This window comes from uncultured Aquabacterium sp., from assembly GCF_947366995.1.
Taxonomy (GTDB): domain Bacteria; phylum Pseudomonadota; class Gammaproteobacteria; order Burkholderiales; family Burkholderiaceae_C; genus Aquabacterium.
The window spans coordinates 1-40446 of sequence record NZ_CANBCC010000035.1 but is presented as its reverse complement, the minus strand read 5'-3'; the positions used below and the strand labels follow the sequence as shown (position 1 = coordinate 40446).

General features: G+C 68.2%; 34 protein-coding genes. 22 read left to right on the top strand and 12 right to left on the bottom strand.

Annotated elements, in window-relative coordinates:
* From Q0Z44_RS10715 to Q0Z44_RS10675, 9 genes are all read left to right on the top strand, one after another.
* Positions 1-750: gamma-glutamyl-gamma-aminobutyrate hydrolase family protein (locus Q0Z44_RS10715; protein ID WP_298012478.1), on the top strand; the 750-nt coding region annotated here is incomplete at its 5' end.
* Positions 751-897: 147 nt separating this feature from the next.
* Positions 898-2268: a glutamine synthetase family protein gene (locus Q0Z44_RS10710; RefSeq protein ID WP_298012476.1), complete on the top strand. Its 1371-nt coding sequence runs from the start codon at positions 898-900 to the stop codon at positions 2266-2268.
* 69 nt (positions 2269-2337) lie between these two features.
* The gene (locus Q0Z44_RS10705; protein WP_298012484.1) at positions 2338-3414 is read left to right on the top strand and encodes a polyamine ABC transporter substrate-binding protein; all 1077 of its coding nucleotides are present in this window, start codon (positions 2338-2340) and stop codon (positions 3412-3414) included.
* A gap of 1 nt (position 3415) precedes the next feature.
* Positions 3416-4534 (top strand): polyamine ABC transporter ATP-binding protein, encoded by a 1119-nt coding sequence (gene potA, locus Q0Z44_RS10700; RefSeq protein WP_294639324.1) that lies wholly within the window; start codon positions 3416-3418, stop codon positions 4532-4534.
* 10 nt (positions 4535-4544) lie between these two features.
* Positions 4545-5459 (top strand): ABC transporter permease subunit, encoded by a 915-nt coding sequence (locus tag Q0Z44_RS10695; RefSeq protein ID WP_298012473.1) that lies wholly within the window; start codon positions 4545-4547, stop codon positions 5457-5459.
* Positions 5456-6316 carry an ABC transporter permease subunit gene (locus Q0Z44_RS10690; protein ID WP_294639322.1) on the top strand — a complete coding sequence of 287 codons (861 nt, stop codon included), beginning with the start codon at positions 5456-5458 and terminating at the stop codon, positions 6314-6316. The genes Q0Z44_RS10695 and Q0Z44_RS10690 overlap by 4 nt, the downstream gene beginning before the upstream one ends.
* 19 nt (positions 6317-6335) lie before the next feature.
* Positions 6336-7712 (top strand): DUF3138 family protein, encoded by a 1377-nt coding sequence (locus tag Q0Z44_RS10685; RefSeq protein WP_298012471.1) that lies wholly within the window; start codon positions 6336-6338, stop codon positions 7710-7712.
* An 11-nt stretch (positions 7713-7723) separates the two neighbouring features.
* On the top strand, positions 7724-9214 hold the full coding sequence (locus Q0Z44_RS10680; protein WP_298012468.1) for an aldehyde dehydrogenase: 1491 nt from the start codon (positions 7724-7726) through the stop codon (positions 9212-9214).
* Between the two features lie 50 nt (positions 9215-9264).
* Positions 9265-10605: an FAD-dependent oxidoreductase gene (locus tag Q0Z44_RS10675; RefSeq protein WP_298012466.1), complete on the top strand. Its 1341-nt coding sequence runs from the start codon at positions 9265-9267 to the stop codon at positions 10603-10605.
* 24 nt (positions 10606-10629) lie between these two features.
* Here the strand turns inward: Q0Z44_RS10675 and speB are convergent, their stop codons facing one another.
* A complete protein-coding gene (speB, locus tag Q0Z44_RS10670; protein WP_298012465.1) occupies positions 10630-11562 on the bottom strand; it encodes an agmatinase in 933 nt (310 codons plus the stop codon).
* Positions 11563-11715: 153 nt separating this feature from the next.
* Between speB and Q0Z44_RS10665 the strand changes: the two genes are divergently transcribed.
* Positions 11716-12660, top strand: coding sequence for a LysR family transcriptional regulator (locus tag Q0Z44_RS10665; protein ID WP_298012463.1), 945 nt, complete (start codon positions 11716-11718; stop codon positions 12658-12660).
* 7 nt (positions 12661-12667) lie between these two features.
* Here the strand turns inward: Q0Z44_RS10665 and Q0Z44_RS10660 are convergent, their stop codons facing one another.
* Positions 12668-14170, bottom strand: coding sequence for a PLP-dependent aminotransferase family protein (locus Q0Z44_RS10660; protein ID WP_298012461.1), 1503 nt, complete (start codon positions 14168-14170; stop codon positions 12668-12670).
* Between the two features lie 202 nt (positions 14171-14372).
* Here Q0Z44_RS10660 and Q0Z44_RS10655 point away from each other — a divergent pair, with 202 nt between their 5' ends.
* The 5 genes from Q0Z44_RS10655 to Q0Z44_RS10635 all read left to right on the top strand — a co-directional run bounded on the left by Q0Z44_RS10655 (position 14373) and on the right by Q0Z44_RS10635 (position 20205).
* Positions 14373-15491, top strand: a complete 1119-nt coding sequence (locus tag Q0Z44_RS10655) for an ABC transporter ATP-binding protein (RefSeq protein ID WP_298012459.1) — start codon at positions 14373-14375, stop codon at positions 15489-15491.
* Positions 15492-15542: 51 nt separating this feature from the next.
* Positions 15543-16583 carry an ABC transporter substrate-binding protein gene (locus tag Q0Z44_RS10650; protein ID WP_298012457.1) on the top strand — a complete coding sequence of 347 codons (1041 nt, stop codon included), beginning with the start codon at positions 15543-15545 and terminating at the stop codon, positions 16581-16583.
* A gap of 60 nt (positions 16584-16643) precedes the next feature.
* A complete protein-coding gene (locus Q0Z44_RS10645) occupies positions 16644-17915 on the top strand; it encodes an ABC transporter permease (RefSeq protein ID WP_298012455.1) in 1272 nt (423 codons plus the stop codon).
* Between the two features lie 17 nt (positions 17916-17932).
* Positions 17933-18751 carry an ABC transporter permease gene (locus Q0Z44_RS10640; protein WP_109037914.1) on the top strand — a complete coding sequence of 273 codons (819 nt, stop codon included), beginning with the start codon at positions 17933-17935 and terminating at the stop codon, positions 18749-18751.
* Positions 18752-18909: 158 nt separating this feature from the next.
* Positions 18910-20205 (top strand): DcaP family trimeric outer membrane transporter, encoded by a 1296-nt coding sequence (locus tag Q0Z44_RS10635; RefSeq protein ID WP_298012452.1) that lies wholly within the window; start codon positions 18910-18912, stop codon positions 20203-20205.
* A 25-nt stretch (positions 20206-20230) separates the two neighbouring features.
* Here Q0Z44_RS10635 and Q0Z44_RS10630 read toward each other — a convergent pair whose 3' ends face one another.
* Positions 20231-21763, bottom strand: coding sequence for a PLP-dependent aminotransferase family protein (locus Q0Z44_RS10630; RefSeq protein ID WP_298012448.1), 1533 nt, complete (start codon positions 21761-21763; stop codon positions 20231-20233).
* A gap of 95 nt (positions 21764-21858) precedes the next feature.
* On the opposite strand from Q0Z44_RS10630, the gene gabT reads away from it, so the two are divergent.
* From gabT to Q0Z44_RS10615, 3 genes are read left to right on the top strand one after another with little or no spacing between them, the layout of a single operon-like run.
* Entirely contained in the window at positions 21859-23175 is a 1317-nt protein-coding gene (gene gabT / locus Q0Z44_RS10625) for a 4-aminobutyrate--2-oxoglutarate transaminase (protein WP_294639308.1), read from the top strand.
* Between the two features lie 34 nt (positions 23176-23209).
* Positions 23210-24664, top strand: a complete 1455-nt coding sequence (locus tag Q0Z44_RS10620; protein ID WP_298012446.1) for an NAD-dependent succinate-semialdehyde dehydrogenase — start codon at positions 23210-23212, stop codon at positions 24662-24664.
* A gap of 10 nt (positions 24665-24674) precedes the next feature.
* Positions 24675-25946: a Glu/Leu/Phe/Val dehydrogenase gene (locus tag Q0Z44_RS10615; protein ID WP_298012444.1), complete on the top strand. Its 1272-nt coding sequence runs from the start codon at positions 24675-24677 to the stop codon at positions 25944-25946.
* A 21-nt stretch (positions 25947-25967) separates the two neighbouring features.
* On the opposite strand, the gene Q0Z44_RS10610 is transcribed toward Q0Z44_RS10615, so the two are convergent.
* The 4 genes from Q0Z44_RS10610 to Q0Z44_RS10595 all read right to left on the bottom strand — a co-directional run bounded on the left by Q0Z44_RS10610 (position 25968) and on the right by Q0Z44_RS10595 (position 30327).
* The gene (locus tag Q0Z44_RS10610) at positions 25968-26810 is read right to left on the bottom strand and encodes a M14 family murein peptide amidase A (protein WP_298012442.1); all 843 of its coding nucleotides are present in this window, start codon (positions 26808-26810) and stop codon (positions 25968-25970) included.
* A 40-nt stretch (positions 26811-26850) separates the two neighbouring features.
* Positions 26851-27426: a Holliday junction branch migration protein RuvA gene (gene ruvA / locus Q0Z44_RS10605; RefSeq protein ID WP_298012438.1), complete on the bottom strand. Its 576-nt coding sequence runs from the start codon at positions 27424-27426 to the stop codon at positions 26851-26853.
* 99 nt (positions 27427-27525) lie between these two features.
* A complete protein-coding gene (locus tag Q0Z44_RS10600; protein WP_109037927.1) occupies positions 27526-28188 on the bottom strand; it encodes a response regulator transcription factor in 663 nt (220 codons plus the stop codon).
* Positions 28189-28221: 33 nt separating this feature from the next.
* Positions 28222-30327 (bottom strand): ATP-binding protein, encoded by a 2106-nt coding sequence (locus Q0Z44_RS10595; protein ID WP_298012482.1) that lies wholly within the window; start codon positions 30325-30327, stop codon positions 28222-28224.
* Between the two features lie 134 nt (positions 30328-30461).
* Between Q0Z44_RS10595 and Q0Z44_RS10590 the strand changes: the two genes are divergently transcribed.
* The 3 genes from Q0Z44_RS10590 to Q0Z44_RS10580 are packed head-to-tail and all read left to right on the top strand — an operon-like array spanning position 30462 to position 33492.
* On the top strand, positions 30462-31508 hold the full coding sequence (locus Q0Z44_RS10590) for a PhoH family protein (protein WP_298012432.1): 1047 nt from the start codon (positions 30462-30464) through the stop codon (positions 31506-31508).
* 58 nt (positions 31509-31566) lie between these two features.
* Positions 31567-32013, top strand: coding sequence for an rRNA maturation RNase YbeY (ybeY, locus tag Q0Z44_RS10585; RefSeq protein WP_298012430.1), 447 nt, complete (start codon positions 31567-31569; stop codon positions 32011-32013).
* Positions 32014-32028: 15 nt separating this feature from the next.
* Positions 32029-33492 (top strand): GGDEF domain-containing protein, encoded by a 1464-nt coding sequence (locus Q0Z44_RS10580; RefSeq protein ID WP_298012427.1) that lies wholly within the window; start codon positions 32029-32031, stop codon positions 33490-33492.
* Positions 33493-33518: 26 nt separating this feature from the next.
* Here Q0Z44_RS10580 and Q0Z44_RS10575 read toward each other — a convergent pair whose 3' ends face one another.
* Positions 33519-34625: a homocysteine S-methyltransferase family protein gene (locus Q0Z44_RS10575; RefSeq protein ID WP_298012425.1), complete on the bottom strand. Its 1107-nt coding sequence runs from the start codon at positions 34623-34625 to the stop codon at positions 33519-33521.
* 78 nt (positions 34626-34703) lie between these two features.
* On the opposite strand from Q0Z44_RS10575, the gene Q0Z44_RS10570 reads away from it, so the two are divergent.
* Positions 34704-35552, top strand: a complete 849-nt coding sequence (locus tag Q0Z44_RS10570) for an ion transporter (RefSeq protein ID WP_298012422.1) — start codon at positions 34704-34706, stop codon at positions 35550-35552.
* An 8-nt stretch (positions 35553-35560) separates the two neighbouring features.
* Here the strand turns inward: Q0Z44_RS10570 and Q0Z44_RS10565 are convergent, their stop codons facing one another.
* The 4 genes from Q0Z44_RS10565 to Q0Z44_RS10550 form a co-directional block, all read right to left on the bottom strand.
* On the bottom strand, positions 35561-37177 hold the full coding sequence (locus Q0Z44_RS10565; protein ID WP_298012419.1) for an EAL domain-containing protein: 1617 nt from the start codon (positions 37175-37177) through the stop codon (positions 35561-35563).
* Complete coding sequence (locus tag Q0Z44_RS10560) at positions 37177-39333, bottom strand: EAL domain-containing protein (protein ID WP_298012416.1); 2157 nt, start codon at positions 39331-39333, stop codon at positions 37177-37179. The genes Q0Z44_RS10565 and Q0Z44_RS10560 overlap by 1 nt, the downstream gene beginning before the upstream one ends.
* A 155-nt stretch (positions 39334-39488) precedes the next feature.
* Positions 39489-39767 carry a DUF3567 domain-containing protein gene (locus Q0Z44_RS10555; protein WP_298012413.1) on the bottom strand — a complete coding sequence of 93 codons (279 nt, stop codon included), beginning with the start codon at positions 39765-39767 and terminating at the stop codon, positions 39489-39491.
* A 188-nt stretch (positions 39768-39955) separates the two neighbouring features.
* Positions 39956-40420: a nuclear transport factor 2 family protein gene (locus Q0Z44_RS10550; protein ID WP_298012480.1), complete on the bottom strand. Its 465-nt coding sequence runs from the start codon at positions 40418-40420 to the stop codon at positions 39956-39958.
* Positions 40421-40446: the final 26 nt, after the last annotated feature.

The window sequence follows — 40446 nt, the reverse complement described above, 5'->3', positions numbered from 1 at the left end:
TTCCGATCTGTCCCGGCCTGCAACCGGCCCCTGGGCCACCACCCCTTCCACATGGTGGGCCAGAAGTACATCGACGCCGTGCGGCTCGCGGGTTGCCTGCCCGTCGTCGTGCCAGCCGCGCATCCCGACGAACTGGCCGACTGGCTGGACCTGGCCGATGGGGTGCTGCTGACCGGCTCGCCGTCGAACGTCCACCCGAGCCACTTCGACGAGGCCGTGCACGACCCGAGCCTCCCGCTCGACCCCCTGCGCGACCTGTGGACGCTGCCGCTCATCCGCATGGCCATCGAGCGGGGCCTGCCCTTGCTGGCCATCTGCCGCGGCTTTCAGGAAACCAATGTGGCCCTGGGCGGCACGCTGCACCAGGCTGTTCACGAACAAGCTGGCCTGGCCGACCACCGCGCGCCGGCGGAAGACCAGCCTGTCGAAACACAGTACGGACTGGCTCACCCCGTGAGCCTGGTTCCGGGCGGCGTGCTGGCCTCCTTGCTGCCGCAAGGCGAAGTGCAGGTCAACAGCCTGCACGGCCAGGGCATCGCGCGCCTCGCACCAGGGCTGCGCATAGAGGCCACCGCACCGGACGGCCTCATCGAGGCGTTCTCGGTGCCGAGCAGCCCGGGCTTCAGCCTGTGCGTGCAATGGCACCCCGAGTGGCAGGCTGCCACCAACCCCGTCTCCATGGCGATCCTCCAGGCCTTCGGTGCGGCCTGCCGGTCGTGGCGCGACCTGCACCGCCCACCGGGCCGCTGACGCCACCCGGCTCGCGCCTTCCGTTCTGGAGGGCGCTCCATTCCCCGACAACGAACTGACGCCCATGGGCCGCGGAAGCGCCCATGCCCGGCCACGCCTGTGTCCGCCCGAGTGCGGCCCGGACGAGGTCGTCCATCCGATCCCTGTATGAACGCGCAAACCGCCATTTCCTCCTTCCCTGAACTTGAACAATGGTTCATCGACCAGCGTGTGACCGAAGTCGAATGCCTGGTTCCCGACCTGACCGGCGTGGCCCGCGGCAAGATCCTGCCGCGCGACCGCTTCACCGAAGACCGGGGCATGCGCCTGCCGGAAATCGTCGTGGCCACCAGCGTCACCGGCGAGCAGCCTGAAGCCGGCCCGTACTACGAGGTCATCAGCGCCACCGACCACGACATGCACCTGCGGCCCGACCCCACCACGGCCCGCATCGTCCCTTGGGCGACCGACCCCACCGCCCAGGTCATCCACGACTGCTACGACCGCCACGGGCGGTTGGTCCCCTTTGCCCCCCGCTCGGTGCTCAAGCGCGTGTGCGAACTGTTCGATGCCAAGGGCTGGAATCCGGTTGTCGCACCTGAACTGGAGTTCTACCTGGTCGAGCGCAACCTCGATCCCGACCTGCCGCTGAAGCCGCCCAAAGGCCGCAGCGGCCGGGCAGAGACCTCGCGCCAGGCCTACTCCATCGACGCGGTCAACGAGTTCGACCCGCTGTTCGAGGACATCTACGCCTACTGCGAGGCGATGCAGCTCAACGTCGACACGCTCATCCACGAGATCGGCGCCGGTCAGATGGAGATCAACTTCTTCCACGACCACCCCCTGCAGCTGGCAGACGAGGTGTTCTTCTTCAAGCGCACCGTGCGCGAGGCCGCCCTGCGCCACGACATGTACGCGACCTTCATGGCCAAGCCGATCGCGGGCGAACCGGGCAGCGCCATGCACGTTCACCAGAGCATTGTCGACAAGCTCACCGGGCGCAACCTCTTCAGCAACCCCGATGGCACAGCGTCTGACGCCTTCCGCTGGTACATCGGCGGCCTGCAGCGCTACATCCCCTCGGCCATGGCGCTGCTTGCCCCCTATGTCAACAGCTACCGCCGCCTGGTGCGCGCCACAGCAGCGCCCATCAACATCCAGTGGGGCACGGACAACCGCACCGTGGGCTTCCGCTCCCCGGTGGCCACACCGGCTGCACGCCGCATCGAGAACCGCGTGATCGGCGCCGATGCCAACCCCTACGTGGCCCTGGCCGCGACGCTTGCCTGCGGCTACCTGGGCATCGTCAAGCAGATCGAGCCGAGCCCGGAATGCAAGGGCGACGCCTACCTTGGCGACTACGGCCTGCCACGCAGCCTGGGTGAAGCCATCGCCCTCCTGCGCGACGAGAGCGACCTGGCGGAGGTGCTGGGCCGCGAGTTCGTCACCGTCTACACCGAGGTCAAGGAAGCCGAACACGCCGAGTTCATGAAAGTGATCTCGCCGTGGGAGCGCGAACACCTGCTGCTGCACGTCTGATCCGTCTTGAGAAGGAACCACCCCATGTCCCGCCTCCGATCCCTGCGCTCGATCCCCTCCACGATCGCTATGACTGCGCTCGCCCTCTTCTGTGCCGGCAGTGCCCACGCCGACGAAGAGAAGGTGCTCAACATCTACAACTGGTCGAACTACATCGCACCGGACACGATTGCCAATTTCGAGAAGGAAACGGGCATCAAGGTCCGTTACGACGTCTTCGACAACAACGAAATCGTGCACGCCAAACTGGTCGCCGGCAAGACAGGCTACGACGTCGTCGTGCCCTCGTCGTACTGGGCCAAGCTGCAGGCCGATGGTGGGCTGCTGCAGAAGATCGACAAGAGCAAGATCCCGAACTGGAAGAACATCGACCCGGCCATCCTGGGCCAGCTTGGCAAGCTTGATGCCGGCAACCAGTACATGGTGAACTGGCTGTGGGGTTACACCACGGTCGGCATCAACGTGGACAAGGTGAAGGCTGCGCTCGGCAGCACGCCCATGCCCGACAACGCGTGGGACCTGATCTTCAAGCCCGAGTACATCAGCAAGCTCAAGGGCTGCGGCGTGTCCTTCGTGGACTCGGCCACCGAAGTCATTCCCGCCGCACTGCACTACCTGGGCAAGCCGGCCTACAGCAAGAGCGTGGCCGACTACCAGGCCCTCACCCCACTGCTGAAGTCGATCCGGCCGTATGTGACGCTGTTCAGTTCGAGCGGGTACATCAACGACCTCGCCAACGGGCAGATCTGCGTGGCCTTCGGCTACTCGGGCGACATCAACATCGCCAAGAACCGCGCCATCGAGAGCAAGACCGGCCAGAACGTGCAGACGCTGATCCCCCGAACCGGCGGCGTCATCTTCATGGATGCCATGGTGATCCCCGCAGATGCGCCGCACCCGGAGAACGCCCACAAGTGGATCAACTACATCCTGCGCCCCGAGGTGCATGCGGGCCTGAGCAACAAGGTGTTCTACGCCAACCCGAACCTGGCGTCGCGCAAGTTCATCAAGCCCGAGGTGGCGAACGACCCGGCGGTGTTCCCGCCGGAAGCGGACATGAAGCGCATGGCGCAGCCGGACGCGATCAACAACGACATCCGTCGCCAGATGACGCGCATCTACACCTCCTTCAAGACGGGGCTCTGAGATGAACGCTGCACGCAACCACGCGGCCGGTGGTGCACCGGCCTTCCTCCAGATCCAGAACGTCGTCAAGGACTTCGGCGGTGGCGCCGTGGCAGTCAACCATGTGAGTCTCGACATCGGGCGTGGCGAGATTTTCGCGCTGCTGGGCTCCAGCGGCTGTGGCAAGACCACGCTGCTGCGCATGCTGGCGGGTTTCGAGACGCCGACTTCAGGCCGCATCCTGCTCAATGGCCAGGACATCGTGGGCCTGCCGCCGTACCAGCGGCCCATCAACATGATGTTCCAGAGCTACGCGCTCTTCCCGCACCTGAGCGTGTGGGACAACATCGCCTTCGGCCTGCGGCGCGATGGCCTGCCCAAGGACCAGATCGCCGAGCGGGTGGACGCCATGCTGCGTCTGGTTCAACTGGCGAAATTCGCCCGGCGCAAGCCGCACCAGCTCTCGGGCGGGCAGCAGCAGCGCGTGGCGTTGGCCCGCAGCCTGGCCAAGAAGCCGCAGTTGCTGCTTCTGGACGAGCCGCTGGGCGCGCTCGACAAGAAGCTGCGCGAAGAGACCCAGATCGAACTGGTCAACATCCTGGGTGAAGTCGGCGTGACGTGCGTGATGGTGACGCATGACCAGGAAGAGGCCATGACCATGGCCAGCCGCATCGCCGTCATGAGCGAGGGCCGCATCCTGCAGGTCGGCGCGCCCCACGAGATCTACGAGACACCCGCCACCCGCTTTGTGGCGGACTTCATCGGCAACGTCAACCTGATGGACGGCACGCTGGTACAGGATGCACCGGATCATGTGGTGATCCAGTGCGACGACTGTCAACACCTGGTAGGCCACGGCATCACCGGCACCGAGGGCATGCCCGTGTCGGTGGCCGTGCGCCCCGAGAAGATCCGTCTGGTGCGCCAGCAACCCGAGAGCCTGTACAACCGGGTCAACGCCGTCGTGCGCGACCTGGCCTACTTCGGCAGCTACACGGTCTACCACCTCCAGCTTAAAAGCGGCGCGACGATGAAGGTATCGATGGCCAACACCGCGCGCCACAGCGACGAGGCGCTGGAGGCCGGCGATGCCGTCTGGGCGCAGTGGGACAGCACGGCGCAGGTCGTGCTCACGCAGTGAGGAGACGGCCATGAGCTTCACCCTCGAACCCGGTCGCCGTGTGGTCATCGGCATTCCCTATGCGTGGCTGCTGGTCTGCTTCCTGCTGCCCTTCCTGATCGTGATGAAGATCAGCGTGTCCGAGATGGACATCGTGGCCTTCAAGGACCTGCTCACCTGGTCCGATGGTGTGCTGAAGCTGCAGGTCAAGCTGAGCAACTACCTGTTCATCACGCAGGACGACCTGTACTTCAAGACCTACCTCAACAGCCTGAAGTACGCCGCCGTCACGACCGCACTGTGTTTGCTGATCGGCTACCCCTTTGCCTACTTCATGGCGCGTGCCAGCAAGTCCACCCAGCCTGGCCTGGTGATGCTCGTCATGCTGCCGTTCTGGACGAGCTTCCTGCTGCGGGTGTATGCGTGGAAGGGGCTGCTGAGCGAAGGCGGCTGGGTGGCCCAGGCCCTGCAGGCATCGGGCATCGAACCTCTGCTGGCGCAGGTCGGGCTCATCCCGGCACCCGGGCAGCTCATGAACACGCCGTTCTCGCTCGTGATCGGCATGGTCTACACCTACCTGCCCTTCATGGTGCTGCCGCTGTACGCCAACCTGTCGAAGATGGACCTGCGCCTGCTGGAAGCCGCGTCGGACCTGGGTGCCACGCCGTGGGTGGCGTTCTGGCGGGTGACGGTGCCGCTGTCGCGCCCCGGCATCCTGGCCGGCGCCATGCTCGTGTTCATCCCGTGCGTGGGCGAGTTCGTGATCCCCGAACTGCTGGGTGGCCCCTCCACGCTGATGATCGGCCGCGTGCTGTGGGACGAGTTCTTCGCCAACAACGACTGGCCCATGGCGTCGAGTGTGGCCGTCGTGATGATCCTGCTGATCATCGTGCCGCTGGCGCTCTTCAACAAGGCGCAGGCCGACAACCAGGAGCGCGCACGATGAGCCGCATTCCGAGCACCCCGTTCACGCCGACCTTCAACCGAGGGCTGGGCCGCGCCTGGCTGGCGGGCGGCTATCTCTTCCTCTACCTGCCGATCGTGGCGCTGATCCTGTATTCGTTCAGCGCATCCGACCTGCCAAACACCTGGAGCGGCTTCACGTTCAAATGGTATGCGGCGCTGGCACAGGATCAGGAGCTGCTCGACGGTCTGGGTCTGTCGCTCAAGATCGCGCTGGCCACCGCATGCGGGTCGGTCATCCTCGGCATGCTGGCCGCCTTCACGCTGGTCAAGTACCCACGTTTCAAAGGCCGCACGCTGTTTTCCGGCATGGTCAATGCGCCCCTGGTGATGCCCGAGGTCATCGTCGGACTGTCGCTGCTGCTGATGCTGGTGTCCATGCAGCGCTGGCTCGGTTTCCCGGAGCGCGGCGCCGTCACGATCTGGCTGGGCCACCTGCTGCTAGGCCTGGCCTACGCGACCGTGGTGCTGCAGGCGCGCCTGAAAGAGATCAACCCGCAGCTTGAAGAGGCGGCGATGGACCTCGGCGCCCGCCCGGCGCAGGTCTTCTTTCTGGTGACGCTGCCCAGCATGGCGCCTTCGCTGCTGTCGGCTTGGCTGCTGACCTTCACCGTGTCGCTCGACGACGTGGTGCTGTCGGCCTTCCTGTCCGGGCCGGGCTCCACCACGCTGCCTCTGGCGATCTTCTCCCGGGCGCGCCTGGGGCTCAGTCCAAGCATCAACGCCGTCGCGACCGTGATCATCACCGTGGTCGCCGTGGGGGTGCTTGTGGCGAGCTACGTCGTCGCGCGCCGTGAACGCCGCCTGGCCGCCGAGATGGCCGCCGCACAACGCCCCTGAATTCCAGAAGGACCCCACCATGAAACGACACCTCCCACTCGCCACCCTGAGCCTGGCGCTCGCCGCCATCTACCCCGCCACGGTGTGCGCGGCGGGCGCCAACGATGCCCTCCTCAAGGAACTGCAGGAGCTCAAGGCGCGCATGGCCGAGCTCGAAAAGCGGCTCGACAGCCAGCCTGCTGCCCCGGCCGCGCCATCGGGCATGACGCCGGAGCAGCTTCAGGACTTCAACCGCATCGCCGTGAAGACCGAAGCGATGGAAGACTCCCGTGATGCGCTGGGCTTCAAGGGCCTGAAGATCAGCGGCTACATGGATCCGACATGGATCTACAACCAGCGCCAGCACCGCGCCGGCTTCCAGTTCCTCAACGCCGTGGACAACGGTGGCTACTTCTACGACACCTCCTACATCGGCACGGCGGTCATCGACTTCACCAAAGAGACCGACTCCGGTGCGCGCTGGCGCCTGACCTTGTCGCCGCAGCGCGGCACGCAGGCGGTGGCAGAGGGCTCGAACTCGCCCGTGCACGAGGCCTCGGTCTCCGTGCCCCTGACCGACCTGCAGACCCGCTTCATCGCCGGCCACCTGCCCGACTGGTCGGGCTACGAATACCTGCAGCCGACGCTCAACAAGCTCATCACCCACAACCTGCTGTTCGACACCACGCTGCCGGCCGCCTACACCGGCGCTGGCATGGAGTTGACACGGGACAAGTGGATCATCAAGGCCCTGGTGGGCAACATGAACGCGAGCAAGCGCCAGTCCGGCGAGAAGACCCCGGTCGTGGCCTACCGCGTGGACTACGCCAAGGGAGAGTTCCAGGGGTTTGGCTTTGCGGGCGTGCATGGCAAGGCTCCCAACGCCAGTCAGAACCTGCTGGACGGGGACGGCAACCCCATTGCCCAGCGAGATTCTCGCGTCGACCTGTTCGAGATCGACAGCTACTTCATCCGGGGCGACCTGACGGCACAAGCGCAGTTCAGCGTCGGCCGGCAGCGCAAGGCCTCCATCAGCCCGGACCCCTTGACGGGAGAACGGCGCGATGCGCACTGGACCGGTCTGTCGGCGCTGATGGCCTACAAGTTCGAGCCCTGGCTGGAAGGCATCGCCCGACTGGACCACATCTGGAACCGCAAGAACGGCGGCGGCCTCCTGACCTACACCGCTGCGGACGACCGAAATGGCATCGGGCCTGCCGCAGGCGGCGATCCCAACCGGGGCGTGGACCGCTCGGCCCTCACGCTGGGCCTTGGCTACAACTTCAATCTGAACACCGTGTTCAAGGCGGAGTACCGCATCGACCGGGCCAGCGGCGCCGTGTTCCGCGACACGCGCGACGGCGGGTTCAAGAAGACCAACCAGCTGCTGGCCACGTCGGTCGTGGTGAGCTTCTGAAGGGAGGCCCCATGACCAGCACCGCATGGCACGATCGTGCCGCCGGCCTGACCTTCGATGGCCGCAGCGTGATCGATGGGCAACGCTGCGCCACCCTGAGCGGCCAGACATTTGCCAAGTGCTCCCCCGTCCACGGCCGACTGCTGGGTCCGGTAGCCCGGGGGCAGCCCGAAGACATCGACCGGGCCGTTCGCTCCGCCCGGGCGGCGTTTGCCGATGGCCGCTGGTCGCGGCAAGCCCCCGCGGCTCGAAAGGCCGTGCTGCAACGCTGGGCTGAGCTCATCACCGCGCACCGCGATGAGCTGGCACTGCTGGAGACCCTGGACATGGGCAAGCCCATCCAGTTCAGCCGCACGGTGGACGTGCCGGCCACCGCCTGCTGCATTGCCTGGTATGGCGAAGCGATCGACAAGCTGTACGACGAGGTTGCGCCCACCGGCGCACACGCCCTGGCCCTCATCACCCGCGAACCGATGGGCGTGATCGGCGCCATCGTGCCCTGGAACTACCCGATGATCATGGCGGCCTGGAAGCTCGGCCCGGCGCTGGCATCGGGCAACAGCGTCGTGCTGAAGCCCTCGGAGAAGTCCCCCTACACGGCACTTCGGCTGGCCGAACTGGCACTCCAAGCCGGTCTGCCGCAAGGCGTGCTCAATGTTGTGCCCGGTTTCGGTCACGAAGCTGGCGAGGCCCTGGCGCGGCACGCAGAGGTCGATGCCATCGGCTTCACGGGCTCGACCCGGGTCGGAAGGCGGATGCTCAACTACGCCGCGGAGTCCAACCTCAAGCGCGTTTACAACGAGCTGGGCGGCAAATCGGCATTCATCGTCTTCGATGACGTCAAAGACCTCGAGAAGGCCGCCCGGACAGCGGCGGCGTGCGTGTTCTTCAACCAGGGCGAGTCTTGCAACGCGCCGACCCGGGTGCTGGTGCATGAGAGCCTGATGGACGACGCGCTCGCCTGCATGCAGCAGGAGGCCGGAGGCTGGCAGGCCGGCGACCCGCTGGACGAACGCACCCGACTGGGCGCCATGGTGGATGAAGGGCAACTGCATACCGTGCTGCGCTATGTCGACCAGGGGCTCGGCGAGGGCGCCACGCTCGCCCACGGCGGCCGCCAGACACGTGCCGACACCGGGGGCCATTACGTCGAGCCCACCATCCTGAGCAACGCCCACAACGGCATGAAGGTGGCACGCGAAGAGATCTTCGGGCCGGTCCTGACGCTCATCCCCTTCCGCACCGAAGCCGAGGCCATTGCCCTGGCCAACGACAGCCCCTATGGTCTGCAGGCCAGCATCTGGAGCGGCCAGATCGACCGCGTCCACCGCGTGGCGCGGGCGTTGCAGGCCGGCACCGTGCACGTCAACCAGTATGACGAAGACGACATCACCGTGCCTTTCGGCGGGGTGAAGCAGTCCGGCAACGGACGTGACAAGTCCCTGCACGCCTTCGACAAATACACCGAACTGAAAACCACCTGGTTGCGGATCGAAGCATGACTTGCGCCATGACATCACCGCATGCCACTCTACGCAACGAGGAAACCGACATGTCGACCCAAGCCACATCCTTCACCGCCTCGCGTGCCGCCCCGGCCGGCCTCGGTCAGCCAGGATCGACGACGCACGCGCCCTCCTACTACGCTGCCACCGGCCTGTCACAGCCCGATCGCCCTGTGCTCCAGGGAACGACACAAGCCGACGTCTGCATCATCGGGGCCGGCTACACCGGCCTGTCATCGGCCCTGCACCTGGCCGAGCAAGGCTACAAGGTCGTGGTGCTCGAAGCGGCCCGCGTGGGCTGGGGTGCATCCGGCCGCAATGGCGGGCAGCTGGTGCACAGCTACTCGCGCGACATCGACGTGATCGAGGCCCGCTACGGCAAGGCAGCGGCAGACGCGCTCGGCAGCATGGCCTTCGAAGGAGCCAGGATCATCAAGGAGCGCATCGCGCGATACCAGATCGATTGCCACTTCCGGCCTGGCGGCATGTTCACGGCGCTGAGCGACAAGCAGGTGCGCCAGCTTGAGCACCACAAGGCACTGTGGGAGCGGTACGGACACACCGAGCTGGACATGCTCGACGCCCGCGCCACCGAGCAGGCCGTCGGCACGCGGCGCTACAAGGCGGCGCTGCTGGATCACAGCACCGGGCACGTCCACCCGCTGCGCCTGGCACAGGGCGAAGCCGCGGCCTTCGAGTCGCTCGGTGGCGTCATCCATGAGTTGTCGGCCGTCACCCGGATCGAACGGGGTGAGTGCGCCACGGTGCACACCGCCCACGGCCGGGTCCAGGCCCGGTTCGTGATCGTGGCCTGCAATGCCTACATCGGTGACCTCGAGCCCCAGCTGGCGGCGCGGTCGATGCCGTGCGGCACGCAGGTGATCGCCACGGAGCCGCTGGGTGATCGCTTCAAGGAGATCCTGCCCACCGAGTACTGCGTGGAAGACTGCAACTTCCTGCTCGACTACTTCCGACTGTCGGCCGACCGGCGTCTGGTGTATGGCGGCGGCGTGATCTACGGCGCGCGCGACCCCGCCCACATCGAGTCCATCATCCGCCCCAAGATGCTCAAGACCTTCCCGCAACTGAAGGACGTGCGCGTGGACTATGGCTGGACCGGCAACTTCCTGCTGACGCTGACGCGCCTGCCGGAAGTCGGCCGGCTTGCGCCCAACATCTACTACTCGCAAGGGTGCTCCGGCCACGGCGTCACGTTCACCCACCTCATCGGCCGGGTGCTCAGCGAGGTGATCCGGGGCCAGGCCGAACGCTTCGACGCCTTCGCCAGCCTGCCGCATTACCCCTTCCCCGGCGGGCGGCTTTTCCGGGTGCCGTTCACGGCACTCGGTGCGGCTTACTACGATCTGCGAGACAAGCTCGGCATCTGAGCCTGCCCGCAGCAAGAAGGCCCTTCAGCGCGTGGCGCGGCGGGCCATCTGCCCAGCCAGATACGTCCACACAAAGGTGGCCGCGGCACTGGCAGTCAGCTCGGCGTGGTCGTAGGCGGGGGCCACCTCCACACAGTCCATGCCGACAAAGTTGAGATCGTGCAGCTCTTCCAGCAGCGTCAGTACCTGTGCCGAGGTCATGCCACCGGGCTCCGGTGTGCCGGTTCCCGGCGCAAAAGCGGGGTCGAGGCAATCGATGTCGAGGCTCAGGTACACCGGCGGATGACCGTGGGCGGCCAGGCGCTCCCGGATGGCTTGCAGCACGCCTTGAAGTTGCGCCGGGCTTTCCATGCCGCGCAGATCACGTGCCGTGAAAATCTGGCCACCTCGTGCCTTCACGTACTCGCGGGCGGCACGCTCGCCCGAGGAGCGGATGCCGATCTGCGTGAAGCACGGGTCCACGACCAGCCCCTCCTGCATCGCTTCGTACACCCAGGTTCCGTGCCCGCTGGGCTCGCCGAAGTGATCCTGCCAGGTGTCGCAATGGGCATCGAAGTGGATCACCGCCAGGGGGCGGCCCAGGTGGGCCCGCAGCGCGCGCAGCACCGGCAGGGTGATGGAATGGTCTCCGCCCAGCCAGACCATGTGCTGCCGCGCCAGCATGGCGGGCAGAACCTCGCTGAACGCCGCGCGCATCGCGTCCAGGCCCGTGTTGGGCAGCGCCAAGTCGCCGTGGTCGTCGAGCTGACCAACAGGCGTCGTGTCGAACAAAGGGTGCAGGCCGTCGCACAGCATGTGGCTGGCCTCGCGGATGGCGCGCGGCCCGAAGCGGGCACCCGGTCTGTTCGTGGTCGAGCCGTCCCAGGTGACACCCGCCACACCAAAGGGAAGCGGCTGATCCTCAGACGGACGCGTCTTGAACAGCGTGGAGTCGGACAGGTAAGCGAACTGGGTCATGGTGGGCCGGTGCAAGTGGAGGCGCCAGCCTAATGAGCCCCGGCCACACCACGCAATGGCCGGCACTGCAAGTTCACTTGATCGGTTCTGCACGCAAGCCGGCGCGCTTCATGCACACTGCCCCGATCCCATCTGCATCACCGCTGTCTCCGGATGCCCACCACACCAGCCCGCACCGCGCCTGTGCATGTGACCCGCGATCAGCACGGCCTCGACCCGCGGCTGGTTCACACCTTTCTCGCGGTGGTGCGCGCCGGCGGGCTATCGGCCGCGACGCTCGAGTTGCAGACGGACCTTTCCACGGTCAGCCGCCAGTTCAAGGAGCTCGAGACCCGCATCGGCAAGCGCCTGGCTTCACGCGGTCGAGCGGGCTTCAGGCTGACGCCGGAGGGAGACCGGTTTCTTGGCATGGCGCAGCGGTGGATGGATGCACATGCGCGCTTTCAGACCGAACTTGACGCCCTTGGCGCCGCGCCGCCGCCCACGCTGCGCCTGGGCATCGTCGACGCGCTGCTGACGGCCTTGCCCGGACATGCCTCGCACCTGGCCCGCGCCATCCGCCAGTGCTGCGAAGCAACCCAAGGCATGGCGTTTTCGCTGTCGACCCTTCGGCCGGTCGAGATCGAGCGGCGCATTCTGTCGGGCGAACTCGACGCCGGCATCGTGGCCGCCCACACGCCGCCGGCAGGGCTCGAACAGCACACGCTCTACACCGAGCCGAACAGCCTGTTCATCGGGCCCGGTCACCCGTGGTACGACAGGGCAGACCAGGCGCGCAGTGACGCCGAACTGTCCAGCCTGGCGTGCGTGGTCGATCCTTACGCCGGCGACCTCCCCCTGCCCGGGCTGGGCACCATGCTGTTGACCGGCCCCACCCGGGCTGACAGCATCGAGGGCGTGGCGCTGCTGGTGTGCAGCGGTCGTTTCGCCGGCTTTCTTCCTGACCACCTCGTCGCATCGACGGCATCGCTGTCGGCGCTGCGTCGCGTGTGGCCGGCCCGCCTGAGCCACACGCAGGACATCGTGCTCACCTGCCGCAAGGGTAAGGGCAGCCAGCCGGTGAGGCAGTTGCTGCGGGCATTGGCGCAGCGGGCCTGAGTCCACTTCAACCCCGCTGGGCGGCCCGCTGCAGCATGCGCGCGTGCTCTCGCTCGATCGCGCTGGCCAGCGTGTGCACCGCCGGGCGGATGCGCGCTTCCGGCACCGCGGCAAAGCCCAGGTTGAGCCCCGGTTGCCGGCGCGACTGGTCGATGTAGTACATCGACAGCGGCCGGCACACCACGCCTTCGGCCAGCGATTGCGCCACCACCATGGTGTCGTCCACCGGCTGGTTGAAGCGATAGACGATCTGCAGTCCGGCATGGCCATCGGAGGGCGAGACCAGGTCGCCCAGGCAGGCCTTCATCTCGTCGAGCAGCACCGCGCGGCGCTCGCTGTAGACGCCGCGCATGCGCTTGATGTGGCCGGTGAAGTGGCCTTCTTCGATGAACTCGGCCAGCGCGGCCTGCTCGGCCAGGCGCCCGCCGCGGTACAGCTCGGCATTGCCGATCACGAAGGCATCGACCAGGTCTTCCGGCACCACCAGGTAGGCCAGGCGGATGCCCGGGAACATCACCTTGCTCAGCGTGCCCAGGTAGATCACGCGCTGGCGGTTGGCCAGCCCGAACAACGAGGCCAGCGGCCGCCCCGAATAGTGCAGCTCGTTGTCGTAGTCGTCCTCGATGATCCACGAGCCGGCCTCGTCGGCCCGCTCCAGCAGCGCCAGGCGGCGGTCCAGCGACAGCATCGTGCCCGTCGGGTACTGACTGGAAGGCGACACGAAGATGAGCCGCGGCGGCCGGCCCCAGTCCTCGGCCGTCGGCGCGATGCCCTTGTCGTCGAGCGGAATGGGCTGAACCTGCAGGCCCGCCGCACTCAGCACATTGCGCGCGCCCCAGTAGCCGGGGTCCTCGATCCAGGCCCGGTCGCCGTGGTCGGCCAGCATCCGCGCGCACAGGTCGATGGCCTGGTGCGAGCCGTTGATGATGATGATCTGCTTGGGATCGACCGGCATCATGCGCGTGACGCGCAGGTAGCTCGCCAGCGTCTTGCGCAAGGGGCCATAGCCCGCATACGCGTACTGCAGCAGGTGCGACTGGTCCTGGTCGATGTACTTGGCCACCAGCTTGCGCCACACCGCAAACGGGAACAGCTCCACATCCGGCACGCCCGGCGTGAACGCGCCGCGCTGCGCGATCGAACTGCCCGCGTGCGCCGCAATGGCGCCGCCCCGCCGCGACAGCCCTTCGCGCCGCGCGCCCAGCAGCCGCTTGGGTGCCTCGGCCTTCGGTCCCCGCGCCACCGCGTCCGAGACATAGCTGCCATCGCCCACGCGGCCCTCGATGTAGCCCTCGACCGTGAGCTGTTCGTAAACGCGCACGATGGTGTTGCGGCCCACGTCCATGTCCTCGGCCAGCGTGCGGGTGGGCGGAAGCTTGGTGCCCGGCGGCAGCCGGCCTTCGAGGATGGCGCCGCGCAACGCCATGTAGACCTTGATGCGCAGCTTCACGTTCTCGGGCTGGCGATCGAGATGCTGCATCAGCAGCTCCGAGATCAGGCGTGGTTCCATGGCTTGGTGTTCGCGGACGGCACAGGCAAGAGGGCTATCCCTATATTGGTTCCCTTCAATCCGCGGAAATTGGTTCTACTTTAAACCAATGACACTTCTATGATCCCCCCAACCCGCGCCATTCCGGTGACACAGGACAGGCTCACGCCCGCTGCGAAGCTGTCCCGCCGGCTGTCACACCTGTTCGAGCCTGGAGCCCCCGATGCGTCCACAGACCCCCCGCCCCGACGCGCCGCACGTGTCCTTCCGCAACGTGCAGAAGACCTACGACGGTGAAAAGCTCATCGTCCGTGACCTGAACCTCGACATCCGTCGCGGCGAGTTCCTGACCCTGCTCGGCCCCTCGGGCTCCGGCAAGACCACCTGCCTGATGATGCTGGCCGGCTTCGAGACCCCGACCTCGGGCGAGATCCGCCTGGGCGAGCGCGTCATCAACACCGTGCCCCCGCACAAGCGCAACATCGGCATGGTGTTCCAGAACTACGCGCTGTTCCCGCACATGACGGTGGCCGAGAACCTGCGCTTTCCGCTGGCCGTGCGCAAGCTGCCCGCCGCCGAGATCGACGCCAAGGTCAAGAAGGCGCTGGGCATGGTGCGGCTGGAGCAGTTCGCCAGCCGCTACCCGCAGCAGCTCTCGGGCGGCCAGCAGCAGCGCATCGCCCTGGCCCGCGCGCTGGTGTTCGATCCCGAACTGGTGCTGATGGACGAGCCGCTGGGCGCGCTCGACAAGCAGCTGCGCGAGCACATGCAGCTCGAGATCAAGCACATCCACCAGAACCTCGGCGTCACCGTCGTCTTCGTCACGCACGACCAGGCCGAGGCCCTGACGATGTCCGACCGCATCGCCGTGTTCGACAAGGGCGTGATCCAGCAGATCGACTCGGCCGAGACGCTGTACGAGCGCCCCGCCAACGCCTTCGTCGCCAGCTTCATCGGCGAGAACAACGCGCTCAAGGGCACGATCAGCGCCGTGCAGGGCGAGCAGTGCACCGTGACGCTGGACGGCGGCGCGCAGGTCGAGGCCCGTGTCGGCAACGTGCGCGAAACCGGCGCACGCACGCTGGTGTCCGTGCGCCCCGAACGCGCCTACCTGGTCGACGACGGCCAGCCGGCCGGCCCCAACCAGTTCTCGGCCCAGGTCAAGGAAATCATCTACCTCGGCGACCACGTGCGCGTGTGCATGGCCCTGCCCGGCCAGCCCGACATCGCCGTCAAGACCCCGATCTCGCAACTCAACCGCAGCCTGCAGGCCGGTGAGTCCGTCCGTGTGGCCCTGCCGCCCGAGCACCTGCGTGCGCTCGATGTGGCCGAAGCCGCCTGACCCCCGTTCTTTTCCTTCACCCGCAACCCACCCCGCTCCCGGAGTTCGTCCATGTCCGTCTCTTCCCGTGCGTTTTCCACCCTTGCGCTCGCTGCCGGCCTGGTTGCCGCCGGCACCGCCCAGGCCGACCTGACCGTCATCTCGTTTGGCGGCGTCAACCAGCAGGCCCAGATCAAGGCCTTCTACGAACCCTTCACCAAGTCCACCCAGATCCCGCTGGTCAAGGGCGAATACAACGGTGAGCAGGCCAAGGTCAAGGCCATGGTCGAGGCCAAGCAGGTGAGCTGGGACGTCGTCGAGGTCGAGTCGCCCGAGCTGGCCCGCGGCTGCGAAGAAGGCGTCTACGAGAAGCTGGACTACAGCAAGATCGGCAACAAGAAGGACTTCCTGCCCGCAGCCGTGACCGAATGCGGCTTCGGCTTTTTCGTGTGGTCGACCGTGATGGCCTACAACGCCGACAAGCTCAAGACCGCGCCGGTGACCTGGGCCGATTTCTGGGACGTCAAGAAGTTCCCGGGCAAGCGCGGCATGCGCAAGGGCGCCAAGTACACGCTCGAGTTCGCGCTGATGGCCGACGGCGTGGCCCCCAACGACGTTTACAAGGTGCTGGGCACCAAGGCCGGCGTGGACCGCGCCTTCAAGAAGCTCGACCAGCTCAAGGCCAACATCCAGTGGTGGGAAGCCGGTGCGCAGCCGCCGCAGCTGCTGGCCTCGGGCGACGTCGTGATGAGCACGGCCTTCAACGGCCGCATCGCCGGCGCACAGAAGGAAGGCAAGAACCTCAAGATCGTCTGGACCGGCAACATCTACGACATCGAGGCCTATGCCATCCCGAAGGGCGCGCCCAAGCGTGACCAGTCCTACAAGTTCCTGGCGGCCCTGGCCAAGCCCGAGAACCAGAAGGTCTTCTCCGGCGAGATCCCCTACGGCCCGACGCACCTGAAGGCCATGGGCCAGATCGAGCCGACGCTGGCCGCCACGCTGCCCACGGCCCCGGCCAACATGAAGACCGCCATCGCCACCAACACCGCCTTCTGGGTGGAACACGGCGAAGACCTGGAACAGCGCTTCCACGCCTGGGCCGCGAAGTAACCCCCCACCCCGGAGCCGGTCCTGCGCGGTGCAGGGCCGGCGTCTGACGAGGACATTCCCATGAGCTCGATCGCGATGGCCGACACCCCGCCCCCCGCCCTGCCGGTGCAGACCACGTCGCTCAAGGCGCAGCTGCGGCGCGCCGAACGGCTGAAGAAACTGCGCTACGGTGCCCTGATCGCCCCGCTGGCGCTGTTCCTGATCTTCACCTTTCTGTGGCCCATCATCGGGCTGCTGAACAAGGCGGTCGACAACCCCGAGGTGCACACCGCGCTGCCGGCCACCGCCAAGGCCCTGGCCGGCTGGTCGCAGCAGGGCCTGCCCGACGAGGCCGCCTTCGCCGCGCTGCAGGCCGACCTGATCCAGGCCAAGGGCAGCGAGGAACTGGCCGCCGCTGCCAAGCGCCTGAACATGGAGCGCACCGGCATGCGCTCGCTGATCATGAACAGCGCACGCAAGCTGGCCGCCGAGCCCCCCTCGGGTCCGGCCAAGGCCGCGCTGATCGAGATGGACGCCCGCTGGGGCGAGAGCGACACCTGGCAACTGGTGGCGCGCAATGCCCGCCCCCACACCGACCACTACCTGCTGACGGCGCTCGACCTGCGCCGCGATGAGGCGGGGAACATCGTCGGCGCACCGGAAGGCGAAGGCGTCTTCCTCGACGTGTTCGGCCGCACGCTGTGGATCAGCTTCGTCGTCACGCTGTGCTGCTGCGTGCTCGGCTTTCCGGTGGCCTACCTGCTGGCCCGCCTGCCTGCCCGCACCTCCAACCTGCTGATGATCTGCGTGCTGCTGCCGTTCTGGACCTCGATCCTGGTGCGCGTGGCCGCCTGGATCGTCATCCTGCAGGACGGTGGCCTGGTCAACCAGGCGCTGATGGCGCTCGGTGTGATCGACCAGCCGCTGCACCTCGTGTTCAACCGCATCGGCGTCTACATCTCGATGGTGCACATCCTGCTGCCCTTCATGATCCTGCCGCTCTACAGCGTGATGAAGGGCATTTCGCCGGTCTACCTGCGCGCGGCCGTGTCGCTGGGTTGCCCGCCGTTCAAGAGCTTCTGGAAGGTCTACTTCCCGATGACGGTGCCCGGCCTGGCGGCCGGCGGCATCCTGGTCTTCATCCTGTCCATCGGCTACTACATCACCCCGGCGCTGCTGGGCGGGCCGAAGGAGCAGATGGTGAGCTACTTCGTCGCCTTCTACACGAACGAGACCATCAACTGGGGCATGGCCGCGGCGCTGTCCGCCCTGCTGCTGGTGGCCATCTCGGTGCTCTACACCGTCTACAACCGGCTGGTCGGCAACACCACGTTTGCCGCCAAGTCCCGCTGACCCGAAAGGCCCACACCATGCTGCCTGCCTACGCCTCCCGCGTCGAACAACTGTGGCACGTGACCCTGCGGGTGATCGTGGCCGCCGTGCTGCTCTTCCTCGTCGCCCCGCTGCTCGTCATCGTGCCGTTGTCCTTCAACGCCGATTCCTTCCTGCTCTACCCCATGACCGGCTTCTCGCTGCGCTGGTATGAAGAGCTGATGACCTCGGGCACCTGGACGCACGCCTTCCGCAACAGCCTGATCGTCGCCCCGCTGGCCACGCTGCTGGCCATGGTGCTGGGCACGATGGCCGCCATCGGCCTGACGCGCATCGACTTCCCCGGCAAGTCCGTGCTCACGGCCATCCTGATCTCGCCGATGGTGGTGCCGGTGGTCATCGTCGGCGTGGCCACCTACCTGTTCTTCGCCCCCATCGGCCTGACAGGCAACTTCTTCGGCCTGGTCATCGTGCATGCGGCACTCGGCGTGCCCTTCGTGGTCACCACGGTGAGCGCCACGCTCCAGGGCTTCGACATGAACCTGGTGCGCGCCGCGGCCAGCCTGGGCGCCAGCCCGCTCTACACCTTCTTCAAGGTGACCCTGCCGCTGGTGGCCCCGGGCGTGATCTCGGGCGGGCTGTTCGCCTTCGGCACCTCGTTCGACGAGGTGGTGGTGACGCTGTTCCTGGCCAGCCCCGAGCAGACCACGCTGCCGCGCCAGATGTTTGCCGGCATCCGCGAAAACATCAGCCCGGCCATTGCCGCCGTGGCGACCATCCTCACGGTGATGTCCGTGCTGATGCTGCTCACGCTCGAGTGGCTGCGCGGCCGCAACGCCGCCGCACGCGGCACCTGAGCCCCCGCCCCCTCTGAAAAGAAAACAAGGCAGCCGACGGTCCGGTCGACTGCCTTGAAGCAGCACGCCTGTCGGCGCCAACCGGCAGGCGTGTCGGTGAAACGCACCCATCCCAGACCTTGCCGGGCGCACGGTGGGTGCCTTGTTCTGGAGCAACCATGAAGCATACACGTCTGGCTGCCGCGCTCGCGCTGGCGGTCCCCTTCTCCCTGCCTGCCCATGCCGACGAGCTGTCGGACCTGCGCGCTACAGTCCAGAAGCTGCTGGCCAAGGTCGAGCAGCTCGAGGCTCAACAGATGAGCCAGAAGGCCGCCGCCGCTGCGCCCGTGGCTGCGGCACCTGCCTACACCGGCGCGCCCGCCCCGGCCGGTTTCATCCCCGTGCCCGGCACCTCGACCGCGGTCAAGCTGGGCGGCTATGTGCAGCTCGACGGCGCCCTCGACATCAAGGGTGACCAGGGCCGTGGCGTGAGCCTGTCCGACCTGCCGCTGGACGGCAGCGCCGGGGCCAGCCGCCGCAACACCAGCACGCTGAGCGCACGCACCACCCGCCTGAACGTGCAGACCGTGACCGACACGGCTGGCGGCCCGCTCAAGACCCGCATCGAATACGACTTCTTCACCAGCGACGGCTCGGAAACCTACACGAACTCGGCACGCCCCCGCCTGCGCCACGCCTTTGGTGAATACGGCCGCTGGCTGGCCGGCCAGACCTGGTCCACCTTCATGGACCTCGATTCGGTTGGCGACACGCTCGAGTTCAACGGCCCGACCGGCCAGTCCTTCATCCGCCAGGCCCAGCTGCGCTACACGCTGCCACTCGCCACGGGCAACCTGGCCCTGGCCATCGAGAACCCGCAAACCGACGTGCGCGACGCCAGCGGCAACGCCGTGGCGCAGGACCGCCTGCCCGACCTGATCGCCCGCTGGACGCAGACTGGCCCCTGGGGCCACGTGGCCGTGCGCGGCCTGGCCCGCGACCTGCGCGCCGAAGACGGCACCGGCCACCGCCAGGCCGACACACTGGGCTGGGGCCTGGGCCTGTCGGGCAGCCTGAAGCTGGGCGCGGCCACCACGGGCCTGTACCAGCTGAACGTCGGCAAGGGCATCGGCCGTTACATCCAGGACGCCAACGCCGCCGTCGCCTACGACGCCACCCGCGTGAAACTCTCGGCCGAGAAGGCCGTGGGCGGCGTCATCGGCGTGCAGCACGCCTGGAACGACGCGCTGCGCAGCCACCTGATGTGGGGCTTCACGCGCATGGACAACGGCGCCGGCTTCGGCGACGTGGCCAGCCTGAACACGCGCACCAACCAGGCCTACGCCAACCTGATCTGGACCGCCACGAAGGGCCTGGACCTGGGCGTGGAGTACGGCTGGGGCAACCGCCGCACCGAAGCCGGTGACAAGGGCGACATGAGCCGCCTGCAAGGCTCGGTGCGCTACAGCTTCTGACCGGAGCCCCCCTGTGCGCCCCGTCTCATCCCCCCAGCCGGGCGGCCACCTGCCGCGCCAGCACCGCGAAGGCGGGCGGGATGGCCTCGGGGCGCACGCAGGCATAGCCCAGCAGCAGCCCGCGGGGCGCACGGGCCGGGTCGGCGTGGTAACGGCTCAAGGGCCGCACCGCCACGCCGGCCGCCAGCGCATCCCGGGCCAGGGCCACATCGTCCACATGGTCGGGCAGCGCCAGCACCAGGTGCAGCCCGGCATCGTCCCCGCGCACGGCCAGCGTGTCGCCGAAGTGCTGGCGGATGGCCTCGAGCAGCGCCTGCCGACGCTCGTGATAGAGCCCGCGCATGCGCCGGATGTGCGAACCCAGGTGCCCCTGCTCGATGAAATCGGCGAGCGTCGCCTGCTGCCACGCCTGCCCTTCGCGGTACAGCGCGGCCGAGCCCAGTGCAAAGCGTTCGGCCAGCGCCGGCGGCACCACCAGGTACCCGAGCCGCAGCCCCGGAAACAGCACCTTGCTGAGGCTGCCCACATAGATCACCCGGCCCGCGTCGTCGAGACCCTGCAGGGCCGGCAACGGACGGGTGCCATAGCGGAACTCGCTGTCGTAGTCGTCTTCGATGATCCAGCTGCCATGCGTGCGCGCGTAGGCCAGCAGGGCCTGCCGGCGCGCCAGGCTCATCACCATGCCCAGCGGATACTGGTGCGACGGCGTGACCAGGATGGCGCGCGGCACCGGATGCGGCCCGCCGTCCTGCCAGGCCAGCCCCTCGGCGTCCACCGGCACGGGCACGATGCGCGCCTCCAGCGAGGCCAGGCTGCTGCGCAGGCCCCAGTAGCACGGGTCTTCCAGCCACACGTGCTCGCCGGGCGAGGCCAGCAGCCGCAGCGTCAGGTCGATGGACTGGTGGCTGCCGGTGGTGAGGATCAGCTGCTCGGGCTCGCACACCACCGAACGCGCCGTGCGCAGGTGCGCGGCCAGGGCCTCGCGCAGGCGCGGCAGTCCGCCGCCCGGCGCATAGCTCAGCAGCTCGGGCTCCGGGTGGCGCCAGCGCCGGTTCTCCAGCCGCATCCAGGTGCGCGCCGGAAACTCCGTCACATCGGGCACACCGGGCATGAAGGCCCCCCACTGCCGGGTGGACACGCTGGCCGCGGCCAGCAGCGCCTCGCCGCGGGGCGACAACTGCGCGGCGCCGTTCGCATCGGCCACCTCGGCCCCGGCTGCACCCCCGGGCTCGGCACCGGCACCCCGGCCCCGCGCAGACCGTGCCCGGTTGGGCGCCGGCAGGCGCTCGGCCGACAGGTCGGCCACCACCGTGCCGCTGCCCTGGCGGCTCACCACACAGCCCTCCACCGCGAGCTGCTCGTACACGTCGATCACGGTGTTGCGGGCAATGCCCAGCTCCTGCGCCAGCAGGCGCGACGACGGCAGGCGCGTGTGCGCCGGCAGCTCGCCACTGATCACCGCCTGCCTCAGCAGCTGCTGCAGCTGGCGGTAGACCGGCTCAGACCCATCGCGACGCAGACGCTGCTGCAGCCAGTCGGACAAGGCCGTCGTCTTCATCGCAAAGTGGCTCCATCAAAAACACAAAAGTGGACCTTAATCATAGATCCATAACACCCTAACCTTCACACCACTCCCTCTTCATCTGTCACACCATGTCCAGCACGAACTTCCAGCTCCAGCCCGCTTTCTTTGACGGCCCCAACGCCGACTGGGTCGCCCGCAAGAACGCCGCCACGCCGCGTGGTGTGGCCGTGGCCCAGACCTTCTACGCCGCCCGTGCACGCAACGCCGAGCTGTGGGACATCGAAGGCCGCCGCTACATCGACTTCGGCAGCGGCATCGCCGTGCTCAACACCGGCCACTGCCATCCCAAGATCGTCGAGGCCGTCAAGCAGCAGCTTGACCGCTTCACGCACACCGCCTTCCAGGTCGTGCCCTATCCCAGCTACGTGGCCCTGGCTGAAGAGATCAACCGCCGCACGCCGGGCAACTTCGCCAAGAAGACCACCTTCTTCACGACCGGCGCCGAAGCCGTCGAGAACGCCATCAAGATCGCCCGCGCCTCGACCGGCCGCCCGGGCGTGATCGCCTTCAACGGCGGCTTCCACGGCCGCACCTTCCTGGGCATGGCGCTGACCGGCAAGGTCGTGCCCTACAAGCGCGGCTTCGGCCCCTTCCCGGGCGAGGTCTACCACGCGCCCTTCCCCTACCCGCTGCACGGCATCACCACCGCCGATGCGCTGAAGACCGTCGAAGCCCTGTTCAAGGCCGACATCGACCCGAAGCGCGTGGCGGCCTTCATCTTCGAGCCCGTGCAGGGTGAAGGCGGCTTCGTGCCTGCCCCGGCCGACTTCGTCGCCGGCCTGCGTCGCATCGCCGACGAACACGGCATCCTGCTGATCGCCGACGAGATCCAGACGGGCTTTGCCCGCACCGGCACGCTGTTCGCCACGCACCAGTACGACACCCCGGTCGACCTGACCACCTTCGCCAAGAGCCTGGCCGGCGGCCTGCCGCTGTCGGGCGTGTGCGGCCGTGCCGAGGTGATGGACGCCGCCGAGCCGGGCGGCCTGGGCGGCACCTACGCCGGCAACCCGCTGGCCGTGGCCGCAGCCCATGCCGTGCTCGACATCATCGACAGCGAAGGCCTGAACGCCCGCGCCACCGTGCTGGGCGATCGCCTCAAGCAGCGCCTGAGCCAGCTGCAGCCCGACGCCCCGCAGATCGCCGAAGTGCGCGGCCCGGGCTCGATGGTGGCCGTCGAGTTCCACAACCCCGCTACCGGCGAGCCGGATGCCGCCTTCACCAAGCGCGTGCAGACCGAGGCCCTGGCCCGCGGCCTGATGCTGCTGGTGTGCGGCGTGTACGGCAACGTCATCCGCTTCCTGCACCCGCTGACGATCGAGGACACCGTGTTCAACGAAGGCCTCGACATCCTGCAAAGCGCCATCCTGGCCGCCAAGGCCTGATCGCACCTACGCCACGCACACACAGGATCACCGCATGAGCTTCCTGAAAGACCCGAGCCTGCTGCGCGACCGCGCCTGGCTGAACGGCCAGTGGGCGGCCGCCGACAACGGCGAGACCTTCCCCGTGGACAACCCGGCCACCGGCGAGCACGTCGGCGTGGTGCCCCGCATGGGCGCCGCCGAAACCGAACGTGCCATCGACGCGGCCAACGCCGCCTGGCCCGCCTGGCGTGCGCTCACGGCCAAGGCCCGCGCGGCGCTGCTGCAGGCCTGGCTGCAGCAGATCCAGCAGCATGCCGAAGACCTCGCCGTGCTGATGACGGTCGAGCAGGGCAAGCCCCTGGCCGAAGCCCGCGGTGAAGTGGCGTATGCCGCCTCGTTCATCGAGTGGTTTGCCGAAGAGGCCAAGCGCCTGTACGGCGAGACCATCCCGAGCCCGCTGGCCGACCGCCGCCTGCTCGTGCTGCGTGAGCCCATCGGCGTGTGCGCCGCGATCACGCCGTGGAACTTCCCGCTGGCCATGATCACCCGCAAGGTGGCCCCGGCCCTGGCCGCCGGTTGCCCCATCATCGTCAAGCCGGCCGAGTCGACCCCGCTGTCGGCGCTGGCCCTGGCCGTGCTGGCCGAACGCGCCGGCATCCCCGGTGGCGTGCTGCAGGTGCTGACGGGCGACCCGCGCGCCATCGGCGGCGCGCTCACCACCAGCCCGGTGGTGCGCAAGCTCAGCTTCACCGGCTCGACCGAAGTGGGCCGCCTGCTCTATGCCCAATCGGCCCCGACGATCAAGAAGCTCTCGCTGGAACTCGGTGGCAACGCGCCCTTCATCGTGTTCGACGACGCCGACCTCGACGCCGCCGTGCAGGGCGCCATGGCCTCGAAGTTCCGCAACGCCGGCCAGACCTGCGTGTGCGCCAACCGCCTGTATGTGCACGACAAGGTCTATGACGCCTTCACCGCGAAGCTGGTCGAGGCCGTCCAGGGACTGAAGGTCGGCAACGGCCTGGAGCCCGGCGTGACGCAGGGCCCGCTGATCGACCGCGCCGCGCTGGCCAAGGTCGAGGACCACATCGACGACGCCGTGACCCGCGGCGCCCGCGTGCTGACCGGCGGCCGCCGTGCCGACCTGGGCAAGACCTTCTTCGAGCCCACGGTGCTGGCCGATGTGCCGGCCGACGCCAAGGTGGCCCGCGAAGAGACCTTCGGCCCGCTGGCCCCCGTCTTCCGCTTCCACACCGATGAGGAAGTGATCACCCTGGCCAACAACACCGAGTTCGGCCTGGCCAGCTACTTCTTCAGCCGCGACGTCGGCCGCATCTTCCGTGTGGCCGAGGCCTTGGAGTACGGCATGGTCGGGGTCAACACCGGCATGATTTCCAACGAGGTCGCGCCCTTCGGCGGCGTGAAGCAATCGGGCCTGGGCCGCGAAGGCTCGCGCCACGGCATCGAAGACTACCTGGTGACGAAGTACGTGGCGCTGGCCGGCCTGTGAGGATCACACCATGAGCGACCTCTCCTACGTCAACCCCGGGCCGGAAAGCGCCTGGGGCACCTACCTGGCTCAGGTGGACCGCGTGCTGCCCTACCTCGGCTCGCTGTCGCGCTGGGCCGAGACCCTCAAGCGCCCGAAGCGCGCGCTGATCGTCGACGTGCCCATCGAGATGGACGACGGCACGGTGCGCCACTTCGAGGGCTACCGCGTGCAGCACAACCTCAGCCGTGGCCCCGGCAAGGGCGGCGTGCGCTACCACCCCGACGTCACCCTGGAAGAGGTGATGGCGCTGTCGGCCTGGATGACGGTGAAGAACGCCGCCGTCAACCTGCCGTATGGCGGCGCCAAGGGCGGCATCCGCGTCGATCCGCGCTCGCTGACCCGCAAGGAGCTCGAGCGCGTCACCCGCCGCTACACCAGCGAGATCGGCATCATCATCGGCCCGCAGCAGGACATCCCGGCGCCCGACGTGAACACCAACAGCCAGGTCATGGCGTGGATGATGGACACCTACTCGGTGAACGTCGGCGCCACGTCGACCGGCGTGGTGACCGGCAAGCCGCTGGACCTGGGTGGCTCGCTGGGCCGCGTGAAGGCCACGGGCCGTGGCGTGTTCGTCACCGGGCGTGAGGCCGCCCGACGGCTGGGCCTGCCGCTCGAAGGCGCGCGCATCGCCGTGCAGGGCTTCGGCAACGTCGGCAGCGTGGCCGCCGAGCTGTTTGCCCAGGCCGGCGCGCGCGTCGTGGCGGTGCAGGACCACAGCGGCACGGTGTACGCACCGGGTGGGCTGGACGTGGGCGCACTGCAGGCCCACGTGCGCCACACCGGCGGCGTGGCCGGCTGGCACGGCGCCGAGCCGCTGCCCGCCGAGCAGTTCTGGGACGTGCCCTGCGACATCCTGATCCCCGCTGCGCTGGAAGGCCAGATCACCGCCGAGCGCGCGAACCGCCTGCATGCCCGCCTGGTGCTCGAAGGCGCCAACGGCCCCACGGTGCCGGCGGCCGACGACGTGCTGCGCGAGCGCAATGTGCTGGTCGTGCCCGACGTGATCTGCAACGCCGGCGGCGTGACGGTGTCCTACTTCGAGTGGGTGCAGGACTTCTCGAGCTTCTTCTGGACGGAAGACGAAATCAACGCCCGCCTCGACAAGATCGTCGGCGACGCGCTGGCCACCATCTGGGACCGCGCCGACCTGCACCGCATCCCGCTGCGCACCGCGGCCTTCGCGGTGGCCTGCGAGCGCATCCTCAGCGCCCGACAGGAGCGGGGTCTTTACCCCTGAGCCACCAGGGCGCTCGAGGGCTCAATCGGCACCCAGCCGCTCGGCCGTCCAGCGCAGCAAGTCCAGCCACATCTGCCGCACCTCCGCGTCCTGCGGGGTGCGCAGCGCGCTGGGCAGCTCGATGGTCACCACCGGCACCTTCTTGTGCACGCCGCCGTAGTTGCCCAGGCTGCCCGGGAAGATGCCGACCTGATCCAGGTACAGCCGCCCCAGGCGCTTGGGCGGCACGGTGGGCCCGTCGAAATCCAGCACACCATACGGCGCATGCACGGACACGATCAGGTCCGGCTTCCAGCGCGCCATCTCGTCGTGCACCCAGCGGCTTTCCGGCTCGGACAGCGGGGTGCGGCCCGGAAAGCGGCGGGGGTCTTTGCCCGTGCGCTTGTGCCAGTAGTGCGTCGCTTCCTTGTCCCAGCCGGGGGTGGGGAAATTGCGGTTCAGATCCACACCGTTCGCGTTGGTGCGCGTCGGGGCGGCTTTCAGCATGCCGTCGGGGTTGACCAGCGGCACGAAGCGCCAGTGGATGTTCGACGGCGTCTCGACCGCCGAGCGGATCCAGTGCAGCACCAGCGAGGTCGACGAGGGCTCGTCACCGTGGATGCCACCAATCACGAGCACACGCAGCCGGGCATTCGGCGACACGACGTCGCGCTGGAGCAGCGCACTGCCCTGCACCGAACGCCCCGGCCCCGGCGCCAGTTCGGCCTCCTGACAGAGCGCCAGGCTCACGCTGGGCAAGCGCTTGACGGCCATGTTGCAGAAGTTGCGCGCGGTCAGGGGCGCGGCCGCAGCCGGGGCCGCCAGCACACCGGCCACCAGCAGGGCGGCACCCGCCAGGCTCATCCAGGATCTCGACACCATCATGGCCGAGATCATGCCGCAAACCGGCACGGCCCCCCCTACCTCAACGCGCCAGCGACTTCAGTGCCAGCTTGATGCCGTCGCTCACCGACACATCGGCCGGCAGCTGCTTGAGGGCCGCCTGGGCTTCCTTGTCCGAGTAGCCCAGCGCGATCAGCGCCTGCTGGATGTCCCCCTGCGCGTCGCTGCCCGCGGTCCAGTCGGGTGCCGTCAGGGCCGGCGCCAGCTTGCCCTTGAGCTCCAGCAGCAGGCGCTCGGCGGTCTTCTTGCCGATGCCCGGCACCTTCACCAGCCGGCCGGCCTCCTGTGCCGCCACGGCGCTGGCCAGCTCTTCGGTACTCAGCCCAGACAGCAGCGCCAGCGCGATGCGCGGGCCGACGCCGCTGATCTTGATGAGCTCGCGAAACGACTCGCGCTCGCCGGCCGTGAGGAAGCCGAACAGCAGCTGCGCGTCCTCACGCACGATGAACTGCGTCAGCAACGTCACCTTGGCGCCCAGCTCGGGCAGGTTGTAGAAGGTGCTCATCGGCACCTGCACTTCGTAGCCCACGCCGTGCACGTCGACGAGGACGTAGGGCGGGGACTTGCCGGCGAGTTCACCAACGAGGCGGGCAATCATGGGCAGCAGGGTTCAGTTCGGACCGGCCCGGACGCCGGCTTCAAAGACAAAGCGGCGCGAGCCCGCCAGGGGCCGCGCCGCCAGGAAGAAGAGACCGCTTCAGCGTCGGAACAGGCCCAGGCGCTGCGCTTCCAGCGCGGCCTCGGCCCGCGACGACACGTTGAGCTTGCGGTAGATCTGCTTGACGTAGTCGGCGATCGTGTGGCGCGACAGGTTCAGTTGCTGGCCGATTTCGGGCAGCGTGAAGCCCTTGGCGACCCGCAGCAGCACCTCGTTCTCGCGCTCGGTGAGCTGCACGTGCGGCGTCACGGTGTCGATCGGGTGGGCCGGCTGCAGGCGGGCCTGGGCCGTGAAGTACTGGATCACGCGGCGCGCAATCGACGGCGACAGCGGCGGCTCGCCCTGGCTGATGCGGTGCAGCTGCTCCGACAGTTGCTCACGCGACTGCTCCTTCAGCAAGTAGCCGAAGGCGCCGGCCTGCAGGGCCGGAAACAGATGGTCATCATCATCATGGATGGTGACCACCACAGACTGGGCATCCGGCTGCTTCTCGCGCAGGGCCTGCACCACCTCCACGCCCGAGCCGTCCGGCAGGCCGAGGTCGATCATGGCAACGTCGAAGCGCACGGCATTGACCAGCTCCAGCGCGTCGTGAATGCGGGCGCTTTCGTTGATCTGCGCGCCAGGGAAAACCTGGAGTGCCAGGGTCTTGAGCCAGGCTCGGATCTCCGGCAGGTCTTCCAGGAGAAGGATTTGCTTCATGACGGGGGTCCTCACGTCGATCGGTTGGGGCGCTCAATGCGGAGGCGCATTGCTACGCATGCTAGCAGCGCTGCCCGGCATCGACATGCCGGCGGCGCGAACTTGTTGCAGTGTGGCCATTTCCAGCGGCAAGGTGAGACGGATCACCGTCCCGAAGCCCGGCCCGGACTCCACCAGGCACTGCCCGCTGAGCTGCTTGGCGCGGTGCTTCATGCTGGTCATGCCGTGGCCACGGTCCAGTCGGCCGTCGAGCTCCAGCGGGATGCCCTTGCCATTGTCCTGGATCACCAGCAGGAACTCGCGGCGTTCGAGCTGCACGTCGGCGGCAATCACCACGTGCGAGGCGGCACTGTGCTTGATCACGTTACTCACGGCCTCGCGCAGGATGCGGGTGGTCTGCACGTAGGTGCGCGACGACAGCGGCTCTTCGACGATCTCGTTGGGGTTGCGCCATTCGCATTCGATGCCGGCCTGCCCCAGCCGGGAGACGACCTCGGCACGCCAGTCGGCCAGTGCGTCGGACAGCACCATGGGCCGCCCCGTCAGGCCGCGCACCGACAGGCGCATTTCTTCCAGCGCCTCGCGCGCCAGCGTGGAGATGCGGTCGTTGTCCGAGGTGTGGACGATGGTCAGCAGCTTGGCGCCCAGGTCGTCGTGCAGGTCGGAGGCAATGCGCTTGCGCTCCTTCTCGGCAATCTGCTCGACCCGCAGCTCGGCGATCTGGTTGAAGTTGCGCTCGATCTCGACGCTGATCTCGTGCACGCGGCGCTCCAGCTGCTGGCGGGCGCCCTCTGCCGTCTGCAGCGCACGGGCATACACCTGGATCAGGCGCACGGCCACCGCCCCGTACAGCAGCGGCATCACGAAGTGGGTGACATGGATGCCCCACAGCCGCAACAGCCCGGCCTGGTAGGACAGCTCGATGCCCAGCACCGCCGCCACCACACCCAGCGCCACGCACATCAGCCAGAACTCGGCGCGGCGGCCCTTGCCCGCCTCCCACAGGAAGTAGGCGATGGCGGCAAAGATCTCGAGCGAGAACACGACATACCAGAGCCGCGCGCCCAGGAAGAGGTGGTCCACCCCCAGCAGCAGCAGGCTGGCCGGCATGAGCACGCACTGGGCCCACAGCACCGCGTTGACGCGGCCGCCCTGCTGCGGCGAGCCCGAGCGCACGCCGTGCCCGGCATAGCCGAGCAGAAACTTGACGGCAAAGGCCGCCATCGGCGCGAACATCATCGCGATCAGCACCTCCTGCGCGGCGTTCGGCATGGGCACGTCCAGCGGAAAAAGCCGACCGGTCATCAGCGCCCAGCCCAGCGTCAGCAAGCCGAAATGCACCAGGTAGCCCAGCTTGCGCACCCAGGCCAGGCCCAGCGCAAACAGGCCCAGTACGGCGAGCAGCCCGCCCAGCACCTGCGCGATGGTGCTGGTCCAGAAGGTCTGCTGATCGGCCAGCTGGCGGATTTCCTGCAGCGGGCCCACCCGCACGGCCGCCAGGCCACCGGCGCGCTGGCGGGCCGTCACCCGCTCGACCGGGTAGCCCACCACCTTGATGTCCAGCGCGTTCTCGGTCGGCTTGAGCAGGCTCACGGGCAGCGGCACCAGGTGGGTGCGGTAGCAGTTGCGGGTGTAGGGGTCGGTCATGCGGCCGCCGCGCCAGACCAGCTCGCCATTGAGGTGCACCTCGACGTTGGAGCAAGCCCGCTCGATGTAGACCGCCTGCAGCGGGTCAGCGCCGGACGGCACCTGATCGAAGCGGAAGCGGTACCAGACGCCGCCCTGATAGCCGGGCCGGCTGGCAGCCCACTCGTCCGGGAGCGCCTGCATGCGGCCGGGCGCCAGCGCCGGGAACTGGGGCGCATCGCTTGCGACGGACCAGGCCTCGTCCAGGCTGCGCACGCCGTCCTTGGCCGACACGACGCCAGGGTGGCTGATTCGGACAGCCTCGCGGTTGAGGGCCAGCATGGCGTAAGCTGCCACCGTGGCGAGCATCAGGCCGAGCACGCCCAGCCAGGCGAGTCGGCGCCATGACAGCGTGGACACGGTGGGGGACGCCCCCTCTTCAACAGAGACAGCCGACTCGGTCAACCCGGCCTTCCGGCCCTGGGCCCAGGACTGCCACCAACGATGCAACATGCTCAAGGACAACTCCAAAGCCCCGCCACTTCCAGACAGAAGCGGCACAAGGGCTGATTTTCGCAAGATAAGTCACACCTGAAACCACCCGGCAGGCGACAATTTGCCGCCTTTCTTCGGAATCCAGCGCCTCCATGCTCCTGCGACACAGCTTTTCTCCTCCGGACAACGCCCGACTGGCCCACCTGTGCGGTCCGCTGGACGAACACCTGCGCAGCATCGAGGCCGCCTTCGGCGTGACGGTGAACCGCCGTGCCGAGCAGTTCCGCATCGAAGGGGCCCGGGGTGCGCCCAAGATCGTGGCCGAACTGCTGGACGCGCTCTACGCCCGCGCCGACCGGCCGCTGGGTGCCGAGTTGGTTCAGCTCGCCATCACCTCGAGCCTCTCACAGCTTCAGCGTGCCCGTGCCCCCCGCAAGGGCGATACCCCGACAGACGAGGTGACACCGCTGCCCGACGAGTCGGCCGAGGGCCCCGTGCTGCACACGCGCCGCGCCGACCTGCATGGTCGCACGCCCAATCAGGTGGGCTACCTGCGCAGCATCCTGTCGCACGACCTGAGCTTCGGCATCGGGCCGGCCGGCACGGGCAAGACCTTTCTGGCCGTCGCCTGCGCGGTGGATGCGCTTGAGCGCAGCGCCGTGCAACGCATCATCCTGACGCGCCCGGCGGTCGAGGCCGGCGAACGGCTCGGCTTCCTGCCGGGCGACCTGACCCAGAAGGTCGACCCCTATCTGCGCCCGCTGTACGACGCGCTGTACGACCTGATGGGCTTTGACCGCGTCGGCAAGGCCTTCGAGAAGGGCCTGATCGAGATCGCGCCGCTGGCCTTCATGCGCGGCCGCACACTGAACCACGCCTTCATCATCCTCGATGAGGCCCAGAACACCACGCCCGAGCAGATGAAGATGTTCCTCACCCGCATCGGCTTCGGCTCGCGCGCGGTGGTGACAGGTGACGTCAGCCAGATCGACCTGCCACGCGGCGCCAAGAGCGGCCTGATCGAGGCCGAGCGCATCCTCAAGCGGGTGCGCGGCGTGTCGTTCACGCGCTTCACGGCGGCCGATGTGGTGCGCCACCCGCTGGTGGCGCGCATCGTCGAGGCCTACGAGGCGGCGCAGGCGAGCGAGCCGGCCGCGCCCCCCACCGCCGCCCGCCCGACCGACACGCCATCCGCCTGAGCCGGCCGCCCTTCAGCACGCCACTGCCTTTCCTTTCCCGGTTGTTGCCCTTTCTCGCATGAAGCCTTCCCTGAGCCTGAGCCTGCAGTTCGCCGACAAGCGCCACCGCGACCTCCTCCCCCGCCACAAGGTGGCCCGCTGGCTCAAGGCCGCGCTGGAAGGCGACGCCGAGCTGGCGGTGCGCATCGTGGATGCCGACGAGGGGCAGGCGCTCAACCGCGACTACCGCCAGAAGGACTACGCCACCAACGTGCTGACCTTCGACTACGCGGTTGAGCCCGTGGTGATGGCCGACCTCATCCTGTGCGCCCCGGTAATCGAGCGCGAGGCCGAGGAACAGGGCAAGACGCTGGAGGCGCACTACGCGCACATGCTGGTGCACGGCGCGCTGCATGCGCAGGGCTGGGACCACATCGAAGAGGACGAGGCTCAGGCCATGGAAGCGCGCGAGCGCGAGGTGATGGCGGCGCTCGGCTTTGCCGACCCGTATGGCGCGGAAGCCTGAACGACAGGGGCAGACATGGGTGAGTTGTACGAAGACATGTTCGAGCTGGCGCCGGTGTCGCTCTGGCTCGAGGACTACAGCGCGCTCAAGCAGCTGTTCGACCGCTGGCGCGCCGAGGGCGTCGAGGACCTGCGTGCCCACCTGAGCGGGCACCCCGAGCGCACCGCCGAATGCGCCGCCGCGATCCGCCTGCTGCGCGTGAACCGCCACACCCTGGACCTTTATGGCGCCGCCGACCTGGCCGAGCTGTCAGCCAACCTGCACCGCGTGTTCCGCGACGACATGCTGCACAACTTCGTGTGGGAGCTGGAGCAGCTGTGGTCGGGCCAGACTCACTTTCGCAGCCAGACGGTGAACTACACGCTGCACGGCGAGCGGCTGGCCATCACGCTGCGCGCCAACGTGCTGCCCGGCCACGAGGCCACCTGGAGCCGCGTGCTGCTGGCCATCGAGGACGTGACCGAGCGCACCCGCGGCGAGCAGGCCCTGCGCCGCAGCGAGCTGTACGCCAAGGGGCTGTTCGAGCATTCGCCCGTGTCGTTGTGGGTGGAAGACTTCAGCGGTGTGCGCAAGCTGCTCGACGAGGTCCGCCGGCAGGACATCGAGGACTTCCGCGTCTTCCTCGACGTGCACCCCGACTTCGTCCTGCGCTGCATGCAGGAGATCCGCGTGCTCGACGTCAACCAGCAGACGCTGGAGATGTTCCGGGCGCCGGACAAGACGACGCTGCTGGGCCGGCTCGACGAGGTGTTCCGCGGGGACATGCGGCCGCACTTTGCCGAGCAGCTGATCGAGCTGTGGCACGGCCGGCTGTTCCAGCAGCGCGAGGTGGTGAACTACGCGCTCGACGGCGAAAAGCTCCATGTGTATTTGCAGTTCTCGGTGCTGCCCGGGCACGAGGACAGCTGGGACCAGGTGCTGGTGTCGCTGACCGACATCAGCGCCCGCAAGAAGGCCGAGGCCTATCTGGAGTACCTGGGCCAGCACGACGCCCTGACGGGACTGCGCAATCGAGGCTTCTTCATGGACGAGCTGGCGCGCATCGAACGGCGCGGGCCCTGGCCCGTCAGCGTCATCGTGCTCGACCTCAACGACCTCAAGCAGACGAACGACGAGTTCGGGCACGCGGGCGGCGATGCGCTGCTGCGCCGGCTGGGCGAGGTGCTGCGCAAGGCGGTGGAGCGGCCGGCCACCGCCTCACGGCTGGGCGGTGACGAGTTCGCCATTCTGCTGCCCGGCGCCGACGCGCGGCAGGCCGAGTTCACCGTGGAGCAGGTGCATGAGCTGCTGGCCCTGAACAACCAGTATCACGCGGGGCACACGCTGAGCGTGTCGATCGGCCACGCGACCAGCCAGGATGGCGAGCGGATGGAGGCGCTGCTGCACCGGGCCGATCAGGCCATGTACGAGGCCAAGCGCCGTCACTATGTGCGGCTGGGACACGACCGGCGGGCCATGGCCGATCGGCGGTCGACCTGAGCGGCCCGCCACCGGGCCGCTGAGTCTCAGGCGGCTTTGAGGCCGCTCAGAAAGCCTGTGGCGCCACCATCGTGCAGGCAGCGGGGCTTCCACTGGCCCACGCGTTTCGCGATCTCGGCGATGTGGTCGGGCGTGGTGCCGCAGCAGCCGCCGGCGATGTTGAGGAAGCCGGCCTTCGCGAACTCCTCGACCAGGCCGCCAGTGATCTCGGGCGTCTCGTCGAAGCCCGTGTCGCTCATCGGGTTGGGCAGGCCGGCGTTCGGGTAGCAGCTCACATACGTGTCGCCGGCGATCTTGGCCAGCTCCTCGATGTAGGGGCGCATCAGCGTGGCACCCAGCGCGCAGTTCAGGCCGATGGCCAGCGGGTGGGCGTGGCGCACCGAGTGCCAGAAGGCGCTGACGGTCTGCCCCGACAGGATGCGGCCGGAGGCGTCGGTCACGGTGCCCGAGATGATGATGGGCAGGCGCTCGCCGGTGTCCTCGAACAGCTCGTCGATGGCAAAGATGGCGGCCTTGGCATTGAGCGTGTCGAAGATGGTCTCGACCAGGAAGACGTCACAGCCGCCTTCCATCAGGGCCTTGGCCTGCTCGTAGTAGGCCTGACGCAGCGTGTCGAAGTCGACGTTGCGGGCGCCCGGGTCGTTCACGTCGGGGCTGATGCTGGCGGTCTTCGGCGTCGGGCCGATGGCGCCCGCCACGAAACGCGGCTTGTCGGGCGTGCTGTACTTGTCGCAGGCCTCACGCGCCATGCGGGCGGCCACGAGGTTCATCTCGTAGGCCAGCTCGGGCAGCTCGTAGTCGTCCTGGGCCACGGTGGTGGCGCCGAAGGTGTTGGTCTCGATCAGGTCGGCACCGGCGGCCAGGTACTGCTCGTGGATCTCGCGGATGACGTCGGGCTTGGTCAGCTGCAGCAGCTCGTTGTTGCCCTTGAGATCCTTGCCGTGCTCGGCAAAGCGGGTGCCACGGTAGTCGGCCTCGGTCAGCTTGTAGCGCTGGATCATGGTGCCCATGGCGCCGTCGAGCACCACGATGCGCTGGCGCATGATCTCGGGCAGCTGCGCGGCGCGGGTGTAGGGACGGCGTTCGACGGGCTCGCGGGCAGCGGCCGCGGCGTTTCGGGCGGGCGTGTTCATCCGGTCATTTTAGAGAGTTGCGCTGCCCCTTGCCCTCGCGCAGGATGGGCGTCGCCTGCAAACCCCACAATCCCGCACATGGACAAGGACATCGACAAGCCGCTGGATGGATGGCGCCTGCGCCTCTACACCATCATCTTTGAAGCCGACACGGTGGCAGGCCGCCGCTTCGACCAGGCCCTGATCGGGCTGATCCTGCTGAGCGTCACGGTGGTGGTGCTCGACAGCGTGGCGACGCTGCAGGAGCGGGCCGGCACGCTGTTCGACGTGCTCGAGTGGCTGTTCACGCTCATCTTCACCGCCGAGTACGTGCTGCGCTTGCTGTGTGTGCGTCGGCCGGTCACATATGCGCTGAGCTTCTACGGCATCATCGACCTGGTGTCGGTGCTGCCGACCTACATGGCGCTGCTGGTGCCCGAAGCGCATTTCTTCATCGACGTGCGCATCCTGCGGCTGATGCGGGTGTTCCGGATCTTCAAGCTGACCGGCTACGTCTCGGAGTACAACGCGCTGGGCCGCGCGCTGGTGGCCAGCCGGCGCAAGATCATGGTCTTCCTGTCCTTCGTGCTGATGGTGGTCCTCATCATGGGCACGGTGATGTACGTGGTGGAGGGCCCCGCGAACGGCTACACCAGCATCCCGACGGCCATGTACTGGGCCGTGACGACGATGACGACGGTGGGCTTCGGCGACATCACACCCAAGACGGACCTCGGGCGCCTGATCTCGTCGCTGATGATGATTCTGGGCTGGGGGGTGCTGGCGGTGCCGACCGGCATCGTGACGACCGAGCTGGCCATGCAGCGGCCCACGTTCGGCCGCCCCACCACACGCACCTGCCAGCGCTGCCTGACGGAGGGACACCCGCCCGAGGCCAACTACTGCCTGCGCTGCGGCGCCGAGCTGCCCGAGTGGCAGCATGACTGACGGCCGATTCAGCGGGTGACGCGGCCGGGCACGGGGTGGCTCGGCGGGTCGATCTCGTCGGCGTTGAACACCGAATCCCGGAAGGTGGGCCGGTTGGCGGGCACCTCGTCGCTCAGGGCCCACAGCTGCAGGTGCGTGGCTGGCATGGGGCGCGCGAACAGAAAGCCCTGCATCTGGTCGCAGCCCAGCTGCTTGAGGATGTCCTGCTGGGCCACGGTCTCGACGCCTTCGGCCACCACCTCCAGCCCCAGCGCATGCGAGAGCTTGATGACGGCCTTGACGATGGCCCGCGCATCCGACTGGCTGCCCAGGTCCTGCACGAAGCTGCGGTCGATCTTGATCTGGCTGGCCGGCAGCTTGCGCAGGTAGCTCAGGCTGGAGTAGCCGGTGCCGAAGTCGTCGATGGACAGCGCGACCCCGGTGACGGCCAGGCGCTCGAAGATGCGCAGCGTGGCGCTGGGGTCTTCCATCGCGGCGCTTTCGGTGAGCTCGAAGGTGATGAGGTCGGGCGGCACGCCGTGGCGCGACAGGATCTCGCCCACGCGTTCGACCAGATCCGGCTGGCGCAGCTGGTGCACCGACACGTTGATGGCCACGCGCATGCTCAGCCCGGCGCCGCGCCACGACTGGATCTGTCGCGCGGCTTCGTCGATGACCCACTGGCCCAGTGCACCGATGAGACCGAAGCGCTCGGCCACCGGAATGAACACCACGGGGCTCACCGCCCCGCGCTGTGGATGCTGCCAGCGCAGCAAGGCCTCGACGCCGGCAATCTGGCCGCTCGCGCTGTCTATCTTGGGCTGGTAGTGCAGCGACAGGCCCTGACCGGTCTCGAGCGCGGCCCGCAAGTCACGCTGCAATTCGACGGCGGCCTCGGCGTCGTGGTCCATGCCCGGCTCGTAGAAACAGTGCATGTTGCCGCCGGCCCGCTTGGCGGCCAGCATCGCGGCGTCGGCCCGGGCGATCAGGCGGGCGCGGGGGCCGTGGTCCGGGTAGAGCACGATGCCGACGGAACACGACACCCGCACCTCGCGTCCGGCGAGCTGGTAGGGGCGCTCGAGGCTCGCACGCACGCGTTCGGCCACCAGCGCGGCCGCCCCGGCGTCGGGGTCGCCATCGAGCAGCACGAGGAATTCATCGCCGCCCAGGCGGGCCACGGTGTCGGTGCTGCGGCCGTGCTCACTGAGCCGGCGGCCGACTTCGCGCAGCAGCGCATCGCCCACACCATGACCAAATGAGTCGTTCACTGGTTTGAAGCCATCGATGTCGATGTAGAGCAGACCCAGGCGGCGCTGGCGGGCTTCGGCACGCAGCACGGCCGAGGCCAGCAGGTCTTCCAGCATCAGGCGCGTGCCCAGCCCGGTGAGCGGGTCGGTCACGCGCTGGCTGGCCGTGGCGTCGGCCACCGGGCTCCAGCCGGTCAGGCCGGCGCCCGCCGCGGGTGCCGGGGCGGGCGCCGCAGCCGGGGTGGCCTCACCCTGCGATGCACGGCGCCGGGCGGCGGTGCGCGAATCCAGGTCGCGCAGCTGCTGCCACCAGCGCAGGCCGGCCACAAGAGCGAGCGTGCCCAGGATGCCGGCCAGCAGCCACCACCAGGGCGACACGGCCTGCAGATCGGTCTCCATCAATTCACCATCTCCAGTTGGGACCAGGCGCTGGGCACGGCCTGGTCCGCATGTTCATTGTGGACTGCAAATCGAGACACGCTTCCGGGATCGCGTTGCCGCAGCCAGTTCAGGAGGTCCGCGCCCGACATGGGACGCGCATACAGGAACCCTTGCAACTCGTCACAGTCCAGGTCACGCAGGATCGCCGCCTGCGCCTCGGTTTCCACGCCTTCGGCCACCACGGTCATCCCCAGGGCATGGGCCAGGCGCACGACGGCGCCGGCAATCGCCTGGGCGTCGTGGCTCGTGTCCAGGTCGCGCACGAAGCTGCGGTCGACCTTGAGCTGCCGCGCCGGCAGGCGGCGCAGGTAGCTGAGGCTGGAATAGCCAGTGCCGAAGTCGTCGATGGACAGCTGCACGCCGATGGCGTCGAGCATGTCGAACACGCGGATCGACGCATCCACATCGTCCATGGCCACGGATTCGGTGATCTCGAGGATGAGCATGCGCGCCGGCACGCGGTGGCGCCGCAGCACCTCGCGCACGCAGGCTTCGAGGTCGTGCTGGCGCAACTGGTGCGCCGACAGGTTGACGGCCACCGGCACGTCGGCGCCGGCCTCGTGCCACAGGCGCACCTGGCGGCAGGCCGCGTCCAGCACCCACTGCCCGAGTTCGCCGATCAGGCCGAAGCGCTCGGCCACCGGGATGAACACCGCCGGGCTCACGGCGCCGTGCACCGGGTGCTGCCAGCGCAGCAGGGCTTCCACGCCGGCCAGCATGCCGTCGGCCGCGCGCAGCTTGGGCTGGAAGTGGAGCGCGAGCTGTCCGCGCTCGATCGCGTGGCGCAGCTCGCGCTGCAACTCCACCTGGTCCGTGCCATCCAGGTCCATGCCGTGCCGGTACACGCAGTAGGCGTTGCCGCCGGCACGGCGCACGGTCAGCATGGCATCGGCCGCGTGCGCCATGAGCTGGGCCACCGAGGCGCTGGCGGGGTGCCGCGCCACACCCACCGAGCAGGTCAGGCGGATGTCCTGGTCGTCGACCTGGCACGGCGCGCGCATGGCCTCGACCAGCCGCTGCGCCACGTGGGCCAGGCGAACCTCGTCGTGCCAGCCGCGGCACAGCAGGAGGAACTCGTCGGCGTCGGTGCGGCCCACCACGTCGTGCTCGCGCACCAGGCCACCCAGTCGCCAGGCCAGCTGGCGCAGCACGAGGTCACCGAAGGCGTCGCCGTAGCGCTCGGTGAGGTCGCGGAAACCGTCCAGGCCGATGCGCAACACCGCGGGCGGGTCGATGGCCGCGCCTGGGCCTTCCAGCATCTCGGCCAGCCTCTGCTCGAAGGCCTGGCGCTTGTAAAGGCCGGTGAGCGCGTCGCGCTGCACGGCCTGGTCGAGCGCCTCGCTGGCGTCGTCGAGGTGGCGGCGCAGTTCTTCCCGCATGCGGTGGGCGCGGGCATCCAGCACGGCCGCCACGTGCACCAGCACGCACACCACCAGGGCCACGGCCGGCAACAGCCACAGCAGCGTCGCCCCCGACAGCTGCCCGACGCTGAGGCAGCGGGCCTCTTCGGGCACACCGGCAGCCGACACCATCAACGCCTGGCCGAAGCGGAAGGCCGTCCCCAGCACCAGCGCGACCACCACGTCGGCCTGCAAGGGCAGTGCGCGGCGCACCATGTCCCGCACACTGGGCGCCAGCACCGTGCCGGTGAACAAGGTCACGCTCAGTGAGGCGGCCACCAGCGCAGGCGACCACTGCACCCCGGGGGCCAGCACTCGGGACTCGACGGCGGTGGCCGCCACCACGGCCAGCCCGCCTGCCATCACCAGCCCGCCAACCAGTCTCACCCACGGGCGGGGCGCACGGCGTGCATACAAGGCAATCGTGAGCGCGCTGACCGTGACGGCCGGCAGCCAGGACACCAGCACCAGCACGGGCACGTAGCCGACTTCGATGGGCAGGCGTTCGGCCACCAGGCCGAGCAGGCTGACAGCCCAGATGCCCGTGCCCGCAGCCAGCGAGCCCACCAGGCCCCAGGCCAGCGCGGCGTCGCGGTCGGCCGCCTGAACGCGGCGAACCACCTGTCCCTGCAGGTAGACCAGGTAGACCGCGAGCAGCCAGGCTGCCAGATGGGCAAGACCGTCGTGCTCGACGGCCATGAGGGTGGGAGACATGCGCCTTTCCTGCCGGCGGGGCCCTCGACATGAGGGCGCTCCTGCGCCGGGCGGATGGCTCACAGACACATCCGTGATCGTTTATCGGCAAGCATGTCGGCAACTTGAGCCCGGGGGCCCGTTGCCGGATTCGGACGCGGCGCGTCCCGGGGGGGTCAGTGCATCACGACCGGCTGCTGCGCCATGCCGGCATAGCGCTCCAGGTAGGCGTCGAACTCCTCGACGCTCGGTGCGCTCTCGATCAGGGCCTCGACGCCCTCCTTGAACGACTCGGCCAGCGCCCCCTCGATGAAGATCTCCTTGCGGGCGAACTTGTCGACGATCTCGAAGCCACCGCGGGTCAGCGTCGCGGTGGCATCGGCCGGGACGGCGGCATCGCCGGGCAGCTCGATCTGCACGACGGCGTAGCTGTCTGAGTTGTAAAGCATGTGCATGAGCGGGTACTCCAGGGCCCCAGGGGCCTCACCGCGACACGTGGGGGCACGCGTCCAGACTGCAAGGCCATCATGATCGGAGCATCGGTTGCGTCACTCCCCGACTTGAGTGCTCGCTTCCCCCTGTGGGCAGGGAGCGTGGCCGAATGCACGCACACGGCTCACCCCGGCCGGGATGAGCGGGCGACTCAGCCGCGCATGGCGCGACGCTTGAGCCACCGCATCAATCCGCCGAGCACGGGCAGCTTCTCGTACAGTTCTTCGGCCGCGTCCCAGTAGTCGCGGTGGTCGGCAATCAACCCGTGGGCATCGAAACGCAGGTGGGTGGCCCCCCGGACCACCTGCCAGACGGTGTCGCCCTTGAAGCGGAAGCGGAAATCCCAGGTGAGGAAGGCCTGGTTGCCCTGCGCCAGCCGATCGCGCACGACGAAGTGCGGCGTGTCGAGCGCGCGGAACATGTGGGCAAACACCGCCTCGATCTCGAGCAGGCCCTCGACCTCGTTGAACGGGTCCTTGAAGCCGGCGTCCACAGCGTAGATGCGGTCAAGATGCCCCAGGTCCTGGGCCTTGAGGCCTTCGAAGAAGGCGACAACCCGGGGCAACGCCTGCTGGGCGACGCTGCCGGGCGGGGTGGGCAGAGGGGTCACGCTCATGTCGGTGTCGGCCATGGGGCGGCAAG

Coding starts and splice junctions, on each gene's coding strand:
- Q0Z44_RS10690 (WP_294639322.1), top strand. CDS start 5,456: ATGAGCCGCATTCCGAGCACCCCGTTCACGCCGACCTTCAACCGAGGG.
- Q0Z44_RS10575 (WP_298012425.1), bottom strand. CDS start 34,625: ATGAACACGCCCGCCCGAAACGCCGCGGCCGCTGCCCGCGAGCCCGTC.
- Q0Z44_RS10590 (WP_298012432.1), top strand. CDS start 30,462: ATGCTCCTGCGACACAGCTTTTCTCCTCCGGACAACGCCCGACTGGCC.
- gabT (WP_294639308.1), top strand. CDS start 21,859: ATGTCCAGCACGAACTTCCAGCTCCAGCCCGCTTTCTTTGACGGCCCC.
- Q0Z44_RS10635 (WP_298012452.1), top strand. CDS start 18,910: ATGAAGCATACACGTCTGGCTGCCGCGCTCGCGCTGGCGGTCCCCTTC.
- Q0Z44_RS10660 (WP_298012461.1), bottom strand. CDS start 14,170: ATGGAACCACGCCTGATCTCGGAGCTGCTGATGCAGCATCTCGATCGC.
- Q0Z44_RS10600 (WP_109037927.1), bottom strand. CDS start 28,188: ATGAAGCAAATCCTTCTCCTGGAAGACCTGCCGGAGATCCGAGCCTGG.
- Q0Z44_RS10655 (WP_298012459.1), top strand. CDS start 14,373: ATGCGTCCACAGACCCCCCGCCCCGACGCGCCGCACGTGTCCTTCCGC.
- speB (WP_298012465.1), bottom strand. CDS start 11,562: ATGACCCAGTTCGCTTACCTGTCCGACTCCACGCTGTTCAAGACGCGT.
- potA (WP_294639324.1), top strand. CDS start 3,416: ATGAACGCTGCACGCAACCACGCGGCCGGTGGTGCACCGGCCTTCCTC.
- ruvA (WP_298012438.1), bottom strand. CDS start 27,426: ATGATTGCCCGCCTCGTTGGTGAACTCGCCGGCAAGTCCCCGCCCTAC.
- Q0Z44_RS10620 (WP_298012446.1), top strand. CDS start 23,210: ATGAGCTTCCTGAAAGACCCGAGCCTGCTGCGCGACCGCGCCTGGCTG.
- Q0Z44_RS10565 (WP_298012419.1), bottom strand. CDS start 37,177: ATGGAGACCGATCTGCAGGCCGTGTCGCCCTGGTGGTGGCTGCTGGCC.
- Q0Z44_RS10680 (WP_298012468.1), top strand. CDS start 7,724: ATGACCAGCACCGCATGGCACGATCGTGCCGCCGGCCTGACCTTCGAT.
- Q0Z44_RS10685 (WP_298012471.1), top strand. CDS start 6,336: ATGAAACGACACCTCCCACTCGCCACCCTGAGCCTGGCGCTCGCCGCC.
- Q0Z44_RS10710 (WP_298012476.1), top strand. CDS start 898: ATGAACGCGCAAACCGCCATTTCCTCCTTCCCTGAACTTGAACAATGG.
- Q0Z44_RS10650 (WP_298012457.1), top strand. CDS start 15,543: ATGTCCGTCTCTTCCCGTGCGTTTTCCACCCTTGCGCTCGCTGCCGGC.
- Q0Z44_RS10555 (WP_298012413.1), bottom strand. CDS start 39,767: ATGCACATGCTTTACAACTCAGACAGCTACGCCGTCGTGCAGATCGAG.
- Q0Z44_RS10560 (WP_298012416.1), bottom strand. CDS start 39,333: ATGTCTCCCACCCTCATGGCCGTCGAGCACGACGGTCTTGCCCATCTG.
- Q0Z44_RS10595 (WP_298012482.1), bottom strand. CDS start 30,327: ATGTTGCATCGTTGGTGGCAGTCCTGGGCCCAGGGCCGGAAGGCCGGG.
- Q0Z44_RS10570 (WP_298012422.1), top strand. CDS start 34,704: ATGGACAAGGACATCGACAAGCCGCTGGATGGATGGCGCCTGCGCCTC.
- Q0Z44_RS10675 (WP_298012466.1), top strand. CDS start 9,265: ATGTCGACCCAAGCCACATCCTTCACCGCCTCGCGTGCCGCCCCGGCC.
- Q0Z44_RS10550 (WP_298012480.1), bottom strand. CDS start 40,420: ATGAGCGTGACCCCTCTGCCCACCCCGCCCGGCAGCGTCGCCCAGCAG.
- Q0Z44_RS10580 (WP_298012427.1), top strand. CDS start 32,029: ATGGGTGAGTTGTACGAAGACATGTTCGAGCTGGCGCCGGTGTCGCTC.
- Q0Z44_RS10665 (WP_298012463.1), top strand. CDS start 11,716: ATGCCCACCACACCAGCCCGCACCGCGCCTGTGCATGTGACCCGCGAT.
- Q0Z44_RS10705 (WP_298012484.1), top strand. CDS start 2,338: ATGACTGCGCTCGCCCTCTTCTGTGCCGGCAGTGCCCACGCCGACGAA.
- Q0Z44_RS10630 (WP_298012448.1), bottom strand. CDS start 21,763: ATGAAGACGACGGCCTTGTCCGACTGGCTGCAGCAGCGTCTGCGTCGC.
- Q0Z44_RS10610 (WP_298012442.1), bottom strand. CDS start 26,810: ATGATGGTGTCGAGATCCTGGATGAGCCTGGCGGGTGCCGCCCTGCTG.
- Q0Z44_RS10695 (WP_298012473.1), top strand. CDS start 4,545: ATGAGCTTCACCCTCGAACCCGGTCGCCGTGTGGTCATCGGCATTCCC.
- Q0Z44_RS10640 (WP_109037914.1), top strand. CDS start 17,933: ATGCTGCCTGCCTACGCCTCCCGCGTCGAACAACTGTGGCACGTGACC.
- Q0Z44_RS10615 (WP_298012444.1), top strand. CDS start 24,675: ATGAGCGACCTCTCCTACGTCAACCCCGGGCCGGAAAGCGCCTGGGGC.
- ybeY (WP_298012430.1), top strand. CDS start 31,567: ATGAAGCCTTCCCTGAGCCTGAGCCTGCAGTTCGCCGACAAGCGCCAC.
- Q0Z44_RS10645 (WP_298012455.1), top strand. CDS start 16,644: ATGAGCTCGATCGCGATGGCCGACACCCCGCCCCCCGCCCTGCCGGTG.